At 36.0% G+C, this 57671-nt stretch carries 58 protein-coding genes, 1 pseudogene and 1 other annotated feature (2 of these 60 only partly in view); of the genes and pseudogenes, 52 read left to right on the top strand and 7 right to left on the bottom strand.

From position 1 onward, the window contains the following. Both COE49_RS22315 and COE49_RS22310 read left to right on the top strand, forming a co-directional pair. Positions 1 to 241 carry the 3' portion of a pyridoxamine 5'-phosphate oxidase family protein gene (locus COE49_RS22315; RefSeq protein ID WP_088230210.1) on the top strand. 215 nt of this gene lie to the left of the window's left edge, so the window shows 241 of its 456 coding nt (coding positions 216–456); its start codon lies beyond the left edge, outside the window; it ends in the stop codon at positions 239 to 241. Positions 242 to 487: 246 nt separating this feature from the next. Further along, on the top strand, positions 488 to 1816 hold the full coding sequence (locus tag COE49_RS22310) for a PhoH family protein (RefSeq protein ID WP_000358079.1): 1329 nt from the start codon (positions 488 to 490) through the stop codon (positions 1814 to 1816). 37 nt (positions 1817 to 1853) lie between these two features. Here the strand turns inward: COE49_RS22310 and COE49_RS22305 are convergent, their stop codons facing one another. Next, positions 1854 to 2351, bottom strand: coding sequence for a molybdopterin-binding protein (locus COE49_RS22305; protein ID WP_088230209.1), 498 nt, complete (start codon positions 2349 to 2351; stop codon positions 1854 to 1856). A gap of 155 nt (positions 2352 to 2506) precedes the next feature. Between COE49_RS22305 and COE49_RS22300 the strand changes: the two genes are divergently transcribed. The 3 genes from COE49_RS22300 (at position 2507) to pyc (ending at position 7879) form a co-directional block, all read left to right on the top strand. Beyond that, on the top strand, positions 2507 to 2791 hold the full coding sequence (locus tag COE49_RS22300) for an Fpa/YlaN family protein (protein ID WP_088230208.1): 285 nt from the start codon (positions 2507 to 2509) through the stop codon (positions 2789 to 2791). A 128-nt stretch (positions 2792 to 2919) separates the two neighbouring features. Then, positions 2920 to 4098 carry an FtsW/RodA/SpoVE family cell cycle protein gene (locus COE49_RS22295; protein ID WP_088230207.1) on the top strand — a complete coding sequence of 393 codons (1179 nt, stop codon included), beginning with the start codon at positions 2920 to 2922 and terminating at the stop codon, positions 4096 to 4098. 334 nt (positions 4099 to 4432) lie between these two features. Next, positions 4433 to 7879, top strand: coding sequence for a pyruvate carboxylase (gene pyc, locus COE49_RS22285; protein WP_088230206.1), 3447 nt, complete (start codon positions 4433 to 4435; stop codon positions 7877 to 7879). Between the two features lie 76 nt (positions 7880 to 7955). Here the strand turns inward: pyc and ctaA are convergent, their stop codons facing one another. Continuing rightward, the gene (ctaA, locus tag COE49_RS22280) at positions 7956 to 8891 is read right to left on the bottom strand and encodes a heme A synthase (RefSeq protein WP_088230205.1); all 936 of its coding nucleotides are present in this window, start codon (positions 8889 to 8891) and stop codon (positions 7956 to 7958) included. A gap of 497 nt (positions 8892 to 9388) precedes the next feature. On the opposite strand from ctaA, the gene ctaB reads away from it, so the two are divergent. The 6 genes from ctaB (at position 9389) to ctaG (ending at position 15307) form a co-directional block, all read left to right on the top strand. Beyond that, positions 9389 to 10312, top strand: a complete 924-nt coding sequence (ctaB, locus tag COE49_RS22275) for a protoheme IX farnesyltransferase (protein WP_088230204.1) — start codon at positions 9389 to 9391, stop codon at positions 10310 to 10312. Positions 10313 to 10405: 93 nt separating this feature from the next. Beyond that, the gene (gene coxB, locus COE49_RS22270) at positions 10406 to 11455 is read left to right on the top strand and encodes a cytochrome c oxidase subunit II (RefSeq protein WP_088230203.1); all 1050 of its coding nucleotides are present in this window, start codon (positions 10406 to 10408) and stop codon (positions 11453 to 11455) included. Between the two features lie 60 nt (positions 11456 to 11515). After that, positions 11516 to 13351 carry a cytochrome c oxidase subunit I gene (gene ctaD, locus COE49_RS22265; protein ID WP_170933755.1) on the top strand — a complete coding sequence of 612 codons (1836 nt, stop codon included), beginning with the start codon at positions 11516 to 11518 and terminating at the stop codon, positions 13349 to 13351. Continuing rightward, positions 13351 to 13974 (top strand): cytochrome c oxidase subunit III, encoded by a 624-nt coding sequence (gene ctaE, locus COE49_RS22260; protein ID WP_000557861.1) that lies wholly within the window; start codon positions 13351 to 13353, stop codon positions 13972 to 13974. The genes ctaD and ctaE overlap by 1 nt, the downstream gene beginning before the upstream one ends. Before the next feature lie 3 nt (positions 13975 to 13977). After that, positions 13978 to 14310, top strand: coding sequence for a cytochrome c oxidase subunit IVB (ctaF, locus tag COE49_RS22255; protein WP_000985700.1), 333 nt, complete (start codon positions 13978 to 13980; stop codon positions 14308 to 14310). 91 nt (positions 14311 to 14401) lie between these two features. Beyond that, positions 14402 to 15307: a cytochrome c oxidase assembly factor CtaG gene (gene ctaG / locus COE49_RS22250; protein ID WP_088230201.1), complete on the top strand. Its 906-nt coding sequence runs from the start codon at positions 14402 to 14404 to the stop codon at positions 15305 to 15307. Positions 15308 to 15432: 125 nt separating this feature from the next. On the opposite strand, the gene COE49_RS22245 is transcribed toward ctaG, so the two are convergent. Further along, positions 15433 to 15798 carry a YugN family protein gene (locus COE49_RS22245; protein WP_088230200.1) on the bottom strand — a complete coding sequence of 122 codons (366 nt, stop codon included), beginning with the start codon at positions 15796 to 15798 and terminating at the stop codon, positions 15433 to 15435. Between the two features lie 205 nt (positions 15799 to 16003). Between COE49_RS22245 and COE49_RS22240 the strand changes: the two genes are divergently transcribed. The 6 genes from COE49_RS22240 (at position 16004) to COE49_RS22215 (ending at position 19540) form a co-directional block, all read left to right on the top strand. Next, positions 16004 to 17038: a CAP domain-containing protein gene (locus COE49_RS22240; protein ID WP_088230199.1), complete on the top strand. Its 1035-nt coding sequence runs from the start codon at positions 16004 to 16006 to the stop codon at positions 17036 to 17038. A gap of 197 nt (positions 17039 to 17235) precedes the next feature. Next, positions 17236 to 17673 (top strand): YlbD family protein, encoded by a 438-nt coding sequence (gene ylbD / locus COE49_RS22235; RefSeq protein WP_088230198.1) that lies wholly within the window; start codon positions 17236 to 17238, stop codon positions 17671 to 17673. Between the two features lie 11 nt (positions 17674 to 17684). Further along, positions 17685 to 17930, top strand: coding sequence for a YlbE-like family protein (locus tag COE49_RS22230; RefSeq protein ID WP_088230197.1), 246 nt, complete (start codon positions 17685 to 17687; stop codon positions 17928 to 17930). 76 nt (positions 17931 to 18006) lie between these two features. Next, positions 18007 to 18579 carry a histidine phosphatase family protein gene (locus tag COE49_RS22225; protein WP_088230196.1) on the top strand — a complete coding sequence of 191 codons (573 nt, stop codon included), beginning with the start codon at positions 18007 to 18009 and terminating at the stop codon, positions 18577 to 18579. 114 nt (positions 18580 to 18693) lie between these two features. Then, entirely contained in the window at positions 18694 to 19146 is a 453-nt protein-coding gene (locus tag COE49_RS22220) for a YlbF/YmcA family competence regulator (protein WP_088230195.1), read from the top strand. Positions 19147 to 19273: 127 nt separating this feature from the next. After that, entirely contained in the window at positions 19274 to 19540 is a 267-nt protein-coding gene (locus COE49_RS22215) for a YlbG family protein (RefSeq protein WP_002093356.1), read from the top strand. A gap of 55 nt (positions 19541 to 19595) precedes the next feature. Here COE49_RS22215 and COE49_RS22210 read toward each other — a convergent pair whose 3' ends face one another. Continuing rightward, a complete protein-coding gene (locus COE49_RS22210) occupies positions 19596 to 19985 on the bottom strand; it encodes a DUF7147 family protein (RefSeq protein ID WP_088230194.1) in 390 nt (129 codons plus the stop codon). 526 nt (positions 19986 to 20511) lie between these two features. Between COE49_RS22210 and rsmD the strand changes: the two genes are divergently transcribed. Next, positions 20512 to 21078, top strand: coding sequence for a 16S rRNA (guanine(966)-N(2))-methyltransferase RsmD (gene rsmD, locus COE49_RS22205; protein WP_088230193.1), 567 nt, complete (start codon positions 20512 to 20514; stop codon positions 21076 to 21078). After that, positions 21075 to 21566 carry a pantetheine-phosphate adenylyltransferase gene (gene coaD, locus COE49_RS22200; protein ID WP_000200601.1) on the top strand — a complete coding sequence of 164 codons (492 nt, stop codon included), beginning with the start codon at positions 21075 to 21077 and terminating at the stop codon, positions 21564 to 21566. The genes rsmD and coaD overlap by 4 nt, the downstream gene beginning before the upstream one ends. Here coaD and ylbJ read toward each other — a convergent pair. Next, on the bottom strand, positions 21558 to 22787 hold the full coding sequence (gene ylbJ / locus COE49_RS22195) for a sporulation integral membrane protein YlbJ (RefSeq protein ID WP_098946104.1): 1230 nt from the start codon (positions 22785 to 22787) through the stop codon (positions 21558 to 21560). The two genes, coaD and ylbJ, sit on opposite strands and share 9 nt — an antisense overlap. Positions 22788 to 22900: 113 nt before the next feature. Here ylbJ and COE49_RS22190 point away from each other — a divergent pair, with 113 nt between their 5' ends. Together COE49_RS22190 and COE49_RS22185 are read left to right on the top strand one after the other, a co-directional pair. Then, a complete protein-coding gene (locus COE49_RS22190) occupies positions 22901 to 23692 on the top strand; it encodes a patatin-like phospholipase family protein (RefSeq protein WP_088230191.1) in 792 nt (263 codons plus the stop codon). Continuing rightward, positions 23685 to 24710 carry a SepM family pheromone-processing serine protease gene (locus COE49_RS22185; RefSeq protein WP_088230190.1) on the top strand — a complete coding sequence of 342 codons (1026 nt, stop codon included), beginning with the start codon at positions 23685 to 23687 and terminating at the stop codon, positions 24708 to 24710. Before COE49_RS22190 ends, COE49_RS22185 begins: the two co-directional genes overlap by 8 nt. Before the next feature lie 25 nt (positions 24711 to 24735). Here the strand turns inward: COE49_RS22185 and COE49_RS22180 are convergent, their stop codons facing one another. Further along, a complete protein-coding gene (locus tag COE49_RS22180; protein WP_348520483.1) occupies positions 24736 to 25977 on the bottom strand; it encodes a nucleotidyltransferase in 1242 nt (413 codons plus the stop codon). Positions 25978 to 26130: 153 nt separating this feature from the next. Here COE49_RS22180 and COE49_RS22175 point away from each other — a divergent pair, with 153 nt between their 5' ends. From COE49_RS22175 to COE49_RS22165, 3 genes are all read left to right on the top strand, one after another. After that, on the top strand, positions 26131 to 26631 hold the full coding sequence (locus COE49_RS22175; protein WP_088230188.1) for a YceD family protein: 501 nt from the start codon (positions 26131 to 26133) through the stop codon (positions 26629 to 26631). A 61-nt stretch (positions 26632 to 26692) separates the two neighbouring features. Further along, a complete protein-coding gene (rpmF, locus tag COE49_RS22170; protein WP_001984764.1) occupies positions 26693 to 26866 on the top strand; it encodes a 50S ribosomal protein L32 in 174 nt (57 codons plus the stop codon). Positions 26867 to 26994: 128 nt separating this feature from the next. Then, complete coding sequence (locus COE49_RS22165; protein ID WP_088230187.1) at positions 26995 to 27501, top strand: RsfA family transcriptional regulator; 507 nt, start codon at positions 26995 to 26997, stop codon at positions 27499 to 27501. A 34-nt stretch (positions 27502 to 27535) separates the two neighbouring features. On the opposite strand, the gene COE49_RS22160 is transcribed toward COE49_RS22165, so the two are convergent. Further along, positions 27536 to 28009 carry an N-acetyltransferase gene (locus COE49_RS22160; RefSeq protein ID WP_088230186.1) on the bottom strand — a complete coding sequence of 158 codons (474 nt, stop codon included), beginning with the start codon at positions 28007 to 28009 and terminating at the stop codon, positions 27536 to 27538. Positions 28010 to 28309: 300 nt separating this feature from the next. Here COE49_RS22160 and panE point away from each other — a divergent pair, with 300 nt between their 5' ends. The 28 genes and pseudogenes from panE to ileS2 form a co-directional block, all read left to right on the top strand. After that, positions 28310 to 29200 (top strand): 2-dehydropantoate 2-reductase, encoded by an 891-nt coding sequence (gene panE, locus COE49_RS22155; protein ID WP_088230185.1) that lies wholly within the window; start codon positions 28310 to 28312, stop codon positions 29198 to 29200. A 79-nt stretch (positions 29201 to 29279) separates the two neighbouring features. Then, positions 29280 to 30896, top strand: coding sequence for a bacillithiol biosynthesis cysteine-adding enzyme BshC (bshC, locus tag COE49_RS22150; RefSeq protein WP_088230184.1), 1617 nt, complete (start codon positions 29280 to 29282; stop codon positions 30894 to 30896). Positions 30897 to 31264: 368 nt separating this feature from the next. Further along, positions 31265 to 32197, top strand: a complete 933-nt coding sequence (rsmH, locus tag COE49_RS22145; RefSeq protein WP_088230183.1) for a 16S rRNA (cytosine(1402)-N(4))-methyltransferase RsmH — start codon at positions 31265 to 31267, stop codon at positions 32195 to 32197. 15 nt (positions 32198 to 32212) lie between these two features. Further along, the gene (gene ftsL / locus COE49_RS22140) at positions 32213 to 32575 is read left to right on the top strand and encodes a cell division protein FtsL (protein ID WP_088230182.1); all 363 of its coding nucleotides are present in this window, start codon (positions 32213 to 32215) and stop codon (positions 32573 to 32575) included. Positions 32576 to 32596: 21 nt separating this feature from the next. Further along, the gene (locus tag COE49_RS22135; RefSeq protein ID WP_088230181.1) at positions 32597 to 34747 is read left to right on the top strand and encodes a penicillin-binding protein; all 2151 of its coding nucleotides are present in this window, start codon (positions 32597 to 32599) and stop codon (positions 34745 to 34747) included. 81 nt (positions 34748 to 34828) lie between these two features. Further along, positions 34829 to 36745, top strand: coding sequence for a stage V sporulation protein D (locus tag COE49_RS22130; RefSeq protein ID WP_088230180.1), 1917 nt, complete (start codon positions 34829 to 34831; stop codon positions 36743 to 36745). A 208-nt stretch (positions 36746 to 36953) separates the two neighbouring features. Next, complete coding sequence (gene murE / locus COE49_RS22125) at positions 36954 to 38429, top strand: UDP-N-acetylmuramoyl-L-alanyl-D-glutamate--2,6-diaminopimelate ligase (protein ID WP_088230179.1); 1476 nt, start codon at positions 36954 to 36956, stop codon at positions 38427 to 38429. Positions 38430 to 38451: 22 nt separating this feature from the next. After that, entirely contained in the window at positions 38452 to 39426 is a 975-nt protein-coding gene (mraY, locus tag COE49_RS22120) for a phospho-N-acetylmuramoyl-pentapeptide-transferase (protein ID WP_088230178.1), read from the top strand. Next, on the top strand, positions 39427 to 40779 hold the full coding sequence (murD, locus tag COE49_RS22115; protein ID WP_088230177.1) for a UDP-N-acetylmuramoyl-L-alanine--D-glutamate ligase: 1353 nt from the start codon (positions 39427 to 39429) through the stop codon (positions 40777 to 40779). It begins immediately after the preceding gene. A 90-nt stretch (positions 40780 to 40869) separates the two neighbouring features. Continuing rightward, positions 40870 to 41961, top strand: coding sequence for a stage V sporulation protein E (gene spoVE, locus COE49_RS22110; protein ID WP_088230176.1), 1092 nt, complete (start codon positions 40870 to 40872; stop codon positions 41959 to 41961). A 103-nt stretch (positions 41962 to 42064) separates the two neighbouring features. Next, positions 42065 to 43159 carry an undecaprenyldiphospho-muramoylpentapeptide beta-N-acetylglucosaminyltransferase gene (murG, locus tag COE49_RS22105; RefSeq protein WP_088230175.1) on the top strand — a complete coding sequence of 365 codons (1095 nt, stop codon included), beginning with the start codon at positions 42065 to 42067 and terminating at the stop codon, positions 43157 to 43159. 61 nt (positions 43160 to 43220) lie between these two features. After that, positions 43221 to 44126: a UDP-N-acetylmuramate dehydrogenase gene (gene murB / locus COE49_RS22100; RefSeq protein ID WP_088230174.1), complete on the top strand. Its 906-nt coding sequence runs from the start codon at positions 43221 to 43223 to the stop codon at positions 44124 to 44126. Between the two features lie 98 nt (positions 44127 to 44224). Continuing rightward, complete coding sequence (gene divIB / locus COE49_RS22095) at positions 44225 to 45001, top strand: cell division protein DivIB (RefSeq protein WP_098946103.1); 777 nt, start codon at positions 44225 to 44227, stop codon at positions 44999 to 45001. 399 nt (positions 45002 to 45400) lie between these two features. Next, positions 45401 to 46702 carry a cell division protein FtsA gene (gene ftsA, locus COE49_RS22090; RefSeq protein WP_071713197.1) on the top strand — a complete coding sequence of 434 codons (1302 nt, stop codon included), beginning with the start codon at positions 45401 to 45403 and terminating at the stop codon, positions 46700 to 46702. A gap of 39 nt (positions 46703 to 46741) precedes the next feature. Continuing rightward, a complete protein-coding gene (ftsZ, locus tag COE49_RS22085; RefSeq protein WP_098841272.1) occupies positions 46742 to 47893 on the top strand; it encodes a cell division protein FtsZ in 1152 nt (383 codons plus the stop codon). A 366-nt stretch (positions 47894 to 48259) separates the two neighbouring features. Then, positions 48260 to 49177 carry a sigma-E processing peptidase SpoIIGA gene (spoIIGA, locus tag COE49_RS22080; protein WP_140417318.1) on the top strand — a complete coding sequence of 306 codons (918 nt, stop codon included), beginning with the start codon at positions 48260 to 48262 and terminating at the stop codon, positions 49175 to 49177. A gap of 19 nt (positions 49178 to 49196) precedes the next feature. Further along, on the top strand, positions 49197 to 49916 hold the full coding sequence (sigE, locus tag COE49_RS22075) for an RNA polymerase sporulation sigma factor SigE (protein WP_000976947.1): 720 nt from the start codon (positions 49197 to 49199) through the stop codon (positions 49914 to 49916). 156 nt (positions 49917 to 50072) lie between these two features. Next, positions 50073 to 50852 (top strand): RNA polymerase sporulation sigma factor SigG, encoded by a 780-nt coding sequence (sigG, locus tag COE49_RS22070; protein WP_000197755.1) that lies wholly within the window; start codon positions 50073 to 50075, stop codon positions 50850 to 50852. Between the two features lie 171 nt (positions 50853 to 51023). Next, positions 51024 to 51302 carry a YlmC/YmxH family sporulation protein gene (locus COE49_RS22065; RefSeq protein WP_000619414.1) on the top strand — a complete coding sequence of 93 codons (279 nt, stop codon included), beginning with the start codon at positions 51024 to 51026 and terminating at the stop codon, positions 51300 to 51302. A gap of 143 nt (positions 51303 to 51445) precedes the next feature. Next, positions 51446 to 51559, top strand: a pseudogene (locus tag COE49_RS28145) (IS607 family transposase); the annotation flags it as partial. Further along, on the top strand, positions 51556 to 52713 hold the full coding sequence (locus tag COE49_RS22055) for an RNA-guided endonuclease InsQ/TnpB family protein (RefSeq protein WP_098841271.1): 1158 nt from the start codon (positions 51556 to 51558) through the stop codon (positions 52711 to 52713). The pseudogene COE49_RS28145 and the gene COE49_RS22055, both read left to right, overlap by 4 nt. A gap of 157 nt (positions 52714 to 52870) precedes the next feature. After that, complete coding sequence (pgeF, locus tag COE49_RS22045) at positions 52871 to 53689, top strand: peptidoglycan editing factor PgeF (RefSeq protein ID WP_088230168.1); 819 nt, start codon at positions 52871 to 52873, stop codon at positions 53687 to 53689. Beyond that, complete coding sequence (locus COE49_RS22040; protein WP_098841270.1) at positions 53686 to 54360, top strand: YggS family pyridoxal phosphate-dependent enzyme; 675 nt, start codon at positions 53686 to 53688, stop codon at positions 54358 to 54360. The genes pgeF and COE49_RS22040 overlap by 4 nt, the downstream gene beginning before the upstream one ends. Before the next feature lie 19 nt (positions 54361 to 54379). Beyond that, complete coding sequence (locus COE49_RS22035; protein ID WP_000119137.1) at positions 54380 to 54850, top strand: cell division protein SepF; 471 nt, start codon at positions 54380 to 54382, stop codon at positions 54848 to 54850. Positions 54851 to 54856: 6 nt separating this feature from the next. Then, a complete protein-coding gene (locus tag COE49_RS22030; RefSeq protein WP_088230166.1) occupies positions 54857 to 55120 on the top strand; it encodes a YggT family protein in 264 nt (87 codons plus the stop codon). A 15-nt stretch (positions 55121 to 55135) separates the two neighbouring features. Further along, positions 55136 to 55903 (top strand): YlmH family RNA-binding protein, encoded by a 768-nt coding sequence (locus COE49_RS22025; RefSeq protein WP_098841269.1) that lies wholly within the window; start codon positions 55136 to 55138, stop codon positions 55901 to 55903. 89 nt (positions 55904 to 55992) lie between these two features. Then, positions 55993 to 56499 (top strand): septum site-determining protein DivIVA, encoded by a 507-nt coding sequence (gene divIVA, locus COE49_RS22020; RefSeq protein ID WP_001131611.1) that lies wholly within the window; start codon positions 55993 to 55995, stop codon positions 56497 to 56499. Between the two features lie 51 nt (positions 56500 to 56550). Continuing rightward, positions 56551 to 56774, top strand: a binding site (T-box leader). Between the two features lie 71 nt (positions 56775 to 56845). Next, on the top strand, positions 56846 to 57671 hold the start of the coding sequence (gene ileS2, locus COE49_RS22015; protein ID WP_088230164.1) for an isoleucine--tRNA ligase. 1940 nt of this gene lie beyond the right edge of the window; 826 of the gene's 2766 nt are visible here — the first part of the coding sequence; the start codon lies at positions 56846 to 56848; its stop codon lies off the right edge, out of view.

The following is a 57671-nucleotide window of genomic DNA, read 5'->3' as shown; positions in this document are numbered from 1 at the left end:
ATTGACTATAATGGCGAATGGATCCGTATTTTCCATAAGTGGTGCTGGTGAAATTTTGACAGATAGAATGGAAGGCATTCCTCTAAAATTAACTGTAATAGAAGTAAATGTGCAAGAAGTACGTGATGTGATGTTTTATGGAGCAAAACTTGCAATTGAACCAACATATGAAAAAACATACGATCTTCGGGCAGCGAAAAAACTGGATAATCAAGTGTTGGTAGGGATGAAAGAATTATAAATGTGATAAATAAAAAAGTCAGTTATTAACTTTTGTAATCGGTTATTGTGATTTTATGTTAATAATTATAATTAAAAGTAATATATTGAATAGAAATGAATAAAAAATAAATAAAAGGTTTAATGGCTATAAATTTCGATTCTACCTCGTTTATACGGTACATATAATTATAACAATGGTTCGTCCATATTTTATGGATGAAACCCTTGTTCTACAAATTTAAAAGTGGAGTCAGGGGGTAACAGGTTGGATAAAATTTATGTGTTAGATACGAATGTACTTTTGCAGGATCCTTTATCTATTTTTTCATTTGAAACCAATGAAGTAGTGATTCCAGCAGTTGTATTAGAAGAGGTTGATTCAAAGAAACGTTATATGGACGAAGTAGGACGAAATGCTCGTTATGTATCTAAGTTAATAGATAAATTTCGTGAAATAGGAAAGCTGCATGAAAGTATTCCGCTAGAAAACGGCGGTACATTTCGTATTGAATTAAATCACCGTTCATTTGTTCAACTACAAGATATTTTCGTAGAGAAAACAAATGATAATCGAATTTTAGCTGTAGCAAAAAATCTATCTTTAGAAGAACAAGAAAAAGAGGACGGGAAGTCTGTTATTTTAGTAAGTAAAGATGTGCTCGTAAGGGTAAAAGCTGATGCAATTGGATTGAAGGCTGAAGATTATTTAAGTGATCGCGTAATTGAAGTAGATAATATATATTCAGGATTTTTAGAAGGGTATATATCAAAAGAACAATTGGATTATTTTTATGAAAAAGGTGAATTACCTTTATCTGAAATTGCAAATCATCCTTTTTATCCAAATCAGTTTGTGGTGATGAAAGATGCGCTAGGGGGTTCTAGTTCTGCACTTGGAATTGTGGATCACTTAGGTAAGAAAGTGAAGAAACTTATTTTTCACAATGAGCAAGTATGGGGAATACGACCACGCAATGTGCAACAAATAATGGGATTAGAATTGTTGCTTCGCGAAGATATTCCGCTTGTAACGTTAACGGGGAAAGCTGGTACAGGAAAAACGTTACTTGCGTTAGCTTCGGGATTAATGCAAACGGAAGATTTAGGGTTATACAAAAAATTACTTGTTGCAAGACCAATCGTTCCAGTCGGAAAAGATATCGGTTATTTACCAGGAGAAAAAGAAGAAAAGTTAAGACCATGGATGCAACCGATTTTTGATAATCTAGAGTATTTATTTAATACGAAAAAGCCAGGGGAATTAGATGCTATTTTAGCTGGAATGGGCTCGATTGAAGTAGAGGCCCTTACGTATATACGCGGAAGAAGTATTCCGGATCAGTTCATTATAATTGACGAGGCGCAAAATTTAACAAAGCATGAGGTGAAAACGATACTAACAAGGGTAGGAGAAAAAAGTAAGATTGTATTAATGGGAGATCCTCAGCAAATTGATCATCCGTATTTAGATGAATATAATAACGGGTTAACTTACGTTGTGGAGAAATTTAAAGAGCAACGAATTAGTGGTCATGTGAAGTTTGTGAAAGGGGAGCGCTCTAATTTAGCTCAACTTGCAGCCGATCTATTATAAAAAGGAGTGAGCATATGCTCACTCCTTTTTATACACTTTAAATAATTGTAAATTTACGGATGTTACGGATCGGATTTTGTCTGTTAGATCCATCATTGAAATATAGATGCACAGGTCCATCTTCTTTTAATGGCTTTCCTTCTTTTGAAAAGCCAAGAATTGCATTTTTGACAGTTTCTAACGGAAGCGTCAGTGTATGATCTACTGTTTCAATTTCGACTTGCGTAGCGTCCGCATCCATATCGGCGTTGGCAAGAAATGGATGGAAGGGTATACCGAATGTTCCGGTAATCAACTGTTCTTTTTTATATTTCTTTACACTTTGTTGTATCGGTGGAAAAACAGCACCATCACGGATTTCACGATCCCAATGTTCAGAAGTGTTTTTTAAATAAGTTTCTAGTTCAGATATGTTTTCTCTAGTTTCATCAAAGTAAGTTGTCAAATCTACTTTTCGATCATCAAAGATCCAAACAGTTGGATCGATAGTGATTGGAAAACGTACTTTTCCGTTAATAAATAAAATTTCGCTCATCGTTGTTCCCCCATTTGTGTTATACTCCCACTTTTCAGTATAATAGTATTAGACACTGTTGTCACAAAAAATGTTTCTATTGCAATTTGTTAAAACTATCGCTAATATTAATAGATAGGATAGAGGAGAGTAGGACGGAAACGGAGGGAATCAATTTGGCGTCTGAGACAGTAGCAAATCATCAGGAAAAGGCACTAGCCCTTCTACAAGCGGATGCGGAGAAGATTTTAAGACTTATTAAGGTGCAAATGGACCACCTTACAATGCCGCAATGTCCATTATATGAAGAAGTGTTAGACACACAAATGTTTGGACTATCCCGCGAGGTCGATTTTGCAGTTCGCCTTGGTCTTATTGCAGAAGAACAAGGGAAAGCAATGTTAGGTGAGCTCGAACGTGAGTTATCTGCACTTCATGAAGCATTTACAAACAAACAATAATAACGGGTTCAAATAAGGGGGCTCAAACTAAATTAGTTTGAGCTTTTTATTTGTATAATAAAGCAGGAAGAACCTATATACATATGGAATACAACAATAATTAAATTGAAACAGAGAGAGGAAATGAAATGAAAAAATTATGGAAATCAATGGATTATTCATTGTTACTTCCTCTTGTTATCTTATGTGTGCTGGGAGTTATAATGGTATATAGTTCGAGTTCCATTGTTGCGATTTCGAGATTTGATAAACCAGCAAACTTCTTTTTTAAAAGACAATTATTTACTTTAGCTGTTGGGACAATTGTACTACTAATTCTTGCTATTATCCCATATAAAATTTGGAGGAAACGGATCTTTTTATTAGGGAGTTATGCTATTAGTGTTGCATTATTAGCAGCAGCAGCTTTTTTTACTAAGACAGTAAACGGCGCAAATGGGTGGGTATTTGGAATCCAGCCTGCAGAATTTGTAAAGATAACAGTGATCCTTATATTGGCGAATTTTTTTGCGAAAAAGCAAGAAACGAATACGCCTGTTTTTAAAGGATCGGGACCAATCCTTTTGGGTGTTGGTTTTATCATATATTTAATTTTAAAGCAAAATGACTTAGGTACCGATTTGTTAATTATGGGAACCGTAGGAATTATGTTTCTTTGTTCGGGAGTTAATGTTAATTTATGGATTAAACGAATTGCTTTAACTTCTATACTATGGATTCCGGCACTATATTTTCTAGGAAGCTATGTGTTAAATCCGTATCAAAAGGCACGTTTTTCAGTCTTTCTTGATCCATTTAATGATCCTCAAAAGGATGGATTTCAATTAGTAAATTCATTTATTGGAATTGCTTCAGGTGGGTTAAATGGTAGAGGGTTAGGAAATAGTGTGCAAAAGTATGGCTACTTACCAGAACCGCAAACGGATTTTATAATGGCAATTATATCTGAAGAACTTGGTTTTATAGGTGTGGCTATTATTTTAATCTGTTTATTGCTTATTATTATTCGGACATTTAGAGTTGCACAAAAGTGTGCGGATCCATTTGGAAGTTTAATTGCGATTGGCATCGCGGGCTTGTTTGGAGTTCAAACGTTTATTAATGTTGGTGGGATGTCTGGATTGATACCACTGACAGGAGTACCTTTACCGTTTGTTAGTTACGGTGGTAGTTCTTTATTAGCTAATTTACTTGCGATGGGGATATTATTGAATATTGCTAGTCATGTAAAACGGCAAGAGCAACAACAGAATGAGTTAATGATAGAAAGAGAACAAGGTGGCCCGCATCTTGTAGTTGTAAAATAAAAACACATTGTGCTTTAGAGCACAATGTGTTTTTTTGTTTTTAACAAATTCCAAATATGATGTATCAATTTGTTTTTATACTAAAAAAATATATCACATTTAAATGAATGTGATATACAATTAGGTTGTTAGAAAAGGAAGAGGTATGCTATACTATTTTTGTGAAACAAATTGATCAGAAAACTTATCATTTGTTAAAAAATAAGGTATGATGGATAAAAATAAAGTGAAGCTTTCTAAGTATAATATAATGTGGAAAGTGAAGAACTTCACGCTCTTTAGAGTGTGTATATATTTTATCTCTAGAGTGGTAGGAAAGTAGAGGGGGAAAATCATGACAAAGCTGCAACGTATTCAAAAAGTATTGGTAGCTAACCGTGGAGAGATTGCAATTCGTGTGTTTCGAGCTTGTTCGGAACTTGGATTAAAAACAGTTGCAATCTATTCGAAAGAGGATAGTGGTTCTTATCATCGCTATAAAGCCGATGAGTCCTATTTAGTTGGGGAAGGAAAAAAACCAATTGATGCTTATTTAGATATTGAGGGCATTATTGAGATTGCGAAAAGTAATCATGTAGATGCAATCCACCCTGGATATGGTTTCTTGTCAGAAAATATTCAATTCGCAAAACGTTGTGAAGAAGAAGGGATTATCTTTATCGGCCCAAAAAGTAAGCATTTAGATATGTTTGGAGATAAAGTTAAAGCAAGAACACAAGCGCAGCTAGCACAAATACCAGTTATTCCTGGTAGCGATGGTCCGGTAAATTCACTAGAAGAAGTCGTAGAATTTGCTGAAAAGTATGATTACCCGATTATTATTAAAGCGTCCCTTGGCGGTGGCGGTCGTGGTATGCGTATTGTACGTACGAGTGAAGAATTAAGAGAATCGTATAATCGAGCGAAGTCAGAAGCGAAAGCAGCCTTTGGTAATGATGAAGTATATGTAGAAAAATTCGTTGAAAAACCTAAACATATAGAAGTACAAATTTTAGCAGATGAAGAGGGCAATGTTGTTCATTTATACGAGCGTGACTGTTCTGTACAACGTCGTCATCAAAAAGTTGTAGAAATTGCACCGAGTGTATCACTTTCGGATGATTTGCGTCAGCGTATTTGTGAAGCTGCTGTAAAGTTAACGAAAAATGTAAACTATTTAAACGCAGGAACAGTGGAATTCCTTGTAAAAGATAATGAGTTCTATTTCATTGAAGTAAATCCACGTGTTCAAGTAGAACATACGATTACAGAGATGGTTACAGGAGTGGATATCGTTCAATCGCAAATTTTAATAGCTGATGGGCATGCATTACATAGTAAGATAGTAGGTGTACCTAAGCAAGAGGAAGTGGTTGTTCATGGATTTGCAATCCAATCTCGTGTAACGACTGAGGACCCACTAAATAATTTCATGCCAGATACAGGGAAAATAATGGCGTATCGATCAGGCGGTGGTTTTGGTGTGCGTCTTGATACAGGTAATAGCTTCCAAGGTGCAGTTATTACACCGTACTATGATTCTTTACTTGTAAAAGTTACAACTTGGGCGCTTACTTTTGAACAAGCTGCTGCAAAAATGGAACGTAACTTAAAAGAATTCCGTATTCGTGGTATAAAAACAAATATTCCATTCCTAGAGAATGTAGTAAAACATAAAAACTTTTTATCAGGAGAATATGATACTTCGTTTATTGATGTGTCACCTGAGCTATTCTTGTTCCCAAAACGTAAAGACCGTGGAACGAAAATGTTAAATTACATTGGTTCAGTAACAGTAAATGGATTCCCGGGAGTAGGAAAAAAAGAGAAGCCAATATTCCATGATGCTCGTATACCGAACGTAAAACACTCAGAGCCAATCCAAAATGGGACGAAACAAATTTTGGATGAGCGTGGAGCGGATGGATTAGTAAAATGGGTACAAGATCAAAAACGTGTACTATTAACTGATACAACATTCCGTGATGCACATCAATCATTACTTGCAACTCGTATTCGTACAAAAGATTTACATCAAATTGCAGAACCAACAGCGAGAATGTTACCAAACTTATTCTCAGCAGAAATGTGGGGCGGTGCAACGTTTGATGTTGCCTATCGTTTCTTAAAAGAAGATCCATGGGAACGATTACTAGATCTTCGTGAAAAAATGCCAAACGTTTTATTCCAAATGTTACTTCGTTCTTCAAATGCAGTTGGTTACAAAAACTATCCAGATAACTTAATTCAAAAGTTTGTGGAGTGTTCTGCTCAAGCTGGAATTGATGTGTTCCGTATTTTTGATAGCTTAAACTGGGTTGAAGGTATGAGAGTTGCGATTGATGCTGTACGAGATACTGGTAAAATCGCAGAAGCGACAATGTGTTACACAGGGGATATTCATGATCCGCTACGTAGCAAGTATGATTTGAATTATTATAAAAACTTAGCAAAAGAGTTAGAAGCATCAGGAGCTCATATATTAGGAATTAAAGATATGGCGGGCTTACTAAAACCAAACGCAGCATATGATCTAGTTTCAGCATTAAAAGAGACAGTATCGATTCCGATTCACCTGCACACACACGATACAAGTGGAAATGGTATATTAACGTATACGAAGGCAATTGAAGCAGGCGTTGACATTGTAGATGTAGCAGTAAGTTCTATGGCTGGTCAAACGTCACAACCAAGTGCGAACACGCTATACTATGCATTAGGTGGAAACGAAAGACAGCCAGACGTTAATATAGATTCATTAGAAAAACTATCTCATTACTGGGAAGATGTACGTAAATACTACGCACCGTTTGAAAGTGGTATGAATGCCCCTCATACAGAGGTATATATGCACGAAATGCCAGGTGGACAGTATAGTAATCTACAACAACAAGCGAAAGCGGTTGGCTTAGGTGATCGCTTTGATGAAGTGAAAGTAATGTATCGCCGTGTGAATGATATGTTTGGAGATATTGTAAAAGTAACACCATCATCTAAAGTTGTCGGTGATATGGCATTATTTATGGTTCAAAATCACCTGACAGAACAAGATGTTTTAGAACGTGGACATTCTATGGACTTCCCAGGATCTGTTGTTGAAATGTTCTCAGGAGATTTAGGACAACCATACGGTGGTTTCCCGAAAGAATTACAAGAAATTATTTTAAAAGGGAAAAAGCCTTTAACAGTAAGACCGGGTGAATTACTAGAGCCAGTAGATTTTGATGCTTTAAAAGAAGAGTTATTCCATAAACTCGGACGCGAAGTGACGATTTTTGATGTAGTTGCATATGCATTATATCCGAAAGTATTTATGGACTACGAAAAAGTTGCTGAGCTCTATGGAAATGTATCTGTGCTTGATACACCGACATTCTTCTATGGTATGAGACTAGGTGAAGAAATTGATGTGGAAATTGAACAAGGTAAAACATTGATGGTTAAACTCGTATCAATTGGAGAACCTCAGCCGGATGGGAATCGTGTTCTTTACTTGGAATTCAACGGTCAACCACGTGAAATTGTTGTGAAAGATGAAAGTGTGAAAGCGACAGTTGCCCAACGTATGAAAGGAAACCGTGAAAATCCAAACCATATTAGTGCAACAATGCCAGGAACGGTTATTAAAGTAGTTGTAAAAGAAGGCGATGAAGTGAGAAAAGGCGATTCTATGGCAATTACGGAAGCGATGAAAATGGAAACGACAGTTCAAGCGCCGTTCAATGGTAAGGTGAAGAAAGTATATGTAAATGATGGAGACGCGATTCAAACAGGTGACTTACTTATTGAATTAGATCATTAAAATAAAAAATGGGCTGTGAAAGCAGCTCTTTTTTATTACAAAAAAATACCTTGCCGAATGGGCAAGGTATTTAAATTTATTTTGTTTGTTTAGAAGTTGATTCGGCTTCTTTTGCATTGACCTTACTTCTTGTACCCAGCATAACTAAATAGCATAATACAGCAAACAAGCAAGAAATGAATAGGGAATGTAATAATGCCATTGTTAAACTAGCATTTGTAAATACAACTAAAATCCCAACAATAGCTTGAAGTGTTACAAGGATAAAGGAAATAATCCATCCCCAGTATACTACGCGTTGTTGTTTGTATTGACGAATAGCAATAATCATCGCGTATAGTATCCAAACGAAGATTAACATTGCTGCAATTCTATGTCCCATTTGAACCCACTCATGCAGTTGAGTTGGTATAGGTCTATTTTTGCTACATAAAGGGAAGTCTGGACAAGCTAAGGTAGCTCGTTCGTGACGTACTAAAGCACCTGTGTAGACAACGATATAACAGTAAATTGTTACACCATAAATATGAAATTTCATTTTTTTGTCCATAATAAGTGAACGTGCATCAAATTTCTGATCAATTTCAAAAATAAGACACGCTAACAAAATGACAGAAGCAAATGAAATTAAGGAAATACCGAAATGGATAGCAAGTACTGCTGGTACTTGTCCCCAAACAACTGCTGCGGCTCCCATTAATGCTTGTGCAACTAAAAATACGAAGGATAAAATTGCTAACGTTTTTGTTTCGCGCACATGTTTATAATATTTCCAGGACAAAATACAAAGGAGAGTGACAAGAATTCCTGCTGATCCTGATGTAAGGCGGTGACTTAGTTCAATAATAGTTTCCATTGATAAATTAGATGGAACAAATTCACCGTTACAAAGTGGCCATGATTTACCGCAACCTTGACCAGAACCTGTTTTTGTAACTAAAGCGCCTCCTAATAAAACTATTAATAAATCAAGGCTCGTAATGACTGCTAACCATTTAATAAAGCGTTGCAATCTCTTTCACCATCTTTCTGCTATGAAGTTATTGCGAAATATTTTCATTCCATTATGTATAGAATAAAACGCGCTAGTTCCTATGATATATAAAAAATAATAAAATAGCAAAGAAATGGAGGGGGAGGACAAGGAAGAGGAAACGATTGTGAAAAGAGGATGCGTAAGGAAATTTTTAGGTGAAAAACAGGCTGTTTTGAAAAGAAATGGGGAGAAAACGTGTTAAATATGACAAAATAGTTTATTATAGAAGGTAACATCATGTTATGATAAGGATAAGTAAGAATAAATTTTTTTATGTTCGACACAAAAAGTTCATGTTTTCTTCACAAAATGTTCGGGAAATATGATTTAATATATTGGAGTATGGGCGTAGATTAGTAGTAGAATGGGTTAACAATATTTCTACTGTAATAATATTGCTATATAGAAGCGAATTATTTCATTCGAAATAAGCGCAAAAAGAAAGATGAAAGTTTTAAGAGGGGGTTAAAGTGATGAACCATGCAACAAGTGAGCTGCATGATGAGTCAGCTGTAACAAGTGTACCGGAAACAACTCGGCTACAAGATTTATCAGCGCTCGTTAAAATGGGGATTGTAAACTCAAATACACTTACTGTATTTACAGGATTTTGGTTGGCACTACATTTTAATGGATTAAGTGTAATGGACAATCTGGATAAGTTATTTTTTACAATCGTTGGTTCTGGATTAATTATGGCAGGGGTATGTTGTTTAAATAACTATATTGATCGAGATATCGATCCGTTAATGGAAAGAACGAAAACCCGTCCAACGGTTACTGGAAAGTATAAACCAGGATTCGCACTTACATTTGGACTAGTTATATTACTTCTGGGATTTGTATTTTTATTATTAACAACACCGATGGCAGTATTAATGGGGTTTATTGGTGCTTTCACATATGTTGTCTTATATACTTTATGGACAAAGAGAAAGTATACACTAAATACTGTTGTAGGTAGTATATCTGGAGCAGTTCCACCTTTAATTGGATGGGCGGCAGTTGATCCATCTTTAGGTCATCCAATTGCTTGGATGTTATTTTTAATTATGTTTATTTGGCAAATCCCACATTTTCTCGCATTAGCGATGAAACGTGTTGATGAATATCGAAATGCAGGAATCCCAATGCTTCCTGTAGTTCATGGATTTGAAATTACGAAACGCCAAATTATGATTTGGACAGTATGTTTATTACCACTACCATTTTATATGAGTGGACTTGGGATAACATTTATGGTAATCGCAACACTGCTTAACATCGGATGGATCGTTTTAGGGTTTTATGGCTTCCGTAAGAAAGATGACATCAAATGGTCCGTACAAATGTTTGTTTATTCCCTAAATTATTTAACAATCTTATTTGTATCAATGATTGTAGTTACATTCTTCTAAGACAACGACATAATTGGATTTCTTTACGTTGAGATTTACTTTACTTAACTATAAAGTACAATCTAATTCACAAGGAAAGTGGGGGTTGTTTGTATGAAGAAACAGTGGCGACTGCTTTCGTTCGTTTCACTGCTGGCTTTACTGTTAGGGGGATGCGGTAAAGCCTTTCAATCTACTTTAATTCCGCAAGGAGAAGTAGCAAAAATGCAATATGATCTGCTTTTACTAGCGAGTGCGATCATGGTAGGAGTAGTACTAGTAGTTACTATTATTTTCTTATATGTAATTGTGCGTTTCCGACAAAAGAAAGGTCAGGAAGATTTTATTCCAGAGCAAGTTGAAGGGAATCACAAACTAGAAATTATATGGACAGTTATTCCGATTATACTTTTATTAATCTTAGCTGTTCCGACGGTTACATATACATTCAAACTTGCTGATGTAAGTGCGATGGAGAAAAAGAATATTGATAAAGATACTATCGTTGTTGATGTAACAGCGAATCTTTATTGGTGGGAATTTTCTTATAAATCAGAAAAAATAGTAACTTCTCAAGATTTAGTTATCCCCACAGGCAAGAAAGTGTATTTGAATTTGAAGGGTGCCGATATTAAACATTCATTTTGGGTTCCATCTTTAGCTGGAAAAATGGATACAAATACAGATAATGTAAACAAAATGTGGTTAAAGGCAGATAAATCGGGCACTTATAATGGTTTTTGTACAGAATTTTGCGGTCCATCACATTCTTTAATGCAATTTAAAGTGAAAGCTTTGGATGAAAGCGAGTACAAAAAATGGCTTGCTGATATGAAGAAGATTGATGGGAAAAAAGAAGTAGCTTCAACAAAGGCACAAGAGGGCCAAGAAATATTTAACAAAAGCTGTATTGGTTGTCATGCAGTTGGATCTAATGATAGTAGACCACCTTCCGCTCGTATCGCACCAAACTTAGCAAATTTTGCTGATCGCGATATGGTTGCCGGTATTGCCGAAAACAATGAAGAAAACTTAAAAAAATGGCTTAAAGATCCTGAAAATATGAAGCCAGGAAATAAAATGACTGGTAAATATGGCAACTTAACGGATGATCAAATTGATGCATTAAATGCATATTTACAGACGTTAAAAGTTGAGAAGTAAAGAGGGATTATTCGCGAAGGGGAGGTTGAAAACGTGAGTTCTGTAGCAAAAAAACAGGGGATGGGTGCTGTCATATGGGATTATTTAACGACAGTAGACCATAAAAAGATTGCCATTCTCTATTTAATTGCAGGTGGAGTGTTTTTTATAGTAGGCGGATTAGAAGCCTTGTTTATTCGCCTTCAATTAGCGATTCCTAACAATGCTTTTCTTGTTGGGGATGCTTATAATCAAGTATTAACGATGCACGGTACAACAATGATTTTCCTCGCAGCTATGCCACTCGTGTTTGCATTTATGAACGCAGCCGTACCACTTCAAATTGGTGCGCGCGATGTAGCGTTCCCGTTTTTGAATTCACTCGGATTTTGGTTATTTTTCTTTGGTGGAGTATTTTTAAATTTAAGTTGGTTTTTAGGTGGAGCACCGGATGCAGGTTGGACTTCTTATGCATCTTTAGCTTTAGCTTCTAAAGGCCATGGTGTTGATTTTTATGTACTCGGTTTACAAATATCTGGTATTGGTACATTGATTGGTGGTATTAACTTCCTTGTTACAATTATTAATATGCGTGCGCCAGGAATGACATATATGCGTATGCCGATGTTTACATGGACAACATTTGTAACATCATCACTTATATTATTTGCATTTCCACCATTAACGGTAGGATTAGGGCTTTTAATGTTAGATCGTTTATTTGGCACAAGTTTCTTTAATCCGGCATTAGGTGGAAACACAATTATATGGGAGCATTTATTCTGGATCTTTGGTCATCCGGAAGTATACATTCTTATACTCCCAGCTTTCGGAATATTCTCAGAAATCTTCGCTACATTTTCGAAAAAACGATTGTTTGGTTATTCATCAATGGTATTTGCGACTGTACTAATCGGATTTTTAGGATTTATGGTATGGGCGCATCATATGTTTACAGTTGGTCTTGGGCCAGTTGCAAATGCTATTTTCTCAGTTGCAACAATGGCGATTGCAGTTCCGACCGGTATTAAAATATTCAACTGGCTCTTTACAATGTGGGGCGGAAGTATTCGCTTTACGACACCGATGATGTGGGCAGTAGCTTTTATTCCATCATTCGTAATGGGTGGAGTTACAGGCGTTATGCTTGCATCTGCACCAGCTGATTATCAATTTCATGATAACTATTTCGTAGTAGCGCATTTTCATTATGTAATCGTCGGCGGTGTTGTATTTGGTTTACTTGCGGGGGCCCATTATTATTGGCCACTGATGTTTAATAAAGTATTAAATGAAACGTTAGGAAAGATAACATTTTGGTTATTCTTCATCGGTTTCCATTTAACATTCTTTATTCAGCATTTCCTTGGATTGATTGGGATGCCACGCCGTTACTACACATATCTTGAAGGTCAAGGTTTGGAAATGGGGAATATGATTAGTTCTGTTGGAGCGGTGTTTATGGCTCTTGGAACGATTGTTCTTCTATTCAATGTAATTAAAACAACTGTATCAAAAGAGAAAGCTGGTCGTGATCCATGGGATGCGCGTACATTAGAATGGACAATGCCAGCACCTACACCAGAATACAATTTCAAACAATTACCGTTTGTTCGTGGGTTAGATCCGTTTTGGATTGAAAAACGTGAAGGTAATAAAGAGATGACAGCGGCGGAACCAGTTGGTGATATTCATATGCCAAATGCTTCATTTTCACCATTTATCATTTCTCTAGGCTTATTCATAGCGGCATTCGGTGCAATGTATATGCAAGGTGGAAAAGATAAGTTTTGGTTATTAGTAGCAATTATTGGTTTAATCATTACATTTGGCACAATGTTCCTACGTTCAGTAATCGATGATCACGGATACCATATTCATAAGGAAGATTTAGAGGATAAGGGGGGCAAGGCGTAATGCATGTAGATGAAAAATTAACAAATGAAACATTTCCAGCAGAGCCTGAAAAAGCAACCCTTGAGGGCAAAAATAAGTTTGTCGGTTTTTGGTTATTTCTTGGAGGCGAAACAGTGTTGTTCGCTTCCTTATTCGGCACATATTTAGCGCTAAAAAACTCTACAAATGGTGGACCAACATCTCAAGAGATGTTCCAAATGCCACTCGTTTTCATTATGACGATGCTTTTATTAACGAGTAGTTTAACAAGTGTATATGCGATGTATCACATGAAAAACTTTAACTTTAAGAAAATGCAGCTTTGGTTACTTGTAACAGTGTTACTTGGCTTAGGCTTTTTGGGATTTGAAATATATGAGTTTTATCATTATACGCATGAATTTAAGCATACTATGAGAAGTAGCGCATTTGGTTCAGCTTTTTATGCTCTTGTTGGTACACATGGACTTCACGTATTGTTTGGATTGTGTTGGATATTAACATTAATCTTCAGAAATGCGAAGCGAGGTTTAAATCTATACAATGCACCAAAGTTTTACGTTGCATCAATCTATTGGCACTTTATTGATGTAGTTTGGGTGTTTATTTTCACTGTAGTATATTTGATGGGAATGGTGGGATAAACAATGGCAATAAAGCAAACGAATAATCCTAAGGTCGATCTTGTTTATCGAAAGAGAAAAAGTGCGGAGGAAATGAAGCACCAAGTTATTACATTTGCATTAATGATATTTTTGACATTAGTAGCATTTGTAGCGGTAGCATACCCGAAAACGTTTAGTCCAATTTTCTCTGTCCCGTTTATTTTACTATTAGCAGTGGTTCAAGTGATTTTTCAATTATACTACTTTATGCATATGAGTCATAAAGGGCATGAAGCAGCAAGTTTCTTTCTCTATTCTGGCTTGCTAATAGGGCTAATTACAATATTAGCTTTTATGACAATTGTATGGATTTAAACAGTAAGACATAGGGGACTTGTGCTATCACAGTCCCCTTATTCACGTTAAGTGAAAGGAGAAAACAGTTTTCAGAAGGTAGGTGTGGAAAATGGATAACTTATGGATATTCGGTTTTCAAGCTTTATGGAGCCCTATATTTATGTTGTTTATGATTTCTATTTTGATTGGGTACTTTTTAATTATTGGGCCGTATAGAGAACGATTTGAAAATGCGACTAAAGTAAGTAAGAAACAGATTTTCTATTTTACAATCGGAATTGTTCTTTTGTATTTTGTAAAAGGGGGGCCAATCGATTTAATAGGACATATTGTATTTAGTGCACATATGTTTGAAATGGCGATTATGTATATTGCAGTACCACCTTTATTACTACTAGGTATACCAGTTTGGTTATATCGTTATATTACTTCTTTTAAGTTTGTTCAAATTATGTTGAAAGTCTTTGCAAAACCACTCATTGCTTTGCTTGTATTTAATGGCTTATTCTCTTTTTATCATTTGCCAGTTGTATTTGATACTGTAAAACAAAGTCAAGTTTTACATCCTATTTGCCTTGCTATTTTGTTTTTTGCAGCAATGATGATGTGGTGGCCGATGCTAAATCCATTACCAGAATATCAAACGTTAAGTGATATAAAGAAACTGGGTTACATGTTTGCTAACGGTATATTATTAACGCCCGCTTGTGCATTAATCATTTTTGCGACTGCCCCGTTATTTGCAACGTATACGGATCCAGCTGCTTGGATGAAAGCGATGGAACTATGTGTACCGGCGGGGACTTTATCAGATTTAAATATAACTGGACCAGAATTTTTGCATTGGATGCCAGTAGTACAAGACCAACAAACTGGCGGTATCATTATGAAAATTGTCCAGGAAATAGTGTACGGTACGATTATTGGCTATGTATTCTTTAGATGGGCACGTAGAGAACGAGAAAAGGATAAAGAGCAGTTGCAACAATTACCACCTTATTTGCAGACGAAATAAATTGAAACTTTAATCAGTGGAGGGCATCCCCCACTGATTATTAGCCTTCACCAATCGGGCGTTTACTGCCCGGTAAATAGAGGGATAAAAAAACGAGTGCATCAGTATGATGCACTCGTTTTTGGTTACTCGATAATTTGAAATGCTTTTAATTCTTTTTCAACATTTTGAAGGAGTTGTTCGCTTTTTTGGAGTACATTCGTTGGGAAAGTCTCATCATCACCATATTCAACTCCATGAGGATAATAATGCTTTCCTAATAAGGGAGGGAGTAGTTTTACTTCAGCGTGTCTGCTGCCGATGTCACCTTCAATAGCGATACCTTGCACTCGCAAATAATAAACGTCCGTTAATATCTCGAATTTATAATCGTATGTAACTCGTTCATAATCCCACTGTCCAGCAAGTACAAAATGGTTATTTTCCATAATTTCAGTTAAAAGTGTTAAATCAACGACTGCCCCGTTAAATTTCGTATTTGTAAATTGCATAGAATACCTCCTTTTTTAATGTTATACCATTATTTTTATAATAGTATGAATAATAAGAAAGTGCAATTCATATTGAGAGAAAAGGGATAATCCAGACTTTTTTCACGAAAATATGATATAGTGAGAAGAGTACGGTACACACAAAAAGGAAAGAAAAGGATTTGTGTATATCTCAATTTTATGTTTTGTGCAGGAGGTATATCGTTTGAAGAAATTATTGCGTATCGTAATGATTACATTTTTAATTTTAGCTGTTGATTTATACGGGAAATTACTCGTTTCACAATATATATTAACCCCATCTCAATCTAAGCAAGAAAATAAAATTGTGAAAAAGAAAAAACAAGTAAACGAAGACTCTTCGGATACGGTTTTAAATATGATGGGTGGGGACTCTGAAAATTTATTAGCAAAATGGGGCGAACCATCCCGAATAGAGCCATCTGCTTACGGATATGAATGGTGGATATATAATCAAGATTTAGCTCAGTATGTTCAATTTGGAGTTTCTGAACGTAAAGTTGTAACAGCGTATGTTGCTGGTGAACAAGTTAAGGTAACACCTTATTATATAAATGAAAAGTATGAAGAAGTATATAAAAAGAATCCGTTCTCACATGAGATCTCATTAAAAAGAGGGAAAAATAGTTATCAATTTGAGTTATCTGATACCGAAGTAATGGAACAACCGTTAATACCTGTAGAAGATGGATGGGCACAATTATATTTTGATCATTTTACACATGAGCTTGTTGGTGTTCGTTATATGGATGATGAAACGTTATTACGTCAAAGACCGTACCAACTTGTGTATTCAGGTGAATTACTAGCAGAGCCCCCGTTGACGCCAGAAAAAATGAAACAAGTAGAGAATGGGAATATGCAACAAATTTTTGATTTAACAAATATTATTCGAAGTCGTCACGAATTGCCGCTTTTAACGTGGGATCAACAAACAGCAGATGTTGCTATTGGTCACAGTAAGGATATGAAAGACAATAATTATTTTTCACATGATTCACCTACATTAGGTACATTAGGAGATCGTTTACAGCGCGGGAAAGTAGGGTTTCAACTTGCTGGTGAGAATATAGCGGCGCAACATAGCGATGGAATTGCGGCGGTACAGGGTTGGCTAAATAGTGAGGGCCATAGAAAAAATTTATTGAATGAACAATTTACTGGATTAGGTGTTGGGGTATATGACAAATTTTATACACAAAACTTTATCCGAAAATAAAGTGAAACCGCAAGCAGTGGGCTTTTATGGATAGTTACTCTCTAGGTTAACTTCTTCGCATTCACTGGATTGTAAGGTGGGTATCATCCCGCAAACAAATAACGGAGTAAAAAGGTGCATGAATCGTCTAAAAATAGGCGAACCATGCGCCTTTTTTTTCTTACAATATAGTAGATACACGTGAAGAGGTGAGGATTATGCCAACAACAAAAGGACCGTTACATCCATCGGTTCAACAGTTTAAAGAGTTTGTAAACCATCACCCTAAAATGGTTCATGAAGTTAGAAATGGTCAAAAAACTTGGCAACAGTTTTACGAAGAATGGTACTTACTTGGTGAAGAAGATCCGATATGGGCAACTTATAGACCTGATGGAGCGCCTGCATTTTCTTCAGTAAAAGAAAACAAAAAAGAAAAAGATAATCGAACTGAAGAGGAAAAAACTGCAGATGTGATGGGGCAAATGCTTTCTTTCTTTAAAAAGCTAGATGTGGAACAAATGCAACATCATTTAGCTAATGTGACAAGTGCAATTGGTAGTGTGCAACAAGTTATTCAACAATTTCAGGGGAAGCGTGAGCAGCAAGAACAAAGTACTTCAGAAAATAATCCATTTTTCTTTCAGAAGGATTAGGGGGAAAGATGATGAGAGCAGAACTTATGGAGTTTATAAAAGCTGATGAGGATTTATCTCGCTATATTAGGGAGCAACCATACTGGTATAGAAAATTAACGCGAAACCCTGAAGAAAAAGAGGCTTTTGAGCTAGCGGCAATGCAGCATTTCAAGAAAACGATACCAGATAAAGTAGAAAAATTTCAAAATCAATTAGCTGTTGCTTCAATTATGATTGATATGTTTCAATATATGAAGCAGCAAAATGCGACATAATTGGAAGGGAAAACTATGTCCGTCATGCAGAACTTTTGTTACAATAGAAGCGGATTATTTAAAAAGGAGTTGCAGCATGACGGAAATTTGTTTAGTACGACATGGACAAACTGATTGGAATTTTCGAGAAATTATTCAGGGGCGTGAAGATATTCCACTTAATGAAGTTGGGAAGAAGCAAGCGATTCAAAGTGCAGCTGCTTTACAGGCGGAAACGTGGGATTTAATTATTAGTAGCCCGTTAATTAGAGCGCAAGAAACAGCTAATGAAATCGCAGAGGCAGCTGGATTACAATCAATTTTATTAGATGAGCGATTTGTTGAACGAAATTTTGGTGAAGCTTCTGGGCAACCGATTGCGACTGTTAGGGAGTTAATTGCAGAAGGTAAAGTAGAAGGTATGGAGCAAGATGAAGAGATTGTAACCCGTTGCTTTGCTGCTTTAAAAGATGTTGCAGCAACTCATTCTGGCAAGCGTATTATCATTGTTGCTCATTCCCATGCGATAAAAGCAATTTTACATGCAATTGAACCAGATGAAATTACGTTTAAGACTCCATTAAAAAATGCATGTATTAGTTATGTGAAAGAAAATAGTGGACAATGGGATGTTCTTAAATATAATATTGCGGAACATATTAATGTATAAGTATATTTGAGATTGTGTAAAATCAGTTAGAGTTATATCTTTCTTTTAAGTAAGGCACTTCAATTAGTAGTTCTATTATAAATGTGGTATGATGAATACTCGGAGGTGTCTCTCATGATTGTAGCGACGCTGGAAAGCGTATTGATATTAGATAAGGCAGAGCAGCTTGCAAAAGCGATCATCTGTTCAGATATAGCAGAAGATTATCGTAAGTGTTATAAAGAATTGCATGAAGATATGGAAGTTCAGGCGTTAATTCAGCAATTTACAGCGATGAAAGAACGATATGAGGAAGTGCAGCGTTTTGGCAAATACCATCCTGACTATACTTTCATTTCAACGAAAATGAGGGAATTAAAGCGTTCTGTAGACTTACATGATAAGATTGCAGCCTTTAAACGAGTGGAAACTGCTTTACAAAAATTATTAGATGAAGTTAGTGTAGCAATCGGCTCTGAGGTGTCTTCTTCCGTTAAAGTTCCAACGGGAAATCCATTTTTTGATGCTGGTGGCTGTGGCGGCGGTTGCGGTACCGGTGGCGGTTGTGGATGCAAAAAAACGGGGTGAGTTACCCCGTTTTTTAGAATATGGAAGAAAACGTATACAGAGTTTGTTCTATAATGTCATAAATTTCTGATTGGGTTTCATAAAATATAAAAATATAAGTTTTTAAAAGGAGAAGATGGAGAATATTATGTTCGGGCAACGACAAAGTATGATTGTTTATTTACATTCATTGAAACATGCCAAGATTTTGAGGAAATATGGTAACATACATTACATATCAAAGCGTTTAAAATATGCAGTTGTATATTGTGATATGGAACAAATTGAGCATATGATGCATAAGTTGAACAAACTTCCTTTTGTGAAAAAGATAGAACAGTCGTACCGCCCGTTTTTAAAAACAGAATTTGAAAATTCTCGTCCAGATCGGGCAAAAGAATACGATTATAGTTAATGCAAAAAATCCCCTGCTACGTTTAGCGGGGGATTTTTTTACTTGAAATAAAGTATTATTTCATTGGAGGAATGAAATTGTTCATTCGTAAAATGCCAATTAGATGATTGAAAAATAGTTCTTTTTCTGGGAAAGTTGTGGATGGTTTTACAGTAAATGTAGTCACTTTTTTTCCTAGTTGTTCTGCCGTTTCTTCGAATAAAACGACACGTTTACTTTTTTTATTTTCAAGCATAGGAATGCCTTCACGACATATGTATAATGGTTGGAAATCACCAGTAGTGGTTGGTTTTAATATTACAACAAGTGAACAAACTTTTTTTTCATTTTTTATCGTTTCGAATTGTAACATATGGGTTATACGTTCTTGATTTGCTTTGGCAATTTCAAGTAATTCATATAAATCAGAGTAGCCTTCTCCGAGTTCTATAAAGCGTTGAATCATATTTTTTCCTCCTCTTTCTTTTACTGTACCATCTCACTTTTTAAATGAAAAGTAGACAAATAAAAAAAAACCCTGCAAAGCAGGGCCCTTCTTATACTAGTATGTACTAGTAAGAAGGCAAAGGGAGAGGAGAAACCGGAGGAAGAACTTATGGGGAAACGTAAGTCTTCTCCGCGGTTGGCAACAACATCGAAGGTGATGTTGTTATAATTATTTATGTCCAATCTAAATGAAGATATACATAACGAAAATAAATTTTATGTTGGGCTTTTTATTTTTCTTTTTTTTATTTTATGATAGGATAAAAAAGATAAAGTGAAACTAATATACATAATGGATTCGTATTAGCGAATGGTGAGATGAATACATAAAAAATGCGAGCGGTTATTTTAAGCCGAATATTCCTATTGTTAGTTAAAAGGTGCATGAAAACCTTTATGGAATAGTATGGTTTGATAGCGGTTACTGAATTGAGAAGGGTTTTCTATAATTGCTCGATAGATTGAAATAAAGGTAGTGACAACAGATGAGAGTAGTTTCAGGTAAATGTAAAGGACATCCACTTAAAGCGGTGCCTGGTAATACAACACGTCCAACGACAGATAAAGTAAAAGAGTCTATTTTTAATATGATAGGTCCGTATTTTGATGGTGGCATTGCCCTTGATTTATTTGGTGGTAGTGGTGGCCTTGGGATTGAGGCTATAAGTAGAGGGATTGATAAAGCGATTTTTGTTGATCGAGATAGTAAAGCAATAAAAGTAATCCATCAAAATTTAGAAAGTTGTAGAATACAGGAACGAGCTGAAGTATATCGGAATGATGCGGAACGTGCGGTAAAGGCGCTTATAAAACGTGAAATATCATTCGATCTTATATTAATTGATCCACCATACAAAGAGCAAAAAATTGTATCTTTAATTAGTGTCATGGATCAACATGGATTGCTACATAGCGATGGATTAATTATGGCAGAGCATGGTAATGATGTAGTTTTACCTGATTCTATAGGGGGGCTTGCCAAAGTGCGGGCTGAGAATTATGGCATTACAGCGATATCGATTTATAAGTATGAAGGTGAGGGGACAGAGTGACAAGTATAGCTATTTCTTCAGGAAGTTTTGATCCAATTACCCTTGGGCATCTGGATATTATTAAAAGGGGAGCAAAAGTATTTGATGAGGTATATGTAGTTGTTTTAAACAATTCATCAAAAAAACCGTTCTTTTCAGTCGAAGAGCGTTTAGAATTAATTCGAGAAGCAACAAAGGATATTCCGAATGTAAAAGTAGATTCGCATAGTGGACTATTGGTAGAGTATGCAAAAATGCGTAATGCAAACGCGATATTACGTGGTTTACGAGCGGTATCTGATTTTGAATACGAGATGCAAATCACTTCTATGAATCGAAAATTAGATGAAAACATTGAAACGTTCTTTATTATGACGAACAACCAATATTCATTTTTAAGCTCAAGTATTGTGAAAGAAGTTGCGAGATATGGAGGAAGTGTAGTAGATCTTGTACCCCCTATTGTAGAGCGCGCTTTAAAAGAAAAGTTTCAAACCCCGTTAAAGTGAACGGGGTTTTTCTTTATTGTTACGAAAAAATAACAAGATAACATATACATATAAACAAAATAATGTGAATATCGGTCCGTATTGTACAAAAGATGTCCAAATTTCATGCAGTATAGAAGAATGATTCGATAAAAATACGGGAATATCTTTTTGCGTAGGTGAGAAAGAATTTACTTTTTCGTAAAACGGTTTCCAAAATATAAAAGTAAAAATGGGAGCGAGAATACTTTGGATAATGCGTGCGAAAAAATATGGCTTAAATCGGATGTCTGTTTCAGCTAATATGCTAGCAACTTGTGCCTGAATAGAAAGGCCGCTAAATGCTAAAATAAAGCTTGTTACCATAGCTTGTTGCAGAAGTGGTGTCTCGTTGATTTGACTAATCATTTGGCTTCCAAGTGTCATTTCAAAAATGCCAGATAATATCGGAATACTAAATTCGGTAGTTAGTTGGAAGAATGATAAAATATGTTGCATAATAAAAGAAAGGGCTGTTGTAATATGAAATACAGTAATCATTTTATTTAAAACAGAGAATAAAATAATAAATCCACCGATCATAAGTAATGTTTGAATAGAAGAAACGATAGCGTCCCCAAGTAATTTTCCTATTGGTCTTTTTTCTTGCATGCGTGTCTGGTGAAGAATTGAAAAAGGGTTTTGAAAAGGACGTTTTTTAGCAGACTGTTTATCATTTGTTTTAGTGGTGTTATTACCGTAAAAACGCATCAATAATCCGACGGCAAAGTTACTTAAATAATGCGAGGTAGCTAATACGATTCCTAATTTCGGATTATTGAAAAAACCGATAGAAACAGCTCCGAAAATAAAAAGTGGATTAGAAGAGTTTGTAAAAGATACGAGGCGCTCTGCTTCGATTTGTGTTAATTGATCGCTTTTGCGCAGTCTAGCGCTTAATTTGGCGCCAGCAGGGAATCCTGAAGCCATTCCCATTGCCCACACAAATCCGCCTATCCCTGGAACGCGAAACAGTGGTCGCATGAGTGGTTCTAATATAACACCGATAAATTTTACAACACCAATACTAATTAGAAGTTCCGCAATGATGAAAAACGGTAATAGAGAAGGGAATACAACTTCCCACCATATATTTAACCCTCGAATGGAAGCTTGCAAAGCAGCTTGGGGGTGGAGTACAAGAGAAAAGGTTAAAAACAGTGTTGATATGGTAAGGAAAGCCGTTTTCCATTTTTCATACATGTAAGTAAATCCCCCTTTGTCCCAAAAAACGTTCATTTCAGTATACGTGGATACGTGGTGAATTTAGACCATAAGTATGAAAAAGGAATGAAAAAAGTTAAAGGGTGAGGAAAATGAAAGAACCGAAAATTGGTTTAGCGCTTGGATCTGGGGGGGCGAAAGGATTTGCTCATATTGGCGTTATAAAAGTTTTAAGGGAAAATGGTATACCGATTCATATGATTGCGGGAAGTAGCATGGGTGCTTTAATCGGTACATTTTATGCAGCTGGCAGTAACGTTGAAAGGCTGTATAAAATGGCGACTGTTTTCAAGAGGAAATATTATTTGGATTTCACGGTTCCAAAAATGGGATTTATTGCTGGAAAACGTGTCAAAGATATGATTAAAATGTTTACATATAATAAAAATTTAGAGGAGTTAGATATCCCGACGGCAGTTGTGGCTACTGACATCTTGAAAGGGGAAAAAGTGGTTTTTACAAGTGGGCCTGTTGCAGATGCAGTGAGGGCTAGCATATCGGTACCTGGGGTATTTGTACCAGAAAAAGTAGATGGGCGATTATTAGTGGATGGCGGAGTTATTGATCGCATTCCAGTATCGGTTGTGAAGGAGTTAGGTGCTGATATTGTGATTGCTGTTGATGTATCTCCAATTAAGGTGAATGGAGAGGTTACGTCTATTTATGATGTGATTATGCAGAGTATTGAAATTATGCAACATGAGCTTGTGATGAATCGGCAAATTGCATCAGATTTAATGATGCGACCAGCTGTGGAACAATTTAGTTCACGTGCTTTTACAAACATTGAAGACATTATTAGAGTCGGAGAAGTAGAAGCGGAAAAACATGTTTCAAATATTTATTTATTAATTGAGCAGTGGAAGGAGAAACATAATGTTTAAGCGTTTTCGTTTTATATATGCAATTTTAATAGGTGTGATATTGGCGATGTTACTTGTTTACGTGCGTTTGCCGTACTATGTAACAAAACCAGGAATGGCTGCAAAATTAGAGCCGTATGTTCAAGTTGAGGGGGGAACAAAAGAATCTGGTGATTTTATGCTTGTAACGGTTTCAATGGGACCGGCAAATGTTGTGAATTTAATAGCAGCGCAGTTTAACAAATATACACATGTATCGAAGGCGGAAGAAGTATTACAAAGAGGCGAGAGCGATGAAGAATATCAATTTCGTCAAAATTATGCAATGAAAGATTCACAAAATGCAGCGATTTACAATGCTTATAAACGTGCAAATCGTTCCGTTTCTTTTGAAAATAAAGGTGTATTAGTAGCCGGAGTGTCGAAGGGGATGCCATCAGAAGGGAAGCTTAAGCTTGGGGATGTCATCGTAGCAGTTGATGGAAAAACATTTGAAAAGACGGAGCAATTTATTGAGTATATGACTGGGAAAAAAGAGGGCGATACAGTAAGTATTGAGTACAAGAGAGATGGAAAGCAACTTAAAGAAAATTTAAATGTTAAGACAATCCCAAATGGGAATGGGCGTGTTGGGATAGGTGTCTCTATTGTAACGGAAAGAGAATTAGTAGTAGATCCGAAAGTGAAAATTGACTCGCACGAAATAGGGGGTCCATCAGCAGGTTTAATGTTTACATTAGAAATATATAATCAACTTGTAGAAGAAGATTTAACGAAAGGACACGAAATTGCTGGAACAGGTACAATCAATGAAAAAGGCGAGATCGGTCCAATTGGTGGTATTCAGCAAAAAGTGGTAGCTGCTAGTGATGCTGGTGCTGAAGTGTTCTTTGCACCGAATGAAAAAGGTGCAGAGAAATCGAATTACCAAGATGCACTGGAGGCTGCGAAAGATATTAAAACAAAAATGAAAATTGTACCAGTTGATACGTTGGATGATGCATTAATGTATTTAGAAAAAATGGGTGATAAAAAATAAACCTCTCTGAAAAGAGAGGTTTTTCTTATAGAAATTTTGCAGTGGTTTCATCATAACGGATTGGATGGTGTGTTGCGTCTTGTTTTAGTAGTTGTGTCCGTAATGGTTCTTGTATGATGGAGAAATAGACAGAATTTGCTTTTCGCTCTATATCTAAAGTGGGATGATTAAAAGTTTTTGTATGAGTAAGGATGGGAAGTTCTATTTTTTTCTTGTTTTTTGACAGGTAAGTTTGTCCTTTTTGTGACATGCCAAGTAGGCGGATATACGGTGCATGTTGTTCTATATTTGCATTATGTATTTCTTCTTTTGTTGTGTTTGTTAAAATGTGTGTGCAAGCTCTTTGTAATCTAGTCCATGTATAACGTTTAGTTTTTAATGCCTCCATGAATGAATAGAAAGAGGAACTGTTTTGTATTTTTGATAAAATGCGATGCTCCAAACCTTCTTCTATTTCATATATATGTCGTAAGTTCTTAGGGGACATCGTCATGAGTTTGTATTTAAAAAATGAAAAATATTGTTCCCAATTGTGTAATATCCCGTAGTTTTGTTTGTAATTTGCTAAAAGTGAAGCGGTTGCTTTTGGGATAAAAGGCTCAATTTCTGTAAATGAACTAATTTCGCTAAAGAGCTGTTTACGAATGCTTGTTGCGCTAGCGATATGTTGGTCAGTAAACGTTTCATCATGATAATGCGAGGCGAATCTTTTTATCGTTTGTGCTTGCATAGAACTATTTTGCGTCAGAATTGCTTTCATGTATTGGAAGCCTAAAATATTATTTGGCTGCGACATGTCTATGTTTTTTTCGGATGGTAAAATATGCAAGAAGGCTTCGGATGTAGCTTTTGCGTAACTATTACCTGTGTTCATATATTTTTTAACAAGTCGATTAAAAGTTTCTTCTTCGTTTTTTTGTACAGAGATGGTATTATAGAAATTTTCAATTAGTCCATCTTCACTACCGAAACAAATTTCAGAAACATGTAAGGCGTTTAAAATGGAAATAGCGCCGTTTGCAAATGTTTCAGCCTTTTGTGTGGCGAAAGCATATGGAAGCTCTACAACAAGGTCTACGCCGCTTTCTAAGGCCATTTTGGTGCGGTACCATTTAGATAGGAGTGCCGGCTCACCACGCTGTAAAAAAGGGCCACTCATAACGGCGATTGTAATATCAGAGTGTGTTAACTTTTTTGTTTGTTGCACATGATAATCATGACCGTTATGAAAAGGGTTATATTCAACAACAATACCACTGGCTTTTATGGTAATCTCTCCTTTCGATGTAGCATCTTTTTGAAAAACATGATACTCTATATAATATTTACTATGATGACTTCATTATAGTGTAAAGAAAAAACATTGACAAATATAAAATGGCTAGCTATAATTTTGTTTGTTGCCTTGAGGTGATATGATATGAAATGGTCCATCCATCAATTGAATAAATTGAGAAATAAAGGATTGACATTGGATGAGATGGTAGATGTAAGTGAGCTAAAAGAGGTCGAGAAAGATATTCGTGAAATTAATCCTGTTCATGTAACAGGAAGAGTTGATTTTGGCTCCGGTAAGTTTACGTTTCATCTACATATAACAGGAAGCATGGTGTTACCATGTTCTCGCTCTTTAGTAGATGTGACATTACCATTTGACATTAAAACAACTGAGGTGTTCCAAACTTCAGAAGAAGATTTTGAAACGGAAGCTGAAATTCATTGTTTAGAAGGAGAAGTACTTGACTTACTGCCCGTAATCAAGGAAAATATACTTTTGGAGATTCCAATGCAAATTTTCAGTGATGATGTTTCTGGTGGAGCACCGACGCAAGGTCAAGACTGGCAAGTGATTTCGGAAGAAAACAAAGAAAAGCCTGTTGATCCAAGGTTGGCAGGACTTGCAAAGTTTTTTGACAAATAATCGGAAGACTGGTTCAGGCCTTCATATGAAAATAACTATTTCTTTTAAGGAGGTGGGAAGAATGGCTGTACCTTTTAGAAGAACTTCTAAAACAGTAAAAAGAAAGCGTCGTACGCATTTCAAATTATCAGTACCTGGTATGGTAGAGTGCCCAAGCTGTGGTGAAGCGAAATTAGCTCACCGTGTATGTAAAGCATGCGGTACTTACAAAGGTAAAGAAGTAATCAGCAAGTAATTGCGGGAAATAAACGTAGAAGATATCTTCTACGTTTATTTTTTTTGTCTAATTCTTTAATTGATGTATTCTATCTTTTCTAGTAACTGCATATGTTTAATAAAAAATGCATAGGGAGGACTAGAGAGATGGCGACAACAAGACAAGATGCTTGGACTGATGATGAAGATTTGCTTCTGGCAGAAGTAGTACTCCGGCATATTCGAGAAGGTGGGACACAGCTTTCTGCCTTTAAAGAAGTGGGAAGACATTTGTCTCGTACACCAGCAGCATGTGGGTTTAGATGGAATTCTTATGTTAGAAAGCAATATAAAGAACGTATTGAAGAAGCGAAGCAACTGCGTAAAGTAGAGAATTATGAAGTGAAAGAGACGAAGGTGTTAGAACCTACGTCAATTACATTGAATGATGTCATCGATTTCTTGCAAAATTATAAAGATGAAAATTCTTTAATGGTGCTGCAACAACAAGTTGAATCGTTACAAACAGAGAGAGAACGTCTTTTGGAGCGATTATCAGTATATGAGGAAGAATATAGAACGTTGCTTGATTATATCGATCAAAAAAGAAGTGTAATGGTTGCGGAAAGAAATAGCGCTCGTTCGAATGGAAAATTAGAGAAGTTAAAGAAATAAAAAAACAGCTGCTATGTAGCTGTTTTTTTATTTTTTATGCGGATTCTTCGTTTGTAACCGCATTCAAATTTGTTTCTGGTTGCCAAACGTAAAAATCACCATCAGGTACTGATACAGGTTGGAAATTTAATTTATCCCAAAAACCAGATGAATGGATACGCGCTATCGTTTTAATTGGGAACTGTAGTTGTTTCGCATAATTTACAAGCATTTGTCCGAATCCTTGTTTTTGGAAAGTCGGTAATACTTCAAGTTTATAGAGTTCTAGGTAAGTACCTGTAATTTCGAATGGTTCCCCGCCGTTCCTTTTCATGTATAGACTCATACGTGCAATTAATGATCCCCCATAATAAATACCATAAAATGGAGATTCACTATCATTTTCAATAATGTTCGCTTGTAATTCTTCTAGCATGGATAGTTCTTGAGCACCGCAACCTTTAAAGTTTTTAAATTCATCTAATGTTTTATAATTGATGAGCAAACGCTCAACTTTTGGGAATCCCATTACATCACATCCTTTTCTTATCTTGTTGAATGCAGAAAAGTAAAAATATTTATAATAATAGTATAACTCATTTTTTGATTTTTATGAAGAATATAGTATATTTCTTTTATTATTTTTTTGAGGATTTGCTAAACTAAGAGAAGGAGCATATTAATAGGTAGTATATACATAGTGAAAGAAGAGGTTGCGTTTATTTGTCAAGAAACAGTGAAATCATTAGGTGTATTAACATGATTTAGAAAGATATAAAAGGGGGGAGGGCAAGAGAACTTATGTAACTTGTTCATATGAGTTCCTTGTGTGAAGATGAAAATTGGGATTGTAGGACCAGGAGCTATTGGTCTATTGTATACGTTTTACTTACAAAAAAATAATCAAGATGTTACGTTGTTTACAAGAACGGCTAAACAGGCAGAGGAATTGAGTGTAACGGGTGTGACTTGTGTTAGGGATGGAGTATGTGAAACAGTATTCCCGTCGGTTTTACCAATAGAAAGTATGCCGCAGCAGAAGTTAGACTTTATATTTATTGCCGTAAAGCAATATCATATAACTGACATACTATCTTTTGTGCAGGGAGAATCATCATTAGTCTTTTTGCAAAATGGAATGTCACATCTTTATGCTATGCAGAAAATAGGGAATGAAAATATAGCTGTTGGAATTGTAGAACATGGTGCGAAAAAAGAAGAGGGGCATACAGTCCATCATACTGGGATAGGTGTTACGAAGTTTGGAGTCGTGCGTGGTCAATCTATACATTTTGAAAAAATATTTAATTGCTTTTCTTTTCCTCATTTTCCGATTCAAATAGAATCTGATTGGAAGGACGTTATGCACAAAAAATTAATAGTTAATGTATGTATTAATCCGTTGACAGCGTTATTACGAGTTCAGAACGGAGAGTTGATTTCTAATCCGTTTTTTTATCAAATGATGGAGCAAGTATTCAGGGAAGTCGTTTTTCTTGTTGAAGAAGAAAAAGAGATTGTATGGCAAATGGTAAGACATGTATGTGAAAGAACGTCTCGTAATACATCATCTATGTTAGCGGACGTGAGGGCGAATAGACAAACGGAAATTAATGCAATTATTGGATATGTATTAGAAGAAGCTAAGAAACAGCAACGACCAGTTCCGACACTACAATTTTTATTCGATGCAATAAAAGGATTAGAAGTAAAAGTATAAGTGTTATTCTTTGCTTTTACTTGAAACATTGACTACAATGTGGATTGGTGAGAGAACAGGATACGAAAGGAAGAATTATATGGAGATAAAAGAAATCTCTGTTCCGCAACAAGGTGTTGTAGCGGACTATATGAACGGTGAAAAAGAGATACAGTCGTGTTTTGATTATATGTTAACAGAAGATGCTTTTAAACAGCGTTTACATGATTTGCGTGAGAGGGAGTTTTTCCGCCAAGATTTAGTAGCGCATTTATTAGAATATAATACAAAATTACAAGCGGGAGAAACTACAATTCAAAATGTAAAAGCGCTTGGGGATGAAAATACATATGTTGTTATAGCTGGACAACAAGCAGGGCTATTAACTGGACCGCTATATACAATTCATAAAATTATTTCAATTTTACAGCTTGCGAAGGAAAAGGAAGAAAGTCTAGGTGTTAAAGTTGTTCCTGTTTTCTGGATTGCGGGTGAAGATCATGATATGGATGAAATTAATCATACTTTTGTAATGAAGAATAAAAACATAAAAAAGACTATTTTTCATGATCGTAATCCGAAAAAGGCGAGTGCTTCAGAGTCGGAACTCTCTGTGGAAGACTGTAGAAAGTGGATTGAAGAGATTTTTAAAACATATCCAGAAACGAATTTTACTAAGGATGTATTACAATTTATTGATGATGCTTTAGGAAAATCGAATACGTATGTAGATTTCTTTGGTTACCTTATTACTAAAATTTTCGCTAGCTCTGGCTTAATTCTTGTTGATTCACATCATCCTGAATTGAGAAAATTAGAAGTGCCGTTTTTTAAGAAAATTATAAGCAAGTATAAGGAAGTGCAAGAGGGGCTTCATAATCAACAGGAAGTAATTAAAGAATTAGGATATAAACCGATTATTGAAACAAAGATTAATGCGGTGCATATATTCATGGAAATTGATAATGAGCGAGTACTACTTGAAGATGATCAAGGGAAGTTTATTGGAAAAGATGGAGCGTATTCCTTTTCTTATGAAGAATTAATTGAAGAGATGGAAAGAAATCCAGAACGTTTTAGTAATAATGTTGTAACACGCCCGCTTATGCAAGAGTATGTATTTCCTACTCTTGCGTTTATTGGAGGTCCGGGAGAATTAGCTTACTGGAGTGAATTGCAACAAGTATTTCATACTGTCGGCTTCCGAATGCCACCTGTCGTTCCACGTATTACAATTACTTATGTGGAGAGGGATATAGCGACAGATGTGGAAGATTTACAATTACAAGAGAGTGATCCATTTTTAAAGAATGTAGATAGGCTGCGTGAAAACTGGTTGTCTAATCGAATAGAGGAACCGATAGATGAGCGATTTGTAGAGGCGAAAAAAGAAATAATGGATATTCACGCATCATTACAGCAGTTTGTGAAGAAAATAGATCCAGGATTAAGTGCATTTGCAGGGAAAAATGAATTGAAGATAAATGAACAAATTGAACTATTGGAAAGAATGCTGAAAAGAAATGTTGAGAAAAAACATGAAGTGGAACTAAATAAATTCCGTCGCATGCAATTTGCACTCCGTCCATTGGGAGCGCCGCAAGAGCGTGTGTGGAATGTATGTTACTATTTAAATCAATTCGGTTTGGATTTCGTTGATCGTGTAATGGAAAAACCGTTTTCTTGGAATGGAAAACATCACGTTATAAAACTATAGAATCTTGCTCTTAGGAGCAGGATTTTATTTTTGTTCTGTTGAATTTACTGTGAAGTGAAATTTTTCTGAATTATCAATTTAAAAAAGGTGAATATCGTAATTATGCAGGATACTTAAATATATGACAAAATAGCACAAAATGTAAACGTATTATTATCTTTTTCGACAGTTTTTTATTTAAATTCCCGCAAAAGATGATAAAATTTAGTATATAATAAAAGAAAATAGCGATTTGTATAGTACGCTGCCTTTGTAGGCAAGTTAAATGAGTCGTTCTTTAGTAGTATCTCGTTCTCTAATCGTGGAATATGCGTGTAGAGGAAGGGATGCATTCAACATAATTAATTGGAAAAAGAGTAGGTGCAACAATGTTTAAACACGTAACAGTACTTTTGAAAGAAACGGTAGACGGCTTAGATATAAAGCCAGGTGGTACATATGTAGATTGTACACTGGGGGGAGGAGGACATAGTTCTTATCTATTATCCCAATTAACTGATGGCGGAAAATTAATAGCGTTTGATCAAGATGAGATAGCGATTCAAAATGCGAAAGAAAAATTTTCTTCATACGGTGAGCAGTTTGTAACAGTAAAGAGTAATTTCCGTTATTTATCTGAAAAACTACAGGAATTAGGTATAACAGAAGTAGATGGTATTTTATTCGATTTAGGTGTTTCATCTCCACAATTAGACACACCAGAGCGTGGCTTTAGTTACCATCATGATGCGCCGTTAGATATGCGGATGGATCAAGATGCCCCATTAACAGCATATGATGTTGTAAACAGCTGGTCATATGAACAACTCGTAAGAATTTTCTTCCAGTATGGTGAAGAGAAATTTTCAAAACAAATAGCAAGGAAAATTGAAGCGTATCGTGAGAATAAAGCTATTGAAACAACCGGGGAGTTAGTAGAACTAATTAAAGAAGGTATTCCGGCTCCTGCTCGTAGAACTGGTGGACATCCTGCGAAACGTGTGTTCCAGGCGATTCGTATTGCTGTAAATGATGAATTGAAAGTGTTTGAAGAGGCTTTGGAATCTGCGATTGGCATGGTCAAGCCAGGTGGAAGAATCAGTGTTATAACATTCCATTCTTTAGAAGACCGTATTTGTAAAACAACGTTTAAGCGAAATAGTACAACGCCACAATTGCCGCCAGGATTACCAATTATTCCTGAGGAATTCAAACCAAAATTAAAGCTTATTACAAGAAAACCGATTTTACCTTCTGATATAGAGCTAGAAGAAAATAATCGAGCGCGTTCTGCGAAGTTGAGGATCGCTGAAAAACGATAAAAAGGGGAGAGAGGTATGAGTAACTTAGCTGTAAAGTACAAACAACAAGTGCAAGAAGAGGTCCAGATTCAAACACCCCCACAGCAGATGGTTAAGCCAAATGCTAAAGCGAAAATTACAAGAATCGAAAAACTGTTGTATGTAGCGTTTATTGGCTTTTTATTGTATGCCTGTGTAGCGTTTATTGGAAATAAAGCAGGGCTTTATCAAGTGAATGTAGAAGCGGCGACAATAGAAGAAAAAATTGTGAATCAGCAAAAAGAAAATCAAGAGTTACAGGCTGAAGTAGAGAAGTTAAGTCGCTATGAACGAATCGCTGAAGTTGCAAAAAAACATGGGCTAGAAATTAATGCGAATAATGTGAAAGGCCTCAAATAAGGCAATAGGTGTGAAGGAAAGATGAAGAGTAATATGACTAAATTTCATACCAATAAGGGAGCAGGTTATTTTATGATAGTATTCCTCCTGCTCTTTTTGCTGTTATTGGCCCGATTTTTTTACATACAAGCGACAGGAACGGTGCATAATCAGGATTTGAATACACTTGCTAAACAAAAACATAGCAAAACAGGAGTCCTCGAAGCGAATCGAGGAACAATTTATGATCAAAACGGTCATGTGTTAGCGCAAGACGCAAACTCGTATAAACTTGTGGCGGAATTAAAAGGTGCTAATCCTGTTAAGGATAAAGAGGATACCGCGAAGAAAATTGCAGATGTACTCGGAAAAGGCGAAGATAAGATTTTAGATACGTTAAATAAAGAAGGCAGAAGTCAAGTTGAATTTGGAAATTTAGGTAAGGGCTTGACGAAAGAACAGAAAGAACAAATTGAAGCATTGAAGTTGCCAGGGATATCTTTTATTACAGAAAATGCAAGAGTATATCCAAACGGTGATTTCGCATCTTATGTCATAGGTCATGCGAGACCTGATGACAATGGAATTGCTACAGGTCAATTTGGTTTAGAAAAGAGTTTGGATAAGTATTTAGGTGCTGCTAATGGAGAAGTTGCTTATACAGGCGATCGTAAGGGTGTATCTCTTGACGGTGGAAAAGTGAATGTAAAGGCACCTAAAAATGGAGATAATGTATATTTAACGCTTGACCAACGTATTCAAAGTTATTTAGAAGACGCAATGAAAGAAGCGAGTAAACATTATGAACCAGAAAGCTTAATAGGAATTGTTGCGGATCCAAAAACAGGGAAAATATTAGGAATGTCTAGTAAACCTAGTTATGATCCGAACCAAGAGAATAATAAATATTTTTATAATGATGCAATTGCGAATGCATTTGAACCTGGATCAACAATGAAGATTTTCACATTAGCGGCCGCTATTAATGAAGGTGTGTACAACGGACAAGATTATTATCAATCTGGTACATATCAAGTCGGTAATCAAAAAATAAAAGATCATAATGGTGGTGCTGGTTGGGGCTCTATCACATTTGATGAAGGGGTAGAGCGCTCTTCAAACGTAGCGTTTGCTATTTTAGGTGATCAAAAACTTGGTCCGGAGCGTTTCCGTAAATATATCCATGCTTTCGGATTAGATGAAAAAACGAATATTGATTTACCTGGTGAAGGTTCAAATACAATTTTATTCGATCAGCAAATACAGCAAGTAACAACGGCATTTGGACAAGGTTCTACTGTAACGCCAATTCAACTTGTACAAGCTGCAACAGCTATTGCAAATGACGGAAAAATGATGAAGCCTTATACAATTGATAAAATTGTAGATCCGATAACAGAGAAAGTAAAATTAGAACATAAACCAGAAGAAGTAGGAAAGCCTGTTACAAAAGAAACAGCAGCGCAAGTAAGACAGTTATTAGAACGCGTTGTTACATCACCTAAAGGAACAGGGACTGCTTATAAAATTGATGGGTATTCAGTTGGTGGTAAAACTGGGACGGCGCAAATTCCGGATGGAAAAGGTGGATATATGACAGGAAGAGAGAATTATATATTCTCATTCTTAGGTATGGCACCGACGGACGACCCACAACTTGTTGTGTACGTAGCTGTTAAACAGCCGAAGTTAAAAGATGATGAAAATGGCGCGCAGCCTTTAGCTGATATCTTTAAATATGTAACAAAAAATAGTTTAGAGTATTTAAAGATTAAGCCGACTGAAGTGAAAGATCCGAAAAAATATTTGAAAGAGCAACAAACATCGGTTCCAGATGTAACTGGTAAAACGATGGCAGAAGCAGGGAAAGCAATTGATAAAGCAAAACTCCGTCCAATCGTATTAGGTGAAGGAAAGGTACAGCAACAAGTGCCAAAAGCGACGGAACAAACATTAAAAGGAGATCGGGTCTTCTTAGTGGGAGATAAGCCTACAATGCCAAATATACAAGGATGGGCATTGCGTGATGTTATGAATTTAGCAAAAACATTACAGCTTAACTTAAAGCCTACTGGCACTGGATATGTAACCGAACAAAGTGTAGCAGAAGGAACGTTATTGCAACCAGGTACAGAACTAGGTGTTACTCTCGTACCGCCACTCGAACCGCAACAAGAAGCGGAAAAACCGTAATGGTAAGAAGCGAAAAGTTCTAATTGAATAAGTACAAGCATATATTGGAACAAGCTAGGCGTAAAGGAGGCTTGTTCCAATATGCGTGTATCAAATGTAACGGTTAGAAAACGACTTATTTTTATACTCATATCAGGTATACTTATTTTCACTATCATCGATATTCGTCTTGGATATGTGCAATTTTTTCTTGGAAATATGTTAACGGATCGTGCGAAGGATTCATGGAGTCGTAATATTACTTTTGAACCTGAACGAGGGAAGATTTTAGACCGAAATGGTGTGGAACTTGCCACGAATAAAAGTGCCCCAACTGTCTTTGTTGTACCGAGGCAAATTGAAAAACCAGCAGAGACTGCAGAGAAACTAGCTGCAGTATTAGGTGTGGGAAAAGATGAGATTTATAAGAGAATTACCAAAAAAGAATCGATTGTAAGGTTAGATAAAGGCGGACGGAAAATATCACATGATAAAGCGAAAGAGGTAAGAGGATTAAGTTTGAAAGGCGTGTATATTGCAGAGGATTCGATCCGGTACTATCCATTTGGTAACTTTTTATCACACGTATTAGGGTTTGCAGGTAGTGATAATCAAGGTCTTATGGGATTAGAAAAATATTATGATAAAGAGCTAAATGGTGATGAAGGTCATGTGCGTTTTTTTGCAGATGCAAAAGGGCAAAGGATGCCGAATGTTGGCGATGATTTCAAAAAACCAGAAGCTGGTTTGAATTTAGGCTTAACAATTGATGCACGTATTAATAGAATTATGGAAAGAGAAATGAATATTGCAGAGTCAACGTATAATCCAGATGGTATGATTGCAATTGCAATGAATCCGAAAAATGGTGAAATTTTAGGTATGTCAAGCCGGCCAAGTTTTGATCCAGCAGATTTTCAAAGTGTTTCTCCCGAGGTCTATAATAGAAACTTACCTGTATGGAGTACGTATGAGCCTGGTTCAACATTTAAGATCATTACGTTAGCTGCCGCTTTGAATGAAAATTTAGTAGACTTAGAGAAAGATACGTTTTATGATGATGGAGCAGCTGAAGTTGGTGGGGCTAGATTGAAGTGTTGGAAAGCAGGAGGTCATGGTAGCCAAACGTTTTTAGAAGTAGTTCAAAACTCATGTAACCCAGGATTTATTGAACTGGGTGATCGTCTTGGCAAAGACCGATTGTTTAAATATATTCGGAATTTTGGATTTGGACAGAAAACAGGCATTGATTTGCAAGGCGAAGGTAGCGGGATTTTATTTAATTTAGATAAAGTCGGTCCAGTCGAGCAAGCAACGACTTCGTTCGGTCAAGGTGTTTCTGTTACACCAATACAGCAAGTAGCAGCAGTAGCAGCGGCTGTAAATGGCGGAACGTTGTATCAACCGTATATAGCTAAGGAATTTATCGATCCAAAAAATAATCAAGTTGTCAGTAAAAAGACACCTGTCGAGAAAAGGAAAGTTATTTCCAAGGAAACTTCAGAAAAAGTTCGTTATGCATTAGAGAATGTTGTAGCGAAAGGGTCTGGTAAAGGTGCATATATTGATGGATATCGTGTAGGGGGAAAAACAGGTACTGCCCAAAAGGTAAAAGATGGTAAATATTTGGAGAATAATTATATAGTATCTTTTATCGGTTTTGCTCCAGCGGATGATCCAGAAATTGTTGTTTATGTTGCTGTTGATAATCCGAAAGGTGTCACGCAATTTGGTGGAGTAGTAGCTGCTCCGATTGTTGGGAATATTCTTCGGGATGCACTTCCTGTTATGGGAGTGAAACCGAGAAAAGAACAAGTGGAGAAAGAATATAAATGGGGCGATACACCAACTGTAGAAGTTCCAAATTTAATTGGTATGAAAAAGAAAGATTTGCAGACACAACTTGTCGATTTGAAGCTTGATATAAGTGGTGATGGAGAGAAAGTAATTAAACAATCACCAGAAGCTGGAGCTAAAGTCAAAGAGGGATCGAAAATTAGAATTTACTTCGGGAATTAAAGGTAACATAGTATGTTTTATGGTACAATTGGTGGAAGTGAGTTCTTTATAGAAGAGTTACTTAATTTGAGGCCGTAAGAGTCTCAGTTATAAATAGGTCTATTTCATAGACGACAGTAGCACTTACCTCCTATTTTACATAATTAGGAGGTAACGTGTTGCTTATTAAAAAAGAGATAAATACACAATGTAGAGAGGGTTTAGTGAAATGAAGTTGCATACACTTGTATCATGTTTGCATGATTTTCCAGTTGTTCCAAAAGAAAATCCAGAAATCACATCTATAGAAGCTGATTCACGTAAAGTGAAAGAGGGAAGCTTATTTGTATGTATGAAAGGATATACGGTTGATAGCCATGATTTTGCTAAGCAAGCAGCGGCACAAGGAGCGGCTGCTATTGTTGCGGAAAGACCAATTGATGTTGACGTTCCAGTTGTACTTGTGAAAAACACTTTTCGTTCGTTAGCGGTTTTAGCTGATTATTTTTATGGTCAACCAACACACAAGTTACATTTAATCGGAATTACAGGTACAAATGGAAAGACAACAACATCGCATATTATGGATGAGATTATGCGCGCACATGGTCATAAAACGGGGCTAATTGGAACGATTAATATGAAAATCGGTGATGAAACATTTGAGGTGAAAAATACAACGCCAGATGCACTAACACTTCAACAGACGTTTTCAAAAATGGTTGAACACGGTGTGGATAGCACAGTAATGGAAGTTTCGTCGCATGCTTTAGATCTTGGTCGTGTACACGGATGTGATTACGATGTAGCGGTGTTTACAAATTTAACACAAGATCATTTAGACTATCATAAAACGATGGAAGAATATAAACATGCAAAAGGGTTGCTATTTGCACAACTTGGCAATAGTTATAATCATAATCGTGAAAAATACGCGGTACTGAATAACGATGATGCTGTAACAGCGGAATATATGAGAAGTACTGCAGCAACTGTTGTAACGTATGGAATTGATACAACAAGTGATATTATGGCCAAAGATATCGTTATGACGAGTGGCGGAACTACATTTACACTTGTAACACCATTTGAAAGTGTAAATGTTACAATGAAATTAATTGGTAAGTTCAATGTGTATAATGTTTTAGCTGCGACAGCGGCAGGGCTTGTTTCTGGTGTAAGTTTAGAAACAATCATTGATGTAATAAAGGAACTAGCTGGAGTTCCAGGACGTTTTGAAGTAGTTGATGGTGGACAAAATTATACAGTTATTGTTGATTATGCCCATACACCAGATAGCTTAGAAAATGTATTGAAAACCGCAAAACAATTTGCAAAAGGCGACGTATATTGTATCGCCGGTTGTGGCGGTGATAGAGATCGAACGAAGAGACCGATCATGGCAAGTGTTGCAACAAAATATGCAACTCACGCAATTTACACTTCAGATAATCCAAGAAGTGAAGATCCAGGGGCTATTCTAGATGATATGGTACAGGGTGCAAATGGAAATAATTATGAAGTAATTATTGATAGAAAAGAAGCGATATACCATGCAATTTCTAACGCGAAAGCTGAAGATATTATTATTATTGCTGGTAAGGGTCATGAAACATATCAAATTATTGGTAAAGACGTCCATCATTTTGACGATCGTGAAGTCGCTAAAGAAGCAATTATAGAGCGTTTAAACAACGAAGAGTAACAACGTGAGAGGAGGACTACATGTGCTTGAGCAAGGTTTATTAGTAACGGCTGGGGTAGCATTCTTAATTTCTGTTGCCCTTTCGCCATTGTTTATTCCATTTTTAAGAAAATTAAAGTTCGGACAGAGTATTCGTGATGAGGGACCAAAGTCACATCAAAAAAAATCAGGGACACCGACGATGGGTGGTATTGTCATATATGTATCTATGATGGTGACTACCCTTATTATGGCGATTAAGTTTAACAATTTAGGTGCAGAAGTTTCTTTATTATTATTGGTGACATTTGGTTACGGATTGATTGGATTTTTAGATGACTACATAAAGGTAGTTAAGAAGAGAAATCTTGGTTTAACATCAAAACAAAAATTAGTAGGACAGCTTATTATTGCTATTGCGTTCTTTTTAATTGGAAAAGGGCAAGCATTTCACACATACATCATGATTCCGGGAACGGATGTTAAGTTTGAATTAGGTTGGGCGTATTTTGTACTTGTACTATTTATGCTTATTGGTGGATCAAATGCAGTTAACTTAACTGACGGTTTAGATGGTTTATTATCAGGAACAGCTGCTATTGCATTTGGAGCATTTAGTATTATTGCTGTAGCACAAGAGCAATTTGGAGTAGCAATATTCTGTATGGCAGTTGTAGGAGCTGTACTTGGATTTTTAGTATTCAATGCGAATCCAGCAAAAGTATTTATGGGAGACACAGGTTCCTTAGCTTTAGGTGGTGCCATCGCAGCTGTGGCAATTTTATTAAAACAAGAATTGCTACTTGTAGTTATTGGTGGCGTATTCGTAGCGGAAACTTTATCTGTTATTATTCAAGTTATTTCATTTAAAACAACAGGAAAACGTGTCTTTAAAATGAGTCCATTACATCATCATTATGAATTATGTGGTTGGTCAGAGTGGCGCGTCGTGGTAACGTTTTGGTCTGTAGGATTTTTATTAGCTGTGTTAGGAATTTATATCGGGGTGTGGATGTAATTGAAAACTGTAACTGAATTTCAAAATAAAAATATTCTTGTATTAGGCATTGCAAAAAGTGGTTATGCAGCAGCTACCTTGTTACAAAAAGTAGGGGCAAATGTTATTGTAAATGACGGAAAGCCTTTAGCGGAAAATGTACTTGCTGCAGAATTGCAAGCAAAAGGAATGGACGTTGTATGTGGTGGTCATCCTTTGGAATTGTTAGAGAGAAATATTTCTCTTGTTGTAAAAAATCCAGGGATTCCGTATTCTAATCCAATATTAGTTGCTGCGAAAGAAAAGCAAATTCCAATAGTTACAGAAGTCGAATTAGCATATCGTATTTCAGAGGCACCATTTGTTGGAATTACGGGATCTAACGGTAAAACGACAACGACAATGCTTACGTTTGAAATGTTAAAAGAAGGACAAAAGCATCCTGTTATTGCAGGAAACATAGGGACTGTTGCTTGTGAAGTAGCGCAGGATGCAAAAGAAAATGAAGTTGTAGTTACAGAACTTTCATCGTTTCAATTGATGGGAGTAGAATCGTTCCAGCCTAAAATTGCTGCGTTTTTAAACTTATTTGAAGCCCACTTAGATTATCATGGGACGAAGAAGGAATATGGTTTAGCAAAAGCAAATATTTTTAAAAACCAAACAGAAAACGATTATAGTGTAATAAATGCAGATGATGCAGATGTGATGGCCTTATCTGCGAATACTAAAGGTCAAAAAATACTGTTTTCGACAACGAAAGAAATTGAAGATGGTGCGTATATAAAAGATAATGCTCTTTATTTTAAAGGGGAAAAAGTTGTTGAAGTAAGTGATATCGTTTTACCAGGGCAGCACAACTTAGAAAATATTTTAGCTGCGATGAGTATTGCGAAATTGTTAGGTGTTTCTAACGAAGCGATTACGGTAGTGTTAAAACGCTTTACGGGTGTAAAACATCGTTTAGAATATGTAACAACTATTAATAATCGTAAGTTTTATAATGACTCAAAAGCGACAAATATGTTAGCGACTGAGAAAGCATTATCTGCGTTTACACAACCGATTGTGTTACTAGCAGGTGGGCTTGATCGTGGAAATGAATTCGATGATTTAATTCCATATTTCAAAAATGTAAAAGCGATTGTAACATTTGGACAAACAGCACCAAAATTAGTAAGAGCGGCAGAAAAAGCGGGATTAGATATAATTGAAAGTGTCGATACTTTAGATGAAGCGGTAGTGAAAGCTTATGCCCATTCTAAAGATGGTGATGTTATCCTTCTTTCTCCAGCATGTGCGAGCTGGGATCAATTTAAAACATTTGAAGAAAGAGGAGACATTTTTATACAAGCTGTGCATAAACTTATATAAAGTAAATCAAAACATCAGTAGGCTAACACCTACTGATGTTTTGTTACATAGGGCAAAAGGTTCTGCCTAAAGAGGTGGTGTTTATGGGTAATGAAGAAATCGCCTGATTTTATTCTCATCATCGTTACGCTCTCGCTTTTGACAATTGGAATGATTATGGTTTATAGTGCGAGTGCAGTTTGGGCCTCTTATAAAATGGGGGACTCATTCTTTTTTGCAAAACGACAATTACTGTTTGCAGGTCTTGGTGTAGTAGCTATGTTTTTTATAATGAAAATTGATTATTGGGTGTGGCGTACGTATTCAAAAGTGATTTTGCTAGTTTGCTTCATTCTTCTTATTCTCGTTCTTATTCCAGGAGTAGGTCTTGTTCGAGGAGGAGCACGAAGTTGGATTGGGATCGGAGCATTTTCGATTCAACCGTCAGAGTTTATGAAGTTTGCGATGATAATTTTCTTGGCAAAATTTTTAGCGGAACGGCAAAAATTAATTACATCTTTTAAACGTGGTTTATTACCGGCTCTTAGTTTTGTGTTTCTTGCTTTTGGGATGATTATGTTACAGCCAGACCTCGGTACAGGAACGGTAATGGTTGGGACGTGTATCATTATGATATTTATTTCAGGAGCAAGGGTCTTTCACTTTGCAATGTTTGGTTTGGTTGGCGTAGCAGGATTTGTAGGGTTAATTGCATCAGCACCGTATCGAATGAAACGCATTACATCATATTTAGATCCGTGGTCAGATCCGCTCGGAAGTGGATTTCAAATTATCCAATCATTACTCGCAATTGGACCTGGTGGATTATTCGGGCTTGGACTTGGACAAAGTAGACAAAAATTTCTTTATTTACCTGAACCACAAACAGACTTTATATTTGCAATCTTATCCGAGGAATTAGGTTTTATTGGTGGTTCATTTGTGTTATTATTATTTAGTCTATTATTATGGCGCGGGATTCGTATAGCATTAGGAGCGCCAGATTTATATGGTACGTTTTTAGCAGTAGGTATTGTGGCGATGATTGCGATTCAAGTAATGATTAATGTTGGTGTTGTAACAGGATTGATGCCTGTTACGGGTATTACTTTGCCGTTTTTAAGTTATGGTGGATCAAGTTTGACATTAATGTTAATGGCAGTAGGTGTATTATTAAATATAAGTCGCCATTCTCGCTACTAAACCCTGTTTATAAGACAGGGTTTTTCGTATGTGTGTGAAAATACAATATGTACATAGAAATAAATACGATTGAAATAAGAAATGAGAAGCGGAGGAGTTAGTAGTGCGTGTATTAGTAAGTGGTGGGGGTACTGGGGGCCATATTTATCCGGCTCTTGCTTTAATTAGAGAAATAAAGAAGTTAAATCCAGAAGCAAGGTTTTTATATATTGGTACAGAAAATGGATTGGAGAGTACAATTGTTCCAAAAGCAGGTATACCGTTTCAATCTATTGTTATAAGTGGATTTAAACGAAAAATATCGTTAGATAATGTGAAAACAGTGATGCGTTTCCTAAAGGGTGTACAAGATAGTAAACGATATATTCGTCGTTTTAATCCGGACATTGTGATTGGAACAGGTGGATATGTATGTGGCCCAGTTGTGTATGCTGCAGCAAAATTAGGTATTCCAACTATTGTACATGAACAAAATAGTGTACCAGGTGTAACAAACAAATTTTTAAGTCGTTATGTTGATAAAGTTGCTGTTTGTTTTGAAGCAGCGACAGAACATTTTCCACAGTCAAAAGTGGTTATGACAGGCAATCCACGTGCCTCTGAGGTGATGGATCAAAATGGAATGAAAGGAAAACGTTCAGTAGGTTTATCTCTTCCTAAAAAATCCGTACTTATTTTCGGAGGGAGTCGTGGGGCTAGACCGATTAACGATGCTTTTGTAGAGGCGATAGAACAATTTGGGAATAAAAGTTACGAAATCTTGTATGTAACAGGTGAAGTACATTATGACAAAGTGATGGAAGCAGTGAAGCAAAAGGGGAATCCGAATAATGTCATCATTAAACCTTTTATTCATAATATGCCAGAAGTACTTACAGGTGTAGATCTTGTTGTTTCAAGAGCGGGGGCAACAACACTTGCAGAGTTAACAGCGTTAGGTAAGCCAAGTGTGTTGATTCCGAGTCCGTATGTAACAAATAACCATCAGGAAAAAAATGCACGTTCAGTTGTTGATAAAGGAGCAGCAAAAATGCTACTTGAAAAAGATTTAACATCTGAAACGCTAATTCGTGATATTGATGAGATTTTATTAGATGCACAAACATTACAAAATATGAAGCTAGCTGCTAAACAATTAGGTATTCCAGATGCGGCGAATAAGCTGTATGAAGTAATGAATCAACTTGTAAAAAAATAACGTTAGGTGAACGCCCTGCATACTACTGTAATAAGGAGACTTAATATGGGGGAGATCGTTTATGGAACAATTAGTAAATGAGCTTATAAAAGCAAATGTTGGTCGAGTATTAGTTAACGAACCGTTAGCGCGTTATACTACTATGAAAATAGGTGGACCAGCTGATATTTTAATTGTACCAAAGCATGTTACCGGTATTGAGAAAACATTGCAGTTAGTAAAGAAATATAAAACAAAGTGGACTGTAATTGGTCGTGGTTCAAACCTTCTCGTATCTGATAAAGGGATAGAAGGTGTCGTTATTCGTTTAGGAGAAGGATTAGACCACTTAGAGGTCGAAAACCATAGAGTAAGAGTTGGTGGTGGATATCCCCTTATTAAATTGTCAACTTTACTTAGTCGCCAAGGGTTAGCTGGACTGGAATTTGCAAGTGGTATTCCAGGGAGTGTTGGTGGCGCAGTGTATATGAATGCAGGAGCACATAAATCAGATATATCAAGTATATTATCAAAGGCTCTTATTCTGTTTGAAAACGGAACAATTGAGTGGTTGATGAATAGCGAAATGGAGTTTTCTTATCGTACATCTGTATTACAAACGAAACGTCCTGGTATTGTTTTGGAAGCTGAGTTTCAATTACAGGTTGGAGAGCGTGAGGAAATTATAAGAAATATGCAAAAAAATAAAGATTACCGCCGCGAAACGCAGCCGTGGAATCATCCTTGTGCAGGAAGTGTATTTCGGAATCCCCTCCCAGATTTTGCAGGACATTTAGTAGAAAAAGCGGGGCTTCGTGGTTATCGAATAGGCGGAGCTCAAATTTCTGAAATGCATGGGAATTTTATTATTAATACTGGAGGGGCTTCAGCACAAGATGTATTATCCTTAATCGCATTGATAAAACATACAATTAAGGATAAATTTGGTTTAGATATGCATACAGAAGTAGAAATCATTGGAAGATAACGGTTATTCGTTCCGCTCATTATCATTTATGCTATAATAAGAAGATAAGAACGGCATGAGGAACATGCCGTTCTTTATGTTACATAGGGGGATCGTACATGAAAAATAGTAAAGTGATTAAACTACAAGATCGTGTACCAAAGTTGAAAAATCAAAAGAAAAAAAACAAAAACAAAAAAAATGTTAATCATCGATTGATTTTATACATATCAATTTTATTTTTATTAGTACTCTTTTTAATTTATTTTCGGTCTCCGCTTAGTAATATAAAAAAGATAAGTGTACTTGGAAATCATTATATGACAGATGAACAAGTGATGAAGGAATCGGATGTGACATATGATACAAGTTATTTCCGAGTGACAGCACATAAAGCAGAAGAAAACTTAACGAAACGAAAAGAAATTAAAGCAGTAAATGTAAAAAAACGTTTTCCGAACAAAATTGATGTTCATATTGAAGAGTATGTAACGATTGGTTATATAAACAAAGATGGAAAATTACAACCTTTATTGGAAAATGGGAAAACACTTGATGTACTCCCGAACGGAAAACTTCCTGTTGCAGCACCAATTTTTGAACCTTTTAAAGAGGAGAAAATGAAGGAGTTAATTGCTGAGTTAGAAAAGTTAACACCGACTATTTTAAGATCTATTTCTGAGATTCGTTATTCACCGACGAATGCGAATGAAGACCATCTTACTTTATATATGAATGAAGGGTATGAAGTGAGCACTACGATTCAAAATTTCGCAAAGCGTATGGAAGCGTATCCTCTTATTTTAAAAACAATTGAACCAGGTAAGAAAGTATTAATTGACTTAGAAGTAGGGGCGTATACAAAAGAGTTAGGATCAGAAGAAAAAAAAGAATAGAACGGTAGTTTTCGTTGCGTTATTACAGAAAAACAAAACGAACGTTCTGCTTAGTGCATATGAATTTACAAGAATGGTTCATTTGATGAAAAATATGTAAAAATTCTTAGATTCATACTAGGATTGGTACAAGTTTCACTTTTCTATGAGTACATCTTAGTGTAGACTTATACTTGGCGGTAATCTTTACACTTGAAATAGAATTATTTCGAGATAAGCAGTTATTTACAGTTTACTGCGATATTCTTAAATGAATGTTAAATAAAAATAAGAAAAATATAGGGTTAAAAAAGGGAAACGTATAAAGACGTTGAATATTTTTCTTATAAATAGTAAAGTTGCGATTGTTGTTCCATATATTGAGTTGTATGGTATAAATAAAGAAGGAGGTGCCAAAGAATGAACAGCAATGAAATATATGTTAGTCTTGACATCGGTACATCCAATGTTAAAGTCATCATTGGTGAAATGGTTAATGACAGCTTAAACATTATTGGTGTTGGAAATGTTAAATCAAGTGGTTTAAAGAAGGGATCGATAGTTGATATAGACGAGACTGTTCGATCAATTAAAAAAGCAATTGAACAAGCTGAGCGCATGGTGGGAATCCACATTGAGCAAGTTGTAGTAGGTGTCAATGCAAACCAGGTACAGCTACTTCCTTGTCATGGAGTAGTCGCTGTTTCAAATGAAGATCGTGAAATCGGGAATGAAGATGTCTTACGCGTTCTAGATGCAGCACAAGTTGTGTCAATTGCTCCTGAACGTGAGTTTATTGATGTGGTACCTCGACAGTTCATCGTAGACGGTCTTGACGAGATTAACGATCCACGCGGGATGATCGGTGTAAGATTAGAAATGGAAGGTACACTTATTACAGGCTCGAGAACTTTACTACATAACCTACTTCGTTGTGTAGAAAAAGCAGGTCTTGAAATTGTTGATATTTGTCTTCAACCGTTAGCGGCTGCGACAGTTGCTATATCTTCAGATGAAAAAAATAGAGGTGTAGCCCTTGTTGATATTGGGGGAGGTTCTACAACGTTATCTATTTTTAAAGATGGAGAGTTACAAGCGACGAGCGTATTGCCATTAGGTGGAGACCATATAACGAAGGATATTGCGATTGGATTGAAAACTTCAACAGAAAATGCAGATCAAATTAAGCTGAAATATGGACATGCTTTTTATGATACAGCATCTGAAGAAGAAATGTTTACGGTTCCTATTATGGGAAGTGATCAAACAGAACAGTATTCACAATTGGAATTATCTGATATTATCGAGGCTCGTGTAGAGGAAATTTTAATGTTTGTACAAGAAGAAGTACGCAAGCTAGGAATCAAACAAGTTGCTTCTGGTTATGTACTAACTGGCGGAATTGCTTCTATGCCAGGTGTTCTTGATCTTGCATATGATATTTTACATGAAAATGTTCGTATAGCGACTCCAGATTATATTGGTGTGCGTGAGCCTCAATATACAATTGGAGTTGGATTAATTAAACACTCTTATCAAAAAGCTAAATTACGTGGAAAAAACGTGCAGGAAAAACAAGAGCATTTTGAACCAGTACCTGCACCAATGCCGGTACAACAGCAACCTGCGAAACAAAAAACGCGTAATCAAAACAATAATAATCAAAATGATGACCGTATGATGTCAAAAGTAAAACGTGTATTCCGTTATTTATGGGATTAAAATTGGACACGAAAAATGAGGTTCTAGGGGGATTTCGACATGTTAGAGTTTGATACTACTCAAGATCAATTAGCGAATATAAAAGTTATCGGTGTCGGCGGTGGCGGAAACAATGCTGTAAACCGTATGATTGAACACGGTGTACAAGGTGTAGACTTTATCGCTGTGAATACTGATGCACAAGCATTAAATCTATCAAAAGCTGAAACAAAAATGCAAATTGGTGGAAAATTAACGCGCGGACTTGGTGCAGGCGCAAACCCTGAAGTAGGGAAAAAAGCTGCAGAAGAAAGTAAAGAGCAAATCCAAGAAGCACTTCGTGGTGCGGATATGGTCTTCGTAACAGCTGGTATGGGCGGCGGAACTGGAACTGGTGCAGCTCCAGTTGTTGCTCAAGTTGCAAAAGAACTAGGCGCATTAACAGTTGGTGTTGTAACACGTCCATTTACATTTGAAGGACGTAAGCGTGCAACACAAGCAGCATCTGGTATTGCTGCATTTAAAGAAAATGTAGATACGTTAATTGTAATTCCAAACGATCGCTTATTAGAGATTGTTGATAAAAATACGCCGATGTTAGAAGCGTTCCGTGAAGCGGATAACGTATTACGTCAAGGTGTTCAAGGTATTTCTGATTTAATTGCAACACCAGGTTTAATTAACTTAGACTTTGCAGACGTAAAGACAATCATGTCTAATAGAGGTTCTGCTTTAATGGGTATCGGTTCTGGTAATGGAGAAAATCGTGCTGCTGAAGCTGCGAAAAAAGCGATTTCTAGTCCATTATTAGAAACATCTATTGATGGAGCTCAAGGTGTTATTATGAACATTACGGGTGGAGCTAACTTAAGCTTATATGAAGTACAAGAAGCGGCAGATATTGTAGCTTCGGCTTCAGATCCAGAAGTAAATATGATCTTCGGTTCTGTTATTAATGAAGGATTAAAAGATGATATCGTTGTAACTGTAATTGCAACTGGTTTTGATGACAGTATTGCAACTCAACCACCAAAACCAATCATCCGTCCGAATGCGAATCATACGCAACAGCAACAACCAGTAGCTCAACCTTCAAAACAACGTGAAGTAAAACGTGAAATGAAGCGTGAAGAGCCAGTTGTACATGAGCGCCATTCAGACTCAGATGATATCGATATTCCAGCATTTTTACGTAACCGTCGTAGACGATAAAAGAGAAGGAGCTTTCATGCTCCTTTTTTGTTTTTTAAATGGAAAAGATCTGCTAAGCAGGTCTTTTTTTATTTCGTATATTTCAATTTACTTCGCATTAGTTACCTGTAAAGCTAGGCTGTTTACACCTCACTAATTACAGTTTCACTTTATAACCGTAGTAAAGTTTAAGTTAGATTATATAGTTCAATTAATCTGTTTATAAAAAATAAAAGTATATCACGCTATAAAACTATACTTTTATTTTTTACCGACAGATTATGTCTAGAAATCACAAAATAACAAAAAAACACCTCCGCAAATTGACACACTTTCCTATTGGATATGCATTATACTAGTCTCAACTTAAAAAAAGAGGTGAATTGTTTGGTTGTTTACGCCGACATTGTTTGGTTGTTAAACGCCTGCATTGATTTTCTTTTACTACTATTAACAGCTACTGTGTTAAAAAAGAAAATCAAGAGATGGAGGCTTGTGTTAGGGGCATTTATAGGTTCAACCATTGTTATTTTTGCCTTTACTCCTTTTGCTTCTATGATGACACATCCTATTATGAAACTACTGTACTCGTTACTTATTGTGTATACAGCATTTGGGTTTACAACGTTTAGAAATTATGCACAAACAGTTTTTACTTTTTACTTTGTAACCTTTATGGTTGGCGGGGGATTAATTGGAACGCATTTCTTTTTGCAAACGAATGAAATGGTAAATGGATTGGTTCAAGCTCAATCCATTTCTTACGGCGATCCAATTAGTTGGTTATTTGTTATTTTGGGCTTTCCAGTAATTTATTATTTTTCTAAAAAGCGTATTGAAAGCGTAGAGATCACAAAAATACACTATGATCAAATTGTGAGAGTGAAAATTAAATTAGCTGAAGAAGAATTAGAACTAGCAGGTTTAATTGACAGCGGGAATCAACTGTACGACCCATTAACAAAAACACCCGTTATGATTATGCATATTTCATCATTAGAGCATTGTTTGCCAGCTTGGTTAACAGAACAAATTTATTCCAAAACAGAGATTCCTCAAATACCAGAAAATGATTCTGGATGGGCGACAAGATTACGCCTAATTCCTTTTCGTGCAGTTGGGGTAGAGAGTCAATTTTTATGGGCAATTAAGCCGGACAGTGTGCAAGTTGATCATGAAGGTAGCTCTATTGTTGTAAACAAAGTATTAATTGGGTTAAATACACAACAATTGTCTACCAATGGAGAGTATCAATGCATTGTACATCCGAAAATGTTGATTTCACAAAAGATGGTAATTGCTTAATTATGAGAGGCGGGATAATATGATGAAATTAAAATTTTATTTAGTATACCTTTGGTATAAAGTATTGCTGAAATTAGGAATTAAGACCGATGAAATTTATTATATTGGTGGAAGTGAAGCGTTACCACCGCCGTTAACGAAAGAAGAAGAGGAAGTTCTTTTGAATAAATTGCCAAAAGGAGATCAGGCAGCGAGATCATTACTTATAGAACGCAATTTACGGCTAGTTGTATATATAGCAAGAAAGTTTGAAAATACAGGGATAAATATTGAAGATTTGATTAGTATAGGAACAATTGGCCTTATTAAAGCGGTAAATACATTTAATCCAGAAAAGAAAATAAAATTAGCAACATATGCATCGCGTTGTATAGAAAATGAAATTTTAATGCATTTGCGCCGGAATAATAAAAATCGTTCAGAAGTTTCTTTTGATGAGCCGCTCAACATTGATTGGGATGGTAATGAACTGTTGTTATCAGATGTATTAGGTACAGATGATGATATTATTACAAAAGATTTAGAGGCTACTGTAGATCGTCACCTTCTAATGAAAGCATTGCACCAATTAAATGATCGAGAAAAACAAATTATGGAGCTTCGGTTTGGGCTTGCTGGAGAAGAGGAAAAGACCCAAAAAGATGTGGCGGATATGCTTGGGATTTCGCAGTCATATATTTCGCGTTTAGAAAAAAGAATCATAAAAAGATTACGAAAAGAATTTAATAAAATGGTGTAGAGAATAAGACCAGCCTTTATCTAGGCTGGTCTTATTTTGTTTAGTGGAATGAGAAAGGTAACTAAAATGAAAAGTGAAGAGAAAACCACATGCATAAAATCCCCTTCAAAGGAAATACTTTACACTGTACAGCAACTCCCGATAGGAGGGAACACTTTGACGAGAAACAAAGTAGAAATTTGCGGTGTTGATACAGCTAAACTTCCAGTACTAAAAAATGAAGAAATGCGTAAATTATTTCGTGAAATGCAAAGTGGAGAGATAAGCGCAAGAGAGAAATTAGTGAATGGAAACTTACGTCTTGTACTGAGCGTCATCCAAAGATTTAATAACAGAGGAGAGTATGTTGACGATTTATTTCAAGTTGGTTGCATCGGACTTATGAAATCAATTGATAACTTTGATTTAGGCCAAAATGTAAAATTTTCAACGTATGCTGTGCCGATGATTATTGGGGAAATACGCAGATATTTGCGTGATAATAATCCGATTCGTGTATCTCGCTCATTACGAGATATCGCGTATAAAGCGTTGCAAGTAAGAGAAAAGTTGATTGCAGAAAATTCAAAAGAACCAACAGCGATGGATATTGCAAAAGTTCTTGAAGTGACTCATGAAGAAATTGTTTTTGCTTTAGATGCGATTCAAGATCCAGTTTCATTATTTGAGCCGATTTATAACGATGGGGGAGATCCTATTTTTGTTATGGATCAGTTAAGTGATGAAAAACAAAAGGACGAGCAGTGGGTTGAAGAGTTAGCATTGAAAGAAGGGATGAAGCGTTTAAATGATCGTGAGAAAATGATTATTCGAAAACGTTTCTTCCAAGGAAAAACACAAATGGAAGTTGCAGAAGAAATTGGGATTTCTCAAGCGCAAGTATCACGTTTAGAGAAATCAGCTATTAAACAAATGAATAAAACGATTCAAGGATAAGGTTTCACCATTTATGGTGAAACCTTTTTATATGTAATATAGTTTTTCTTCGCTCATAGTAGGGAAGCTGTGTTCATATAATGAAAATCATATGGGGTTAGTAGAGAGTGCTTCCTGTAAATTTGAGAAACAGTGTTTTTCAATTCGTCATATATAAGGGAGAGGATGAAAATGATAAGAATTTCGGAGTTGCAGATGAAAGAGATAATAAATGTGTCAGATGGAAAAAGGCTTGGGAATATTGGAGATATCGAAATCGATATGAATACAGGGAAGATCGGGTCTATTATTATTTCCAAACAGGCACGCATGTTAGGGATTTTTGGGAAAGATGTAGAAATTGTAATTCCTTGGGAGGAAATTATGAAAATTGGGGAAGATGTCATACTTGTAAGAGTAAATCCTGTTAATTCTGTAACAGAATCAATACAAACACCGACAATTTCATAAAGAATATTACAAATTCCTCTTTTTTTTCTGTTGGCATTATTAAAAAATAAAAGTATGGTAAAATAGACAGGAAGTACCATGCTTTTTTCTGTTATTTTAATTAAAAGGAGCTAAATACAGTTATATAAAATATACAAAAATAATCTCTACAGGAAGAGATTATTCAAGACTTACTATCTATCGTTCATGTATTTAGTTGTAGAATTTATGGGTTAAGGAAGTATAAAAAGAAAATATCGGAGGATAAAGCTGTATGAAAAGAGCATATCTAATAGAAATCCATCCGACAAAAGAACAAATAACCCAAATAAATCAGACGATTGGTGTGTGTAGGTATGTTTACAACCTGTATATCTTTAAAAACAAAGAGCTGTATGAAGCCGAAGGAAAGTTTCTAGGTGGGTATGACTTTTCTAAATGGTTGAACAATGTCCATACAAAAGAATGTGATCAGTGGATAAAAGAAGTATCCAGTAAAGCTGTAAAACAAGCTATTATGAACGGGGAAAAAGCTTTTAAGCAATTTTTTAAAGGTTTATCTAAATTTCCACGATATAAGAAAAAGAAGAAGCAAGATGTGAAGTGCTATTTTCCTAAAAACAACAAAACAGATTGGACAGTAGAAAGGCATAGAGTAAAAATCCCTACAATTGGTTGGATAAGGTTAAAAGAATATGGATATATCCCTAAAGATGCAACGGTAAAAAGTGGCGTAGTATATCAAAGAGCAGGAAAATATTTTGTATCTGTACTTTGTGAAAGAGAAGAAGTAAGGGTAAAACCAATATTGAATAATATAGGTCTAGGGATTGATTTAGGGTTGAAGGATTTCGCTGTACGTAGTGATGGAAAGACTCACAAAAATATAAATAAAACAGTAAAAGTAAAAAAGATAGAAAAACGGTTAAAACGTGAACAACGCTCTTTATCGCGAAAATATGAAAATCTAAAAAAGAGAGGTGGAAAATCTGTTACTATTAAAAGAGCGAATATAGATAAAAATGTTCTTAGGGTGCAAAAGTTGCATGCTCGATTAGCGAATATTCGACTAGAGTATGTAAAGTCTATTGTAACGAATGTGGTGAAAACCAAGCCAAGGTTTATTACAGTGGAAGATTTGAATGTAAGAGATATGCTGAAGAATAAACATCTATCTAAAGCAATTTCCAAGCAGTCTTTTTATAATTTTAAAACGTGGCTTTTGACGAAATGTGAGGAATATGGAATTGAATTACGTCAAGTAGACCGATTTTATCCATCTTCAAAGTTGTGCTCCTATTGTGGTCAAAAGAAAGCAGATTTAAAATTATCTGACCGGGTATATGAATGTGAATGTGGTAATGCAATGGATAGGGATTTGAACGCAGCGAACAACCTTTTACAAGCAAAAGAATATACAATACTAACGTAAATAGATTGTATATATACGGTGGGCTACATCGGAATTTACGCCTGTGGAGTGTTACAGTAAACTGCAGTAGCGAGTGAGTGGCGAGACAGGACACGGAGAAGCAGGAATACTCTAAGAATAAACATTTGTCTATATTTTTAGTAGCAGCCGCTTTGTTATGAGAGAACCATTTAAATATGTGGACGGTATACTGTATTTACAAGCGTGGAAAGAACTTGGAAACATTACTGCTGGATTTACGACAAAAGATGGTGGGATAAGTACGGGCTCCTTTCATGCGATGAATTTAGGATTACATGTGAATGATATTGCGGAGAACGTTCATGAAAACAGACGCATTTTAGCAAATAAGTTACAAAAACCATTGGAAAACTGGATTTGCTCTGAACAAGTCCATGATCACCATGTTGAAAAAGTAGGACAACAAGAAAAAGGAAGTGGCGTCTATTCATATGAGGATGGCATTTCAAAAACAGATGGCATTTATACGACTAGTAAAGATGTTCTTTTAACGTCTTGTTACGCGGATTGTGTTCCACTCTATTTTTATGCACCATCACATGGTATGATAGGACTGGCGCATGCTGGGTGGAAAGGGACCGTAAAAGAGATTGCAAATGAAATGATTCAAAAGTGGAATGCAGAAGGGATTTCAATTGATGAAATTCATGTTGCGATCGGACCGGCAATAGGGTCTTGTTGTTATGTTGTTGATGATAGAGTATTAACTGCAGCACAGCAAGTAGTAAACGGGTCTGTCCCGTATGAAAAAATTTCTGATGGGCAGTACGCAATTAATTTAAAAGAAATTAATCGTATATTGTGTGTACAAGCAGGCATAAAAGAAGAGCATATTGTAATGTCATCTCTTTGTACAAGCTGTGAAGAACAACTATTTTTCTCTCATCGTCGTGATCAAGGAAAGACAGGAAGAATGTTGAGTTTCATAGGTTTTAAGGAGGAAGGAAACAAATGACAGTGCAAGAAAATTTAGTAACTGTAAATGAAGCTATTAAAGAAGCTTGCGCACGAGCTGGACGTTTGTTGCAAGATATTAAACTCGTTGCAGTTACAAAAACTGTAGGAATTGAAAAAACAAACGAAGTAATTGAAGCCGGAATTATTGATTTAGGTGAAAATAGAAATGAAGGTTTCTTACAGAAATACGAACATTTCGGTTCAAAAGTAAATTGGCATTTTATTGGCTCATTACAAACGAGAAAAGTAAAAGAAATCATTAATGAAATTGATTATTTACATTCATTAGATCGTCTTTCGCTTGCGAAAGAAATTCAAAAACGTGCTGATAAGAAAGTGAAATGTTTTATCCAAGTGAAAACATCCTCTGAAGAGTCCAAGCAAGGATTGGCAATAGAAGAAATTGTTCCTTTTATTCAAAGTTTGCAAGAATTGGATAAGATTGAAGTGGTTGGATTAATGACAATGGCTCCATTTACAGAAGAAGAGGAAGAAATCAGGCGCTGTTTTAAAGAATTACGCATGCTACAAGCAGAGGTGCAGGGGCTAGAATTGTCATATGCACCATGTGAAGAATTATCTATGGGAATGTCCAATGACTACACGATTGCAATTGAAGAAGGTGCTACATATATTCGTTTGGGAACGATTTTAGTAGGAAAAGCGTAAAAGGAAGGAGAATCTTATTATGAGTTGGTCAAAAGTAAAATACTTCTTTTTTGATACACCAGAAGAAAAAGAAGCAGCTCAATATAGCTATGAAAAGGAGCAAACAGACATGAAGAAGCAGCAAGATCCGCCAGAACAACAAGATGTTACGTTTCCAAAAGCGCAACCGAAACAAAATGTTGTGAGCATTGAAACGGCAAAGCAATCTTCAAAAGTTGTTTTATTAGAACCACGCACATATTCGGAAGCGCAAGGGATTGCGGACCATTTAAAAGGTAGACGAGCTGTTGTAATTAATTTGCAAAGAATGTCTACTGATCAAGCGGTACGTATCGTTGACTTTTTAAGTGGTACTGTATACGCTATAGGCGGGGATATTCAAAAAATAGGACCGAAAACATTTATGTGTACACCTGAAAATGTAGATATTGTTGGTGCAATTTCAGAGTTATTCGGTGAAGAAGAAGAAACAAATATAAAGAGGTGGTAATACGCCATGACAACAGTATATATGGTGTTAAGTTCTGCTATCGAGATTTACTCGTGGGCACTTATTATTTACATTCTCCTATCATGGTTTCCTGGTGCAAAGGAATCAACTTTTGGAGATTTTCTTGCGCGTATTTGTGAACCGTATTTAGAACCGTTTCGCAGATTTATTCCGCCGCTTGGTATGATTGATATCTCTCCACTCGTTGCGATTTTTGCGTTAAAACTTGCTAAAATTGGTTTAGCGAGTTTATTGAACTATTTCTTATAGTAAGAGGTTACATACATGAGCATCTACGAGCATTTTAGACCTGATGAAGAGGTCTTTGTGGATAAAGTATTAGAGTGGAAGCGAACGGCGGAGTACCATCAAGTGAAATTAACAGATTTCCTTGATCCAAGACAGCAGCAAATTGTTTCTATGGTAATTGGACAAGGAGATGTTGCTTTGCAATTCGATGGTGCAACGCCTCACGCGGAGCGCAAAAGAGCACTTATTTATCCAGACTATCTAGAATTAAATGAAGAAGAATTTCAAGTAGAAGTATTAGAAATTGACTATCCTTCCAAGTTTTATACGCTAGAGCATCGGCAAATATTAGGTACATTTATGTCTCTTGGTTTAACGAGGGAAAAATGTGGCGATATTTTGCTTCAAGAAAATCGTGCCCAAATTGTAGTTGCGAAAGAAATCGTATCGTACATTGAGATGAACTTACAATCAATAGGGAAAGTAAAAGTCTCCTTATCATCAGTGCAAGGAGAACAAATTCTGCAGATGCATGAAACGTGGGGAGAGAAATCTGGAACGGTTTCTTCACTTCGTTTAGATGTTATGCTAGCTGAAATGTTACATGTATCCAGACAGAAAGTACAACCGTTAATAAAAAATGGTTTAGTGAAAGTCAATTGGAAAACAGTGGAGCAAACTTCTTATGAATGTTATCCAGGAGATGTTTTTTCTGTAAGAGGATACGGACGAAGTAAATTATTTTCTGTAGAAGGTAAAACAAAACGCGACAAATGGAGAATTTTGTATGGTATACTAAAATGATTGGTTTTTTAGAAGGAAATCCTCCTATTTTGTCGAAGAAAAGATATAATTGAAAGAGGAAATTTAGATAACTACTTGGAGGTGGCGTTGTGCCGTTAACACCATTAGACATTCATAACAAAGAATTTGGTCGCGGATTCCGTGGCTATGATGAAGATCAAGTAAATGAGTTTCTTGATCAAATTATCAAAGATTATGAATTAGTCATTCGTGAGAAAAAAGCTTTAGAAGAAAAGGTTGCGCAATTAGAAGGAAAGTTAGATCATTTCTCTAATATTGAAGATACGTTAAACAAATCTATCGTTGTAGCACAAGAAGCAGCGGAAGAAGTAAAACGTAATGCGCAAAAAGAAGCGAAATTAATTGTACGTGAAGCTGAAAAGAATGCAGATCGTATCATTAACGAAGCTTTAGTAAAATCAAGAAAAGTTGCCTTTGATATTGAAGAGCTGAAGAAACAAGCAAAAGTATTCCGAACTCGTTTCCGTATGCTTTTAGAAACACAGCTTGAAATGTTAAACAACGATGATTGGGATAAGTTAATTGAGTTAGAAGACGAAGTGGACGAGCTGTTGAAAAAAGAAGAAACAGTGTAAGCTTGACGTTTTTCTCATTATTACATATAATTTTAAACAACATATTTATTAAGAAAAACGAAGATAGGGATAAGTACCTTTTCACACCTTATATAGCGAACTGAGGATGGTGTAAGCTCAGGATAAGGAGATAATGGGAATATCACCCTGGAGTTCCGCGCTGAACAAATAGAGTAAGCGTAGGCGTATATTCGCGTTAAGAATATAAAGAGGATCTTATACATACGTATATGGTCTACTAGGGTGGTACCGCGGGAGACTTTCTCGTCCCTTTTGGGGATGAGAAGGTCTCTTTTTTATTCCGTTTTTTAAGTATTTCTTTTATACATGTAAGGAGGAATTGAGCATGGAGTACAAAAATACATTACTGATGCCAAAAACAGAGTTCCCAATGCGTGGGAATTTACCAAAACGTGAGCCTGCAATGCAAGAAAAATGGGCTGAAATGAACATTTATGAAAAAGTACAAGAACATACAAAAGGTCGTCCTTTATTCGTATTGCATGATGGACCTCCATATGCGAATGGTGACATTCATATGGGACATGCATTAAATAAAGTATTGAAAGACTTTATTGTTCGTTATAAATCAATGACTGGTTTCAGTGCACCATATGTACCAGGTTGGGATACGCACGGTTTACCAATTGAACAAGCTTTAACAAATAAAGGTGTAAAGCGTAAAGAAATGTCAGTTGCTGAGTTCCGTAAGTTATGTGCAGAGTATGCATATGAGCAAGTGGAGCGTCAACGTGAACAATTTAAGCGTCTAGGTGTACGTGCTGATTGGGATAACCCATACATTACTTTAGAGCCAGCTTATGAAGCACAACAAATTAAAGTGTTTGGTGACATGGCGAAAAAAGGTTATATCTATAAAGGACAAAAGCCTGTTTACTGGTCTCCAACGAGTGAATCAGCTTTAGCGGAAGCTGAAATTGAATATCAAGATAAAAAGTCAGCATCTATTTACGTAGCATTCCCTGTTAAAGACGGAAAGAACGTATTAGAAGGTGATGAGAAATTCATTATCTGGACAACAACACCTTGGACGTTACCTGCAAACTTAGGTATTTCTGTTCACCCAGAACTTGAATATAGCATTGTAAAAGTAAATGATGAGAAATATATCATCGCTTCTGAGCTGTTTGAGACAGTTGCAAAAACGTTAG

Origin of the sequence: Bacillus sp. AFS029637, assembly GCF_002584985.1 — a bacterium.
GTDB lineage: Bacteria > Bacillota > Bacilli > Bacillales > Bacillaceae_G > Bacillus_A.
Note: the sequence above shows the minus strand (reverse complement) of the source record. Positions and strands in the feature narration are given on the sequence as shown.

Coding starts and splice junctions, on each gene's coding strand:
- COE49_RS22215 (WP_002093356.1), top strand. CDS start 19,274: ATGTTCGGGCAACGACAAAGTATGATTGTTTATTTACATTCATTGAAA.
- COE49_RS22190 (WP_088230191.1), top strand. CDS start 22,901: ATGAAAGAACCGAAAATTGGTTTAGCGCTTGGATCTGGGGGGGCGAAA.
- ctaD (WP_170933755.1), top strand. CDS start 11,516: ATGGGTGCTGTCATATGGGATTATTTAACGACAGTAGACCATAAAAAG.
- ftsZ (WP_098841272.1), top strand. CDS start 46,742: ATGTTAGAGTTTGATACTACTCAAGATCAATTAGCGAATATAAAAGTT.
- COE49_RS22305 (WP_088230209.1), bottom strand. CDS start 2,351: ATGAGCGAAATTTTATTTATTAACGGAAAAGTACGTTTTCCAATCACT.
- pgeF (WP_088230168.1), top strand. CDS start 52,871: ATGAGAGAACCATTTAAATATGTGGACGGTATACTGTATTTACAAGCG.
- COE49_RS22165 (WP_088230187.1), top strand. CDS start 26,995: ATGGCGACAACAAGACAAGATGCTTGGACTGATGATGAAGATTTGCTT.
- COE49_RS22055 (WP_098841271.1), top strand. CDS start 51,556: ATGAAAAGAGCATATCTAATAGAAATCCATCCGACAAAAGAACAAATA.
- COE49_RS22295 (WP_088230207.1), top strand. CDS start 2,920: ATGAAAAAATTATGGAAATCAATGGATTATTCATTGTTACTTCCTCTT.
- COE49_RS22245 (WP_088230200.1), bottom strand. CDS start 15,798: ATGCAATTTACAAATACGAAATTTAACGGGGCAGTCGTTGATTTAACA.
- ctaG (WP_088230201.1), top strand. CDS start 14,402: ATGGATAACTTATGGATATTCGGTTTTCAAGCTTTATGGAGCCCTATA.
- COE49_RS22230 (WP_088230197.1), top strand. CDS start 17,685: ATGAGAGCAGAACTTATGGAGTTTATAAAAGCTGATGAGGATTTATCT.
- COE49_RS22035 (WP_000119137.1), top strand. CDS start 54,380: ATGAGTTGGTCAAAAGTAAAATACTTCTTTTTTGATACACCAGAAGAA.
- COE49_RS22160 (WP_088230186.1), bottom strand. CDS start 28,009: ATGGGATTCCCAAAAGTTGAGCGTTTGCTCATCAATTATAAAACATTA.
- sigE (WP_000976947.1), top strand. CDS start 49,197: ATGATGAAATTAAAATTTTATTTAGTATACCTTTGGTATAAAGTATTG.
- rsmD (WP_088230193.1), top strand. CDS start 20,512: ATGAGAGTAGTTTCAGGTAAATGTAAAGGACATCCACTTAAAGCGGTG.
- rpmF (WP_001984764.1), top strand. CDS start 26,693: ATGGCTGTACCTTTTAGAAGAACTTCTAAAACAGTAAAAAGAAAGCGT.
- ylbD (WP_088230198.1), top strand. CDS start 17,236: ATGCCAACAACAAAAGGACCGTTACATCCATCGGTTCAACAGTTTAAA.
- rsmH (WP_088230183.1), top strand. CDS start 31,265: ATGTTTAAACACGTAACAGTACTTTTGAAAGAAACGGTAGACGGCTTA.
- pyc (WP_088230206.1), top strand. CDS start 4,433: ATGACAAAGCTGCAACGTATTCAAAAAGTATTGGTAGCTAACCGTGGA.
- ftsA (WP_071713197.1), top strand. CDS start 45,401: ATGAACAGCAATGAAATATATGTTAGTCTTGACATCGGTACATCCAAT.
- COE49_RS22220 (WP_088230195.1), top strand. CDS start 18,694: ATGATTGTAGCGACGCTGGAAAGCGTATTGATATTAGATAAGGCAGAG.
- murE (WP_088230179.1), top strand. CDS start 36,954: ATGAAGTTGCATACACTTGTATCATGTTTGCATGATTTTCCAGTTGTT.
- COE49_RS22030 (WP_088230166.1), top strand. CDS start 54,857: ATGACAACAGTATATATGGTGTTAAGTTCTGCTATCGAGATTTACTCG.
- COE49_RS22025 (WP_098841269.1), top strand. CDS start 55,136: ATGAGCATCTACGAGCATTTTAGACCTGATGAAGAGGTCTTTGTGGAT.
- COE49_RS22210 (WP_088230194.1), bottom strand. CDS start 19,985: ATGATTCAACGCTTTATAGAACTCGGAGAAGGCTACTCTGATTTATAT.
- coxB (WP_088230203.1), top strand. CDS start 10,406: ATGAAGAAACAGTGGCGACTGCTTTCGTTCGTTTCACTGCTGGCTTTA.
- COE49_RS22040 (WP_098841270.1), top strand. CDS start 53,686: ATGACAGTGCAAGAAAATTTAGTAACTGTAAATGAAGCTATTAAAGAA.
- COE49_RS22175 (WP_088230188.1), top strand. CDS start 26,131: ATGAAATGGTCCATCCATCAATTGAATAAATTGAGAAATAAAGGATTG.
- COE49_RS22130 (WP_088230180.1), top strand. CDS start 34,829: ATGCGTGTATCAAATGTAACGGTTAGAAAACGACTTATTTTTATACTC.
- murB (WP_088230174.1), top strand. CDS start 43,221: ATGGAACAATTAGTAAATGAGCTTATAAAAGCAAATGTTGGTCGAGTA.
- ctaF (WP_000985700.1), top strand. CDS start 13,978: ATGGCAATAAAGCAAACGAATAATCCTAAGGTCGATCTTGTTTATCGA.
- bshC (WP_088230184.1), top strand. CDS start 29,280: ATGGAGATAAAAGAAATCTCTGTTCCGCAACAAGGTGTTGTAGCGGAC.
- COE49_RS22185 (WP_088230190.1), top strand. CDS start 23,685: ATGTTTAAGCGTTTTCGTTTTATATATGCAATTTTAATAGGTGTGATA.
- COE49_RS22065 (WP_000619414.1), top strand. CDS start 51,024: ATGATAAGAATTTCGGAGTTGCAGATGAAAGAGATAATAAATGTGTCA.
- COE49_RS22135 (WP_088230181.1), top strand. CDS start 32,597: ATGAAGAGTAATATGACTAAATTTCATACCAATAAGGGAGCAGGTTAT.
- divIB (WP_098946103.1), top strand. CDS start 44,225: ATGAAAAATAGTAAAGTGATTAAACTACAAGATCGTGTACCAAAGTTG.
- ftsL (WP_088230182.1), top strand. CDS start 32,213: ATGAGTAACTTAGCTGTAAAGTACAAACAACAAGTGCAAGAAGAGGTC.
- ctaE (WP_000557861.1), top strand. CDS start 13,351: ATGCATGTAGATGAAAAATTAACAAATGAAACATTTCCAGCAGAGCCT.
- spoVE (WP_088230176.1), top strand. CDS start 40,870: ATGAAGAAATCGCCTGATTTTATTCTCATCATCGTTACGCTCTCGCTT.
- COE49_RS22225 (WP_088230196.1), top strand. CDS start 18,007: ATGACGGAAATTTGTTTAGTACGACATGGACAAACTGATTGGAATTTT.
- ctaB (WP_088230204.1), top strand. CDS start 9,389: ATGAACCATGCAACAAGTGAGCTGCATGATGAGTCAGCTGTAACAAGT.
- ylbJ (WP_098946104.1), bottom strand. CDS start 22,787: ATGTATGAAAAATGGAAAACGGCTTTCCTTACCATATCAACACTGTTT.